Origin of the sequence: Streptomyces sp. NPDC007907 (genome assembly GCF_042959365.1) — a bacterium.
Taxonomy (GTDB): Bacteria; Actinomycetota; Actinomycetes; order Streptomycetales; family Streptomycetaceae; genus Streptomyces; species Streptomyces indiaensis.
Genome location: NZ_JBIBKR010000007.1, coordinates 452,021 through 498,526 on the forward strand (window position 1 = coordinate 452,021; position 46,506 = coordinate 498,526).

The window sequence follows — 46,506 nt, forward strand, 5'->3', positions numbered from 1 at the left end:
CGGCAAGGGCATCACCTACGACTCGGGCGGCATCTCGCTGAAGCCGGCCGGTCACAACGAGACGATGAAGTGCGACATGGCCGGTGCGGCCTCGGTGTTCGCCGCGGTCGTCGCCGCCGCGCGTCTCGGCCTGGAGGTCAACGTCACCGGCTGGCTCGCCCTGGCCGAGAACATGCCCTCCGGGTCCGCGACCCGTCCGGGTGACGTACTGCGGATGTACAGCGGCAAGACGGTGGAGGTGCTCAACACCGACGCCGAGGGCCGGCTGGTGCTCGCCGACGCGCTGTGGGCGGCCTCCCAGGAGAAGCCCGACGCGATCGTGGACGTGGCGACGCTGACCGGGGCGATGGTGCTGGCACTGGGCAACCGGACGTTCGGGGTCATGGGCAACGACGACGCGTTCCGGGCCGCGCTGTGCGAGGCCGCGGAGGAGGTCGGGGAGCCGGCGTGGCCGATGCCGCTGCCGGAGCACCTGCGCAAGGGGATGGACTCCCCCACCGCCGACATCGCGAACATGGGCGAGCGGATGGGCGGCGGGCTGGTCGCCGGTCTGTTCCTGCGCGAGTTCGTGGGTGAGGGGATCACCTGGGCGCACCTGGACATCGCCGGGCCGGCGTTCAACGAGGGCGGGCCGTTCGGGTACACGCCGAAGGGCGGTACGGGGACGGCTGTGCGGACGCTGGTGCGGCTGGCCGAGCTGACGGCTGCCGGGGATCTGGGCTGACCTTCGCCTGAGAGCTCGGTCTCGTCCGTTGTGTGGCGAGTGCGGGGGCGTGGGGGCTGTTCGCGCAGTTCCCCGCGCCCCTTCGGGCGCTGCCCTCGCGCCCCGCGGCGGAGCCGCAGATCAGACACAGCCCCGCGCCACTTCGGGCGCTCTCATCTGAACGTGGGGCGTCTCACACCGCAGCCCGGCGTCTCCTTGTGTGCCGACAAGTGCGAAGATGGGGCTCGGCAGGACAGGGCCCCACCGAAGGGCCGAAGAACGAGCGGCCGGACACCAGCCGCCTGCCGGTCACTGATGACCGGCTCACGGCGCACATGCATGGAGGACGTGACGTGGCGAACGACGCCAGCACCGTTTTCGACCTAGTGATCCTCGGCGGTGGCAGCGGTGGTTACGCCGCGGCCCTGCGCGGGGCGCAGCTGGGCCTGGACGTCGCCCTGATCGAGAAGGACAAGGTCGGCGGCACCTGCCTGCACCGGGGATGCATCCCCACCAAGGCCCTGCTGCACGCGGGCGAGATCGCCGACCAGGCCCGCGAGAGCGAGCAGTTCGGTGTGAAGGCCTCCTTCGAGGGCATCGACATCGCCGGTGTCCACAAGTACAAGGACGGCGTGATCGCCGGCCTGTACAAGGGCCTGCAGGGTCTCGTGGCCTCCCGGAAGGTGACGTACATCGAGGGTGAGGGCCGCCTCTCCTCCCCCACCTCCGTCGACGTGAACGGCCGCCGCGTCGAGGGCCGCCACATCCTGCTCGCGACCGGCTCCGTGCCGAAGTCGCTGCCGGGCCTGGACATCGACGGCAACCGGATCATCTCCTCCGACCACGCCCTCGTCCTGGACCGCGTGCCGAAGTCCGCGATCATCCTGGGCGGCGGCGTCATCGGCGTCGAGTTCGCCTCCGCGTGGAAGTCCTTCGGCACCGAGGTCACGATCGTCGAGGGCCTGAAGCACCTCGTCCCGGTCGAGGACGAGAACTCCTCCAAGCTGCTGGAGCGCGCGTTCCGCAAGCGCGGCATCAAGTTCAACCTGGGCACCTTCTTCCAGAAGGCCGAGTACACCCAGGACGGCGTCAAGGTCACCCTGGCCGACGGCAAGGAGTTCGAGGCCGAGGTCCTGCTGGTCGCCATCGGCCGCGGCCCGGTCTCCCAGGGCCTGGGCTACGAGGAGCAGGGCGTCGCCATGGACCGCGGCTACGTCCTGGTCGACGAGTACATGCGCACGAACGTGCCGACCATCTCCGCCGTCGGTGACCTCGTCCCGACCCTCCAGCTCGCGCACGTCGGCTTCGCCGAGGGCATCCTGGTGGCGGAGCGCCTGGCCGGTCTGAAGACCGTTCCGATCGACTACGACGGTGTCCCGCGGGTGACGTACTGCCACCCGGAGGTCGCCTCCGTCGGTATCACCGAGGCCAAGGCCAAGGAGATCTACGGTGCGGACAAGGTCGTCGCTCTGAAGTACAACCTCGCGGGCAACGGCAGGAGCAAGATCCTGAACACCGCGGGCGAGATCAAGCTCGTCCAGGTCAAGGACGGTGCCGTCGTCGGCGTGCACATGGTCGGCGACCGCATGGGCGAGCAGGTCGGCGAAGCCCAGCTGATCTACAACTGGGAGGCGCTGCCCGCCGAGGTCGCGCAGCTCATCCACGCCCACCCCACCCAGAGCGAGGCGCTCGGCGAGGCCCACCTGGCCCTGGCCGGCAAGCCCCTCCACGCGCACGACTGACCCCTCGGTCGACGAACGCGACGACACAGACTTCCGCACTTTCCGTAAGGAGCAACCGAAACCATGGCGGTTTCCGTAACCCTTCCGGCGCTCGGTGAGAGCGTCACCGAGGGCACTGTCACCCGCTGGCTGAAGGCCGAGGGCGAGCGCGTCGAGGCCGACGAGCCGCTGCTCGAGGTGTCGACCGACAAGGTCGACACCGAGATCCCCTCGCCCGCCGCCGGTGTCCTGGCCTCCATCAAGGTCGCCGAGGACGAGACGGTCGAGGTCGGCGCCGAGCTGGCCCTGATCGACGACGGCAGCGGCGCGCCCGCCGCCGCCGAGGCCCCGCAGGCCGAGCAGGTCGCCGAGCCCGCTCCCGAGCCGGCCGCGGCCGCCCCGTCCACCGAGCAGGCCGCCCCGGCGTCCGCTCCCTCCGCCGACGCAGCCGCCGGCGGCGGTTCCGCCGAGGGCACGGACGTCGTCCTGCCCGCGCTCGGCGAGTCCGTCACCGAGGGCACCGTCACCCGCTGGCTGAAGTCGGTCGGCGACAGCGTCGAGGCCGACGAGCCGCTGCTCGAGGTCTCCACCGACAAGGTCGACACCGAGATCCCTGCGCCCACCTCGGGCACGCTGCTGGAGATCGTGGTCGGCGAGGACGAGACCGCCGAGGTCGGCGCCAAGCTCGCCGTCATCGGTGTCGCGGGTGCGGCTCCGGCCGCCGCCCCGGCGCAGGAGGCCCCGGCCGCCCCGGCCCAGCCCGAGCCCACTCCGGCTCCGGCCCCGGCGCAGCCCGCCCCGGCCCCGCAGGCGCCGTCGGCTCCGGCCCCTCAGCAGCAGACCACCCCGGCTCCCGAGCCGGCCCCGTCCGCTCCCGCGCCGGCCCCGGCCCCGGCCCCGGCCGCTCCGGCCGCCGCCAAGCCGGCCGACGACGGCGCCTACGTCACCCCGCTGGTGCGCAAGCTCGCCTCCGAGCAGGGCGTCGACCTGGCCACCGTCAGGGGCACCGGCGTCGGCGGCCGTATCCGCAAGCAGGACGTCGTCGCCGCCGCCGAGGCCGCGAAGGCCGCCGCCACCCCGGCCCCCGCCGCTGCCGCCCCGGCGGCCGCGAAGAAGGCCCCGGTGCTGGAGGCGTCCCCGCTGCGCGGCCAGACCGTGAAGATGCCGCGGATCCGAAAGGTCATCGGCGACAACATGGTCAAGGCCCTGCACGAGCAGGCCCAGCTGTCCTCGGTCGTCGAGGTCGACGTCACCCGCCTGATGAAGCTGCGCGCCCGCGCCAAGGACGCGTTCGCGGCCCGTGAGGGCGTCAAGCTCTCCCCGATGCCGTTCTTCGTCAAGGCCGCGGCCCAGGCGCTGAAGGCCCACGCGCCGATCAACGCCCGGATCAACGAGGCCGAGGGGACCATCACCTACTTCGACACCGAGAACATCGGTATCGCGGTGGACTCCGAGAAGGGCCTGATGACCCCGGTCATCAAGAACGCCGGTGACCTCAACCTCGCCGGTATCGCCAAGGCCACGGCCGACCTGGCGGGCAAGGTCCGCGCCAACAAGATCACCCCGGACGAGCTGTCCGGCGCGACCTTCACCATCTCCAACACCGGGTCGCGCGGCGCGCTCTTCGACACGATCATCGTGCCGCCGGGCCAGGTCGCCATCCTCGGCATCGGCGCTACGGTCAAGCGTCCCGCCGTCATCGAGACGGAGGAGGGCACGGTCATCGGCGTCCGCGACATGACGTACCTGACCCTGTCCTACGACCACCGCCTGGTGGACGGCGCCGACGCCGCCCGTTACCTGACGGCGGTCAAGGCCATCCTGGAGGCGGGCGAGTTCGAGGTCGAGCTCGGTCTCTGACCTCCATCGCCGGTACGGCTGTACGGTGCCCCCGCTCGGATCATCTCCGAGCGGGGGCACTTTGCTCGGTGGCGCGGGGCTGTACCGATGTGCGGCTCCGCCGCGTGAGCGCGACAAGCCACACACAAGGCGTCAGCCGAACGACAGCCCCACATCCCCCGTGTAAGTCTCGTCTCACCTGCACCAAAGCGCCCTCACCCGCCCCACCCGCGGAGCGAACCGGCCGTATTGTCTAAACGTCGATCCCGCGTAAGGAGCCCTCATGACCGCGCCCGTCATCCACTCGCTCCGCGAGCAGATCCGCGAGCACATCCTGGAGGGGATCATCAGCGGACGCTGGCAGCCGGGTGAGCGGATCGTCGAGCGCCGGATCGCCACCGAGCTGGAGGTCAGCCAGACCCCGGTCCGCGAGGCCCTGCGCGAGCTGGAGTCCCTGCGCCTGATCGAGTCCGCTCCCAACAAGGGCGTCCGCGTGCGGAACCTGACCGCCGCCGACTTGGAGGAGAGCTACCCCGTCCGGGCCGGCCTGGAGGCCATCGCGGCGGAGCTGGCCGCCGACTGCCTCGCGGAGGACTGCTCGGCGCTGGAACCCCACGTCAGCGCCCTGCACGAGGCCGACCGCGTCTCCGACGGCACCGCCCAGGTCCGCCACACCGTCGCCTTCCACCGCGAGATGGTCCGCGCCGCGGGCAACTCCGTGCTGCTGCACACCTGGGAAGGCCTCGGCATCGAGGTGTTCACGGCCCTGTCGATCCGCTGGCTGGGCACCCGGCAGCAGTCGTACGCCGAGGAGCACGAGGAGCTCGTCGCCGCGTTCAAGCGCCGCGACCCCCGGATCGCCGAGCTGGTGAAGGCCCACGTCCTGGGCTGCGCACCCCGGGCGTGACACCCGAGCGCTTGTCCGCTCAAACGCCTCCGACCTGCGGAAACCGTTCGAAAACCAGTCACCGCGTGCCACTGCCGGAGGCACCCCGTGCCTACTTTCTCGTGATCAAGAGGTTTTGCCCCTCAACCCTTTGATCGATCATCGATCAGGGAGTTACAGTCGCCGACGGGCTTCCACCGAAGCCTCAGCCCTGTCCTGCCAAAGACAAAGGGCACCCCGATCCCCTTATGTGAGGGAACCCCCTTCGACTGAGGAAGGCGGCGACATGACCGACCCCAACGCCATCCAGCCGAGCGAGCTCGACCAGCTCCCCGACCGGGACCCGGAGGAGACCGCCGAATGGCAGGCCTCCCTGGACGCGGTCACCAAGGCTGCCGGGCCGCACCGTGCCGCATACCTGATGCGTCGCACGCTGGAGCGCGCCGAGGGCGCCGGCATCGCGCTGCCGAAGCTCCTCGAGACCGACTACGTCAACTCCATCCCCACCTCTGCCGAGCCGGCCGTGCCCGGTGACGAGGCGATGGAGCAGCGGATCACCGCGTGGAACCGCTGGAACGCGGCCGCGATGGTCACCCGGGGCAGCAAATACGGCGTCGGCGGCCACATCGCCACCTTCGCCTCCGCCGCCTGGCTGTACGAGACCGGCTTCAACCACTTCTTCAAGGGCAAGGAGGCCGACGGCTCCGGCGACCAGCTCTACATCCAGGGCCACGCCTCCCCCGGCATCTACGCCCGCGCGTTCCTCGACGGGCGGCTGACCGAGGAGCAGCTCGACAACTTCCGCCGGGAGTCGGGCGGCAACGGCCTGCCCTCCTACCCGCACCCGCGCCGTCTGCCCTGGCTGTGGGAGTTCCCCACGGTCTCCATGGGCCTCGGCCCGCTGTCGGCGATCTACCAGGCGCGCTTCAACCGCTACCTCGCCAACCGCGGCATCAAGGACACCTCCGCCTCGCACGTGTGGGCGTTCCTCGGCGACGGCGAGATGGACGAGCCCGAGTCGACGGCGGCACTCGCGCTGGCGGCCCGTGAGGAGCTGGACAACCTCACGTTCGTCATCAACTGCAACCTGCAGCGCCTGGACGGCCCGGTCCGCGCCAACTTCAAGATCGTGCAGGAGCTGGAGGCCCAGTTCCGCGGCGCCGGCTGGAACGTGATCAAGACGCTGTGGGGCACGGCCTGGGACGAGCTGTTCCAGCTCGACACCACGGGCGCGCTGGTACGCCGCCTGCGCCAGGTTCCGGACGCGCAGATCCAGACGTACCAGACCCGCGACGCCGCCTACATCCGCCAGGACTTCTTCGGCGCCGACCCGGCGCTCGTGGAGATGGCGAAGCTGCTGAACGACGACAAGATCCTCGAGTGCTTCCACCTCTCGCGCGGTGGCCACGAGTCCCGCAAGGTGTTCGCCGCGTACAAGGCGGCCGTCGAGCACAAGGGCGCGCCGACCGTGATCCTGGCCCAGACGGTCAAGGGCCACACCCTCGGCGAGGGCTTCGCGTCGAAGAACGCCAACCACCAGATGAAGAAGCTGACGGTGGACGAGTTCAAGAACATGCGCGACCTGCTGGAGCTGCCGATCAAGGACAGCGACTTCGTCGACGGCGTGGTGCCCTACGGCCACCCGGGCGCCGACTCCCCCGAGGTCCGCTACCTCCAGGAGCGGCGCGCCGCCCTCGGCGGTCCGGCCCCGGCCCGGCGCGTCCACCCGGTCGCCCCGCTGCCCGCCCCGGCGGAGAAGGCGTTCGCGTCCTTCGACAAGGGCTCCGGTTCGCAGAACGTGGCCACCACCATGGCGTTCGTCCGCCTCGTCAAGGACCTGGTCCGTGACAAGGAGACCGGCAAGCGCTGGGTGCCGATCGTCCCGGACGAGGCGCGCACCTTCGGTATGGAGAGCCTCTTCCCGTCCCTCGGCATCTACTCGCCGAAGGGCCAGACGTACGAGCCGGTCGACCGCGACCAGCTGATGTACTACAAGGAGGCCCAGAACGGCCAGATCCTCAACGAGGGGATCACCGAGGCCGGTTCGATGGCCGACTTCATCGCCGCTTCGACGTCGTACGCGACGCACGGCGAGGCGATGATCCCGTTCTACATCTTCTACTCGATGTTCGGCTGGCAGCGCACGGCCGACCAGATGTGGCAGCTCGGCGACCAGCTCGGCCGCGGCTTCCTCGTCGGCGCCACGGCCGGCCGTACGACGCTGACGGGCGAGGGCCTGCAGCACGCCGACGGCCACTCCCCCGTGATCGCCGCGACGAACCCGGCGGCGCTCACGTACGACCCGGCGTTCGCCTACGAGGTCGCGACCATCGTCAAGGACGGTCTGCGCCGGATGTACGGCGAGGCCGCCCCGGGTGAGGACCAGGACGTCTTCTACTACCTGACCGTCTACAACGAGCCGCTGCCGCAGCCCGCGAAGCCGTCCGTCGAGGGCGTCGACGAGGGCATCGTCAAGGGTCTGTACCGCTTCAACACGGCGGAGTCGGCGGGCGTGACCGTGCCGGCGAACGCCCCGCGGATCCAGCTGCTCGGCTCCGGTACGGCGATCCACTGGGCGCTGAAGGCGCAGCAGCTGCTCGCCGAGGAGTGGGGCGTGGCGGCCGACGTGTGGTCGGCGACGTCCTGGAGCGAGCTGCGCCGGGACGCCCTGGAGGCGGATGAGGCGCTGCTGCGCGGCGAGGAGCGGGTGCCGTTCGTGCGGCAGGCGCTCCAGGGGGCCGAGGGCCCGGTGCTGGCGGTCTCCGACTACATGCGCCAGGTCCCGGACCAGATCGCGCAGTGGGTCGAGCAGGACTGGTCCTCGCTGGGCGCCGACGGCTTCGGCCTGTCGGACACCCGTGAGGCGGCCCGCCGGCACTTCGGTGTGGACGCGGAGTCGATCGTCGTCGCGGCGCTGGCCCAGCTCGCCAAGCGCGGCGAGGTGCAGGCGACGTCCGTGAAGGAAGCGCGCGAGCAGTACGGTCTGTGAGCACGGACCGTTGATCGGCAGGCCCCCGCCCCGGCGGGGGCCTGCTGCATGATGTGGCCATGCGTGCTGCCCGGCTGATCAAGATGGTGCTGCTGCTCCAGTCCCGGCCTTCCATGACGGCCGCCGAACTCGCCCGTGAGCTGGAGGTGTCGGAGCGGACGGTCACGCGTGACGCGCAGGCGCTGTCGGAGGCGGGCGTGCCGGTGTACGCGGACCGGGGCCGGGCCGGCGGGTACCGGCTGGTCGGCGGGTACCGGACGCGGCTGACCGGGCTGCACCGCGGCGAGGCCGAGGCGCTGTTCCTGTCCGGGGTGCCGGGGGCGCTGCGCGAGATGGGCCTGGAGGACGCCGCCTCGGCGGCCCGGCTGAAGGTGTCGGCGGCGCTGCTGCCGTCCCTGCGGGACGCCTCCCGGTCGGCCGCCCAGCGGTTCCACCTGGACGCGCCGAACTGGTTCCGGGAGCCGAAGACGCCCGTGCTGCTGCCGGCCGTCGCCGACGCGGTGTGGGACGACCGGCGGATCAGCGCGCGCTACCGGCGCGGGGAGGACGAGGTCGTCCGGGAGCTGGAGCCGTACGGGCTCGTGCTGAAGGCGGGCGTCTGGTACCTGTGCGCCCGGGTGGCCGGGCCCGGGTCGTTCCGGGTCTACCGGATCGACCGGTTCACGGCCGTGGACGCCGACGGTGAGCGCTTCGCACGGGAGGCGGACTTCGACCTGCCCGCGTTCTGGGAGGAGCGGGCGGAACAGTTCGCGCGGTCCCTCCTGCGGGCACGGGTCGTGGTGCGGCTGTCCCCCGACGGGGTGCGCGCACTGCCCTACGCCGTCGACTCGGTGTCCGCCCGGGAGGCCCTGGCGGACGCGGAGGCACCGGACGAGGGCGGCTGGGTGACGGTGGCCCTGCCCGTGGAGTCCGAGGAGGTCGCCCACACCCAGCTGGCGGCGCTGGGGCCGGAGGTGGAGGTGCTGGCACCGGAGGGCCTGCGCGAGCGGTTCGCCGGGGACGCGGCGCGACTGGCCCGGCTCTACCGGGCCGGGGGCGGGGGCGTCGCATAACGATCCCGCGCACTCCGGGTGCGCCCCTGTGCGCCAGGGCCGATGCTTGACCCGTGATGGACGAGACGGAGTTCTGGGAGCTGGTGGACGACGCACGGGAGGCCGCCGAGGGCGACCCGGAGGAGCAGGCCGACCTGCTCGTGGACCGGCTCGCCCAGTTGGACCCGGACTCGGTCCTGGACTTCGCCCGTCACTTCGAGTCCCGCTACAACCGGGCCTACCGCTGGGACCTGTGGGGCGCGGCCTGGGTGCTGCTCGACGGGGCGAGCGACGACGCCTTCGACTTCTTCCGGTGCTGGCTGATCGGGCAGGGCCGGGAGGTGTTCGAGGGCGCCGTGCACGACCCGGACGCGCTCGCCGATCTGCTGGACGACTTCGACGAGGAAATCGACGGGGACGGCGAGGAGCTCGGCTACGCGGCGGACGAGGCCTACGAGCAGCTCACCGGGGTGGTCGCGCCCGATCTGGAGATCGCGCCGCCGCCCCCGGAGCCGGAGGGCACACCGCTCGACCTCGAGAACGACGGGCTGCTCGCCGAGCGCTATCCCCGGCTGTGGCAGCGCTTCAGGGGCTGATGCCGCAGGGCGGCGGTTCAGAGGGCTGTGGCTGACGCTTCGGGGCCGTTCAGGCGGCCCGGCGGCGGCTCACGTCGGACGGGACGTGCCCGGGCGTCCGGTCGGCCCGCACCGCGTGGTGCAGCGGCGCGGCGTTCGCCTGGTCGAGGGCCGAGGCGGTGACCGCGGCCGGGCCCAGGACGACCGTCAGGACCGCGCACAGCACCGCCCAGGGGCCGCGTGCGCGGCCGCTGCGCCCGTCCTGGTCCCCCGGCGTCTTCGTACGGCCGTCGTTCATGGTCCCCACCTCCGGTCGGCTGTCGGTGGCGACGACCGTAGGAGGCGGGGATGTCAGGACGCTGCGCGTTCGCTGTGGCCTTGCCGTGGACCGTCCGGCCGGCCCTGGAGACGGGCCGCGAGCTCTCTGATCTCGGGCAGGCGGGCGTGCAGGGCGGCGCCCGGGCAGCTGGTCATGTAGCCGTCGTTGTGACCCGCGAGGGCGGGCAGGCGTGCGGTGGCGCCGGCCGCGTAGCGGCTCAGGCCGTTGCTGGAGACCAGCCGGACGTCCGAGCGCGGGTCGGTGCCGGACAGGCCCAGCTTCCAGGCGGACAGCGCGGCGATCGCGCGGACCAGGGGCCGTGGGACGGGCATGCCCTCGGTGAAGGTGCCGAGGGCGGCGATGCCGGTGGTGCGGTGGTTGAAGCCCTGGGTGTGGGCGCCGGTGACGGCACGTTCCACGCCTCCGGCGCGGCCCTCGTAGATGGTGCCGCAGCGGTCGACGACGAAGTTGTAGCCGATGTCGTCCCAGTCGCGGGTGCCGGTCTGGCCGGTGTAGAGGTCCCGGATGATGCGGGGCGCGTCGGCGCAGTCGTAGCCGTTGGGCGAGTCGGTGTGGTGGACGAAGACGGCGGTGACCCGGTCGTCGTAGCGCGGGCGGGGCTGCGTGCGGCCGGCGTCGCCCAGCCAGTGCGCTCGGGACACGATGGGCGGGCGCGGGGCGGTGTAGGACGTGGCCGGGGAGCGGCGGGGCGAGGCGGCGCGGGCGCCGGCGTCGGCGGCGTTCTCGACGCCGTGGGCGCACAGGAACAGCGCCAGGACGGCGGCGGCGCCCGGCAGGCAGCCGAGCAGCACCCGGGCCGCGCGCGGCAGGCCGGCTATGCCGGGTGTCCGGTCGGCGGAGCGTCTGCGTGCGCCCTGCCGTCTTCGGAAGACACGCATGATCCCACTGTCGGCCTGATCCGGTCCGTCCGCGATGTGTGATGTGCCACCCGGTGGAACCATCGTCACGGTCCGCGACGTTTCTCCGGGTGCAGGCACACGGCCGGTTCCGATCATCCGTGCGCGTGTGACTGATCACCGGGCCCTCCCCCCGCGTATTAAGGGGTTCCGAGAGAAAGGCGGCGTGCGTGGACCTGCTCGACATCCTGCTGTTGCTGGTCGTCCTGGCCTACGCGGCGTCCGGGTACCGGCGCGGGCTGGTGGCCGGCTGTGTGTCGCTGGCGGGCTTCGTGGGCGGTGCGGTCGTCGGCGTGTGGGTGCTGCCGTGGGTCATGGACCTGGTGGAGCCGGGCACCACGCGGGCGACGCTGACGGCGGTGTTCACGGTGCTGCTCCCGGCGGTGGTGGGGCACGAGCTGGCGGGACGCCTCGCGCTGCGGCTGCGGCGGGAGCTGGACCGGGGGCCGCTGCGGGTGGCGGACGGGGTCGGCGGGGCCGTGGCCAACGCGGTGGCCGTGCTGATCGTGGCGTGGGTGGCGGCGAGTGTCCTGGGCGTGTCCTCGTCCCCGCTGGTCACCTCGGCGATCCGGGACTCGCGGCTGCTCGGCGCCGTGCAGCGCACGATGCCGGACACCACCCCGGCCTGGTTCTCGGGGGCCACGTCCGCGCTGACGCAGGCGGGCTTCCCGCAGGTCTTCAACCCCTTCGAGAACGAGTCGACGGCCGAGGTCGCCAAGCCCACCGGCGACAGTGTCACGGCGGCCGCCACCGACGCCGCCAAGCGGAGCACGGTGAAGGTCGAGGGTGTCACGGGCACCCAGGGGCGCGAGGGCAGCGGCTTCGTGTACGCGCGCGAGCACGTGATGACCAACGCCCACGTGGTGGCGGGCATCGACGAGCCGACCGTGCAGATCGGCGGGGTCGGGAGGACGTACGAGGCGCGGGTGGTGCTCTTCGACCCGCAGAAGGACGTGGCCGTGCTGTACGTGCCGGGTCTCAGGGCGCCCGTGCTGCGGTTCGACGACGACGCGGAGCGCGGTGACTCGGCGGTGGTCGCGGGCTATCCGGAGGACGGCGACCTGAACCTCCAGGCGGCGACGGTCGCGAACCGGGTGCGAGCGACGGGCCAGAACATCTACAACGACGGGACCGCCACCCGGGAGATCTACTCGATCCGCTCCACGGTCCGCCCTGGCAACTCGGGCGGACCGCTGCTCACCACGGACGGCCGGGTGTTCGGCGTGGTCTTCGCGCGGTCCACGTCGGACGCCGAGACGGGCTATGTCCTGACGGCGGACGAGGTGGCCTCCGACGCCCGGGAGGCCTCGGGTGCTACGGCACCGGTGGACACGGGCGAGCCGGCCGCGTCGTGACCCCGGCGCGGCCTCCCCGCCTCGCGGAACCCCGCGTCACCGGGCGGATCCCACGGAACGTCACAGCGCGCGTCCCATGAACACGTCGTCGACGTAGGTCCCTTCGAGCAGGAACTCCCCGGGCAGGATCCCCTCGACCGCGAATCCCTCGGCCGCGTAGAGCGCCCGGGCCGGGGCATTGTGCCCGAGGACCCGCAGGGTGATGCGGCGGGCGCCGCGCCGGCGGGACTCCTCGACGGCGGCCCGGACCAGGGCCCGCCCCACACCCCGGCCGCGGGCCTCCTCGGCCACGGCGAGGCCCTGGATCTGACGGACGTGCCGGTTCGATTCGAGCGGAGTGGGGAAACCGAGGCTGAGATAACCCGCGAGAGAATCGCCGAGTTCGGCGACCAGGCAGTCCTCGGGGCTGTGCCGCTCGTCGAAGAAGGGAGGGTGCGGCGGCCGCGGCTCGGGCATCACCGCGTGCAGGTGCGACCAGGTGAGCCGGTCGAGCAGGGCCAGCTCGGCGTCGTCCTCGACACGGGCGGCGCGGACGCGGGGTGCGGGAAGCTCGGGCATGGGCGTCACCCTAGGGCGAGCGGATCACGTCCTTGCAAGGGATTTCTTGCGAGGGATTCACCGAGCCACCCGGCAGGATGGGTTCATGGAGCGTTCAAGAATCGCGGTCGCGGGTGCGTCCGGACTCATCGGCAGCGCCCTGGTGCGGTCCCTGACCGCGGACGGGCACGAGGTGCGCCGCCTGGTGCGCGGCACGCCCCGCGCGGCCGGGGAGATCCGCTGGGACCCCGAGGGCGGCCGGGTGGACGCGGCGGGGCTCGCCGGCTGCGACGCGGTGGTCAACCTGGCCGGGGCCGGGGTCGGCGACCGGCGCTGGACGGAGGCCTACAAGCGGCGCATCCACGACAGCCGGGTGAAGGGCACGGCGGCCCTCGCCGAGGCGGTCGCGGGACTGGACGCGAAGGAGCGGCCGCGGGTCTTCGTGAACGGCAGCGCCATCGGCTACTACGGCGAGACCGGGGAGCGCGCGGTCGACGAGAGCGCACCGGCGGGCGAGGGTTTCCTGCCCTCGCTGTGCGTGGAGTGGGAGGGGGCCGCCGCGCCGGCCCAGGAGGCCGGTGTGCGCACGGTGTTCACCCGGACCGGGCTGGTCGTCTCCCGTGCGGGCGGTGCCTGGGGGCGGTTGTTCCCGCTGTTCCAGGCGGGGGCCGGGGGGCGGATGGGCGACGGGCGGCAGTACTGGTCGTTCGTCGCGCTGCACGACGAGGTCGCCGCCATCCGGCATCTCCTCGACACCGACGGGCTGTCGGGGCCGTTCAACGTCACCGCCCCGAACCCGGTGACGAACCGTGAGGTCACGGCGGCGATGGGACGCGTGCTGCACCGCCCGGCCCTGTTCCCGGTGCCCGCGGCCGTCCTGCGGACCGTGCTCGGCGAGATGGCCGGGGACGTCCTCGGCAGCGCCCGGATCCTGCCGGCGCGTCTGCTGGAGTCGGGTTTCCGGTTCGCCTTCCCGGAGATCGAGGGGGCGATCCGGGCGGCACTGTGACGGCTCCTGGCAGGCCGGGCGCAGTCGGTCGGTGATGTACACCGGCCACCCGGCCGAGGACCGACCGGCGGGTCCGAGCCAGGTTCTCCAGGCGCACACCAGCCCACTGCGACCACTTCATACCCACAAGGCGTTCGTATGCGACCGCCGTGCGACCGTGCCCTGCCGATGCGCGACTCCCGTTGACCGATCACGGTCCTACCCTCGACCAGAACTCGCGTATCCCTGCGGCCTGTTGAGGGCATGACGTCTCCAGCGCCCGCGCAACCTCGAGGAGGGGCACGTGCTTGAGCCCGCGTACCAGGCGGACGTGGTCGTCGTGGGGGCCGGAGTCGCCGGACTCTCGGCCGCGCACCGGTTGACCGGCGCAGGAGTGACGACCATGGTCCTGGAGGCCGCCCACGGGGTCGGCGGCCGCATGGCGACGGAGAAGGTCGACGGCTTCCGGCTCGACAGGATCGGCCAGTTGCTGTCCACGGCGTATCCCGAACTAGGACGGACACCCGGTCTCGACGAACTGGTGCTGCGACCCTTCGCGCCCGGTGTCCTGCTGCACGGCGACGGGCGCCACCACCGCGCCGGCGTCCAGCCCGGCGCCGGGGGCGCAAGGGGCGCACTGCACGCGGTTCGCGCGCTGGCGAGCGCCCCCCGGTCGCCGTCCGCGTCGAGGCCGTCCCGGAGGCCGGTGGCCGTGCCCGGCCGGCAAGTCTCCGTCCCGCGGAGCCGGCCCGGCGCACCGCTGGGCACGGCCGTCGACCAGGCCCGGCTGGGCGCCGCCCTGACCCGGTTGGCGGGCACACCGGCCGAACGGCTGCTGGCCCGCCCGGAGTTGCCCGCCGGCGAGGCCCTGGCGGCGCGTGGTCTGCCCGCCCGTACGATCGACGGCTTCCTGCGTCCCCTGCTCGCCGCCCTGCTGTGCGACCCGGATCTGACGACGTCCAGCCGGTGCGCGGACCTCGCGCTGCGCGCCTTCGCACGGGGCCGGTTGTGCCTGCCGGAGGGCGGCGCGGATGCCCTGCCGGAACTCCTGGCGCGCACGCTGCCGCCGGGCACCGTGCACACCGGCGTGCGCGTCACCTCCGTCTCGACGACCTCGGTGACGACCGCGGAGCACGGGGAGATCCGGTGCCGGGCGGTGCTGGTGGCGACGGGCGCCCGCGCCGCCGCCGAGTTGCTGCCCGGACTGCGGGTGCCGGAGTTCCATCCGGTGACGGTGGTGCACCACACGACCGACGAGCCGCCGGGGACGGGCGCGTCGCTGTTGCTCGACGCGGACCTCGGCGGGCCGGTCGCGCACACCGCGGTGGTCAGCCAGGTCGACCCGACCCGGGCACCGGCCGGGCGGGCGCTGGTGTCGTCGACGGTGCTGGGGCGGTCTGCCGGGGACGTCGACACGGCGGTGCGCATGCATCTGGCGCGGTTGTACGGGGTGTCGACGGCCCGGTGGGAGACGCTCGCCGTGCACCGGACGGTCGAGGCGGTGCCGGCGATGCGGCCGCCGCATGATCTGCGGCGGCCGGTGCGGTTGATCGCCGGGCTGTACGTGTGCGGGGATCACCGGGACACCAGCACGGTCCAGGGTGCTCTGCACTCGGGGCATCGCGCGTCCGCGGCGATCTTGACGGACTTGGGGGCGGGGCGGTCGATGCATGTCGCCGACCCCGTGCCGACTGTTCCGAGGGCCGCGTAGGTGGTTGTTCGGGTGCGGCGGCGCGGGGGTGGGGTTGTTCGCGCAGTTCCCCGCGCCCCTAAAGAAGGGCCGCCACCTTGTCGCGGTAAGTCCGCACCGGGACGGCGTCCTTGTACGGCTCCAGGCGGCGCTCGAAGTCCCTCACGTACTCCACCGCCCGCACCGAGCGCATCTCGGCCGCCTGGCCCGCCGCCTCCGCGGCGAGCTGGCAGGCCTGGTCGAGTTCGCCGAGGCCCAGGCGGGCGGTGGCGAGGACCACACGGCAGAAGAGCCGGCTGCGGGCATAGGAAGGGGCGCGAAGCTGGAGCGAGCGTTCCGCGTGCTGGGCCGCGGCGCGGAACTGCTGCAGGTCGCGGTGGCAGTGGCCGAACTCGTCGGCGAGCTGTGCCTCGTCGAAGAACCTCGCCCAGTGCGGGACGTCGTCGCCGGGCCGGGCCGTCTCCAGGGCGCGTTCGGCCCGGACCAGGGCCGCGGTGCAGGCCCGGACCTCGCCGAGCACGCCGTGCCCGCGTGCCTCGGACGCGTGCAGCAGGGCCTGCACGACGGGTGGCCCGGAGGTGCCGACGCCCTGCTGGGCCACGCGGGCCAGCTGGACGGCCTCCCGCCCGTGCCCGAGGTAGACGGCCTGGCGGCTCATGGTGACCAGCACGTACGCCCCGTACGGCCGGTCACCGGCCGCCTGGGAGAGCCGCAGCGCCTGCACGAAGTAGCGCTGGGCGAGTCCGTGCGCGGCGATGTCGTACGAGGTCCAGCCGGCGAGCCGGGTCAGGTCGGCGGCGGCGGCGAAGAGGCGGCGGCCGGTCTGCTCGCCGTAGGTGCCGCGCAGCATGGGCTCGCACTCGTGCTCCAGGTAGCGCACGAGGGCCTGGCGGGCGTGGCCGCCGCCGTAGGCGTCGTCGAGGGTGCGGAACAGTTCGCCGACCGAGCGCAGGGCGGCGATGTCGCCGGCGGTGACCTTCTGGCCGGGCCCCCGTTCGGCCTGGCCGCGCCGGCGGGGCAGTGACCCGGCGCCCTGCTCGGCCGGGGCCGTGGGGCGCAGCGCGGGGCGGCCCTGGGCCGGGATGCGGGCGGCGGGCGGCTCACCCCGGGCGACCTTGTCGTCGGCCCGGCCGATCAGCCAGTCACGGCTGGGCACGACGAGCCCGGCCGGGGTGAAGGCGATCTTGCGGAGCTCGGCGTGGCTGCCGGAGTCCTTGCGCCACAGCCCGCTGACGATGTCGACGGCCTCCTCGGGGGTGGCGGCGAACTCCAGCCCCGCGTAGACAGGGGCGCAGGCGTCCAGTCCGAGGTCCTGGGCGGTGAGGCGGCGGCCCAGGCGCCGGGTGAAGACCTCGGCGATCAGGGCCGGTGTGGTGCCCCGGGGCTGCTGGCCGCGCAGCCATCGGGTGACGGACGTCTTGTCGTATCTCAGATCCAGCCCGTGTTCGAGACCGAGCTGGTCCACGCGACGGGCGAGTCCCGCGTTGGAGAACCCCGCTTCTGCGATGAGCGCGGCGAGCTGTCGGTTGGGGGTGCGCTGCGCGGGTCGTTCCGTCATGGTGCGGTGCGGTCTCCTGCCTTCCGGTGTCGGTGACGTTCCGGATTGCCTGTGAGCAGGCCTTTTGGCTTGCTGGACGGCGCGAATGTAGCGGAGAGTAAACACCCCCTCACACATTTTCCCGGACATTCATCCGATCGTGTGAGGATTGGCCTCGGGACTGACGTGTCCGGGCCGGGCGTACAGTGGCTTGGGCGCGCTACGTGCCTGACACCCGTCCGAGGGAGGCGCTTGCCGTGAGTGGGTTGCGGTTCGTCCGCATGGGGTTCGGTGACGAGGCCGTCGAGTACCAGGAGGCGTGGGACGAGCAGCGCCGGGTGCACGCGGCGCGCTTCGCGGACGAGATTCCGGACACCGTGCTGCTCCTGGAGCACCCCCCGGTCTACACGGCCGGCCGGCGCACGGCGGACGACGAGCGGCCTCTCGACGGCACACCCGTCATCGACGTGGACCGCGGCGGCAAGATCACCTGGCACGGCCCCGGCCAGCTGGTGGGCTACCCGATCCAGAAGCTCCCGCGCCCGGTGGACGTCGTGGCGCACGTACGCCGCCTGGAAGAGGCCCTGATCCGCACGTGCGCGGAGTTCGGGCTGGAGACCACCCGGGTCGAGGGCCGCAGCGGCGTGTGGATCCTGGGCGACCCGGTCGAGCAGCGGCCCGCGATGGGCGGACTGTCGCTGGACTTCGACCCCCGTCTCCAGGACGAGGAGTTCGACCCGCGCATGAACGGCCCGGAGTACGCGCCGTCCAACGCGGGCCAGCGCCGGGAGGACCGCAAGATCGCCGCGATCGGCATCCGCGTGGCCAAGGGCGTCACCATGCACGGCTTCGCGCTCAACGTGAACCCCGACAACAAGTGGTTCGACCGGATCATCCCCTGCGGCATCCGCGACGCGGGGGTCGCCTCCCTGGCCGGCGAGCTCGGCCGGGACGTGACGATCGAGGAGGTCCTGCCGGTCGCGGAGCGCCATCTGCGGGAGGTCCTGGAGAACGCCGACCTGAAGCCCCGGGAGATCGAGAAGGCGCCCGCGGCATAGATCGGCCGCCGAAAGAGCTGGAGGGGCAGAGCCCACACAGGCTTTCAAATCAACGGGCGTACCCTTGAGCACGCCGAAGAATCAATCGCTAGGGAGCCGGTCGTGTCCGCAGTCGCACCCGACGGACGCAAGATGCTGCGCCTGGAGGTCCGCAACAGCCAGACCCCCATCGAGCGCAAGCCCGAGTGGATCAAGACCCGGGCGAAAATGGGCCCCGAGTACACCGCGATGCAGAAGCTCGTGAAGAGCGAGGGCCTGCACACGGTCTGCCAGGAAGCCGGCTGCCCCAACATCTACGAGTGCTGGGAGGACCGGGAGGCCACGTTCCTCATCGGCGGCGACCAGTGCACCCGGCGCTGTGACTTCTGCCAGATCGACACCGGCAAGCCCGAGGCGCTCGACCGCGACGAGCCCCGCCGCGTCGGCGAGTCCGTGGTCACGATGGACCTGAACTACGCCACGATCACCGGGGTCGCCCGCGACGACCTGGAGGACGGCGGCGCCTGGCTGTACGCGGAGACGGTCCGCCAGATCCACCAGCAGACCGCGGGGCGTGAGGGCGGCCACACCAAGGTCGAGCTGCTGGCCCCCGACTTCAACGCGGTCCCCGAGCAGCTTCAGGAGGTCTTCTCCTCCCGGCCCGAGGTCTTCGCGCACAACGTCGAGACAGTGCCGCGGATCTTCAAGCGCATCCGCCCCGGCTTCCGCTACGAGCGCTCCCTGAAGGTGATCACCGAGGCGCGCGACTACGGCCTGGTCACCAAGTCGAACCTGATCCTCGGCATGGGCGAGACCCGTGAGGAGGTCAGCGACGCGCTGAAGCAGCTGCACGAGGCGGGCTGCGAGCTGGTCACCATCACGCAGTACCTGCGGCCCTCCGTGCGTCACCACCCGGTGGAGCGCTGGGTCAAGCCGCACGAGTTCGTGGAGCTCCAGGAGGAGGCCGAGCAGATCGGCTTCTCCGGTGTGATGTCCGGACCGCTGGTGCGCTCCTCCTACCGGGCCGGGCGGCTCTACCGGATGGCCATGGAGCAGCGTCATTCGGGCGCTCCGCAGCAGGGCGACGGTCAGATCGCGGCGCAGGCCGTCTGACGGGCCGTCAGCTCACCTGCCCCGTAAGGGGAAGACAAGCGTGTGAATTCACGCACAAAAGACTACCCGTCGGTAGTGACCGATTTGACGCGGTCCTGACCGTCCTCGCAGTTGAGGGCACATGTCAGGACCGCGTCGGCGTTCCACCGCTCCCCGCCAGGGCTTCATGGGTGTTTGACCGGCCGGTCACGCCCTGGTAACACCAATCAGTGACGCTGAACTCACAGCACGTACACCCTTACTCGAGGGGGGACCTCACTCATGCAGGCCGCGCCGCCCGTCCGCGCCACCGCGATCCCGTCCTTCACGACCGCCCTGCGTGCGGTCGAGTCGCTGCTGATGAGCAGCGGTCAGCGCACCGCCCGCCGCAACGCCTGGACCTCCGTGCTGGAGGACCGCCGCCGCGCCAAGGACCGGGTCGAGACGCAGCGCGTCATCGAGCAGTCCCTGTCCGTCCGCCCCTGACTCCCGGCCCTCCCCCAGGGGCGCCCGCGGGCACTGCCGTCGTCGGCGCTTGTGGGGCCACGTAGACTTCGTGGCATGGCGAGGAAGGAACCTGCAGCGGACGCTGCTAATGCCGGGCGACTGAAGCAGATCGCCCTGACCTACAAGATGACCCGCAGGGCCGACAAGAAGATCGGTCTTGTACTCGCGGCTGTCGGAATCGTCACCTTCGGTGTCTTCCTCGCGATCGGTTTCTTGATCGGTCACCCCATCTATCTCGGGATCCTGGGCCTCCTGCTCGCCTTCCTCGCGACGGCGATCGTGTTCGGGCGCCGGGCGGAGCGGGCCGCCTTCGGGCAGATGGAGGGACAGCCCGGTGCCGCCGCGGCGGTGCTCGACAACATCGGCCGGGGCTGGACGACGACGCCCGCGGTGGCGATGAACCGCAACCAGGACGTGGTGCACCGCGCGGTCGGCAAGGCCGGCATCGTGCTGGTCGCCGAGGGCAACCCGAACCGGGTGAAGACCCTGCTGGCCGCCGAGAAGCGGAAGATGAACCGCATCGTCGCGGACGTCCCGGTGCACGACCTGGTCGTGGGCACGGGCGAGGGGCAGGTCGAGCTGAAGAAGCTGCGGACGGCCATGTTGAAGCTCCCGCGGGTGCTGACCGGTCCGCAGGTGACCGCCACCAACGACCGGCTGCGCGCCCTGGGCGACCTGATGAGCAACATGCCGCTGCCGAAGGGGCCGATGCCGAAGGGCATGCGGCTGCCGAAGGGCGGGCCGAAGGCTCGCTGACACCCCGCACACGACATGAACGAGGGGCGCCCGGATCACACCGGGCGCCCCTCGTTCATGTCGGTCGGTCCGTCCATGCCGGTCGGTTCACGCTGCGCGTCAGATGCGGACCTCGACCGTGCCCGCCAGCCGGTCGTGCAGACCCCGGCCGTCGCGGTCCCAGATCAGGGCGGGGATCGCGAGGAAGAGCAGGACCGTGCGCAGTGCGGCGCGCCACGGGCTGACCCGTCCGGTGCCCAGGGCGAGCACCCGCAGCCCGAAGAGGCGCTTGCCGGGGGTGGAGCCGACCGTGCCGACCGTGAGGACCATCAGCGCGAACATGATGAGCGGCGCCCAGATCTGCGCCGCCTCGTTGTAGCTCTGGGTGATGAGACCGTATGCGATCAGCAGACACAGGCCCCAGTCGACGGCGAGGGCGCCGAGCCGGCGGCCCGGGCGGGCGATCGAGCCGGGTCCCTCCTCGGGCAGACCGAGCTGCTCACCCCGGTAGCCGAAGTCGACACCGGCCTCCTCCGCGGCCGCGCGGGGCCCGGAAAGCCACGATCCGAGTGCTTGCCTGTTGTCCACCCGTCCACGGTACTGCGCCCGTAAATGACCAGAGCACGGCGGGGTGTGTCCGGGCTACGGTGGAGGGTGAGCCGGTTAACTTGTGCGAAACAAATGAGTCACGCCCGAGAAACCACCCGTCCCTAGGGTCGAGGTCAGCGTGTGCCATCCGCACTGGCCGCACGAACGAACTACCACCCCGGCGGGACGGTCGGGAGTAGGAGGAGCTGGATGTTCCAGAACGCCGACGAGGCCAAGAAGTTCATCGCGGACGAGGACGTCAAGTTCATCGACGTCCGTTTCTGCGACCTGCCGGGCGTGATGCAGCACTTCACGATCCCTGCCGAGGCCTTCGACCCGGCCGAGGAGCTCGCCTTCGACGGCTCCTCGATCCGCGGCTTCCAGGCCATCCACGAGTCCGACATGGCGCTCCGCGCGGACCTGTCGACCGCCCGGATCGACCCGTTCCGCCGCGACAAGACGGTCAACATCAACTTCTTCATCCACGACCCGATCACGGGCGAGCAGTACTCCCGTGACCCGCGCAACGTGGCGAAGAAGGCCGAGGCCTACCTCGCGTCGACCGGCATCGCCGACACGGCGTACTTCGGTCCCGAGGCCGAGTTCTACGTCTTCGACTCGGTCCGCTTCTCCACCTCGGCGAACGAGAGCTTCTACCACATCGACTCCGAGGCCGGCGCCTGGAACACCGGTGCGGTCGAGAACAACCGTGGTTACAAGGTCCGCTACAAGGGCGGCTACTTCCCGACCCCGCCGGTCGACCACTTCGCCGACCTGCGTGCCGAGATCTCCCTCCAGCTGGCCGCCTCCGGCCTCCAGGTCGAGCGCCAGCACCACGAGGTGGGCACCGCCGGCCAGGCGGAGATCAACTACAAGTTCAACACGCTGCTCGCCGCGGCCGACGACCTCCAGCTTTTCAAGTACATCGTCAAGAACGTGGCCTGGCAGAACGGCAAGACCGCGACCTTCATGCCGAAGCCGATCTTCGGTGACAACGGCTCGGGCATGCACGTCCACCAGTCGCTGTGGGCCGGCGGCCAGCCGCTGTTCTACGACGAGGCCGGTTACGCGGGCCTGTCGGACACCGCCCGCTACTACATCGGCGGCATCCTCAAGCACGCCCCGTCGCTGCTGGCCTTCACCAACCCGACGGTGAACTCCTACCACCGTCTGGTCCCGGGCTTCGAGGCTCCGATCAACCTGGTGTACTCGCAGCGCAACCGCTCCGCGGCCATGCGTATCCCGATCACGGGCTCCAACCCGAAGGCCAAGCGCGTCGAGTTCCGCGCGCCCGACTCCTCCGGCAACCCGTACCTCGCCTTCTCGGCCCTGCTCCTCGCAGGCCTCGACGGCATCAAGAACAAGATCGAGCCGGCCGAGCCGATCGACAAGGACCTCTACGAGCTGGCTCCCGAGGAGCACGCGAGCGTCGCGCAGGTGCCGACCTCCCTCCCGGCCGTCCTCGACCGGCTGGAGGCCGACCACGAGTTCCTGCTCCAGGGCGACGTGTTCACCCCGGACCTGATCGAGACGTGGATCGACTTCAAGCGCACCAACGAGATCGCCCCGCTGCAGCTGCGCCCGCACCCGCACGAGTTCGAGCTGTACTTCGACGTGTAAGCCCTAAATAGGCTCTGAGCTGCCCGGACCCTCTGCGGACTCTTCAACAGTCCGCAGAGGGTCCGCAGTTTTGTTGATCATGGGTCCCATGACCCGCTCGACAGCGGTCCGGGTCGACTCGTCGGAGTCGGGCCAGAGGTGACTGTACGTGTCGAGAGTCGTCTTCGCGGATGAGTGCCGCAGGCGGTGCTGCACGACCTTCACGTCACTGCCGCCAGCAATGAGCATCGAGGCGTAGAAGTGCCGGAGGTCGTGGAAGCGGAAGCCCTCGGGCAGGCCAGCGACCGTCTTCCGGATCCGGCGCATGTGCCGCTCGACCTTCCACGGCCCCAGCTGGGCGCCCTCGTCATCAGGCACCACCCACCCGTCCTCCCGTCCGTTGAGCAGCCGCTTCAACTCCCCCACGAACGTGTCCGGGATCGGGACGGCGGTCATGCTCATCTCGGTCTTCAGCGGCTCAGCCGGGTACTGCACGGCAGGCGTGATGACCCGCGCGTCCAGGTCGACGTCGCCGACCCGGAGCCCGCACACCTCAGCGACACGGAGGCCAGCGAACGCCCCGAGCAGCAGCGCGGGCCGGTACTTTGGCTCGGCCGCCTCGTACAGCGCCCAGAACTGAGCCTCGGTCGCCACGTAGGGCCGCTGCTTGCCCGCCCCTGGCGTCGTGCGCCGGCTGCACGGGTTGCTCGCCAGCCTCCGGGCGCCCACCGCATCCGTGAGCAGCTGCGACAGCCGGGCGTGCAGCGCGAAGCGGTACGACTGCGACAGGCCCTCGCGCTTCAGCTTCGCCATCCACTGCTTCACGGCCATCTCGTCGACCGCCATCAACGGCAGCGGCCCGAACTCCTTCCGGATCCGGGCCACGTGGACGCGGGCCTGCCGCTCCGTAGACTCCCGATGCGCGTAGCTGTCTAGCCAGGCGTCGCACCACTGGTCCACGGTCATCTTCTGGCTCTTCGGGTCGACGTAGTTACCGGTGACCAGGGCGGCCGTCACCTCGTCTAGCCACCGCTCGGCGTCGACCTTCCGGGCGAAGTGCTTCGCGTGCTCCTTGCCTGCCAGGTCTCGATACCGAGCCCGCCACTTACCGTTCGGCCTCTTCGCGATGTTCTTGCTGGCCACCTTCGGCCCCTCTCCCTTGTACTGCCTGCGCGATCTCAGCAGTCCCAGATGCCGTCTGGGTCGTCGTCCTCGGGCAGCTCGGCCTGCAGCCCTTGCCGAGCGCGGGAATCGGGGGTGAGTCCCAGCTCGCGCGCCCAGTAGCGCAGCTGCTGCGACGCGTCCCGCATCGCCGCGACGCTCGGATTCTTCACCAGACCGCCCTCACCGCGGGCCGCATCCGCAGACGATCGGCCAGGCACCAGGGCGCCCCGCTCAGCGATGTCCCTGCGGGCCGCATCGAACGCTGCCCACCACGTGCAATAGGCGACCACAGCCGTGCGGTCCGTCTCCCGCAGCCGCGTGGGGTACGCCCGGTGCTGCTCGGCGAGGTGCTGCCACTCGGCCCGGCCGGCGTCGGGCAGCGACTCGGGCACGTTCTCCCAGTCGAGACCGACACCGACCGCCGTCTGCCGCTGCTCCCGCTCGGCCTGAGGCACCGCGTACAGCGGCTTACGTGCTGCTGGCATGATCACTCGCTTTCAGACTTTGGGTTTCAACTGGCCCATCACAGAGGACTCTCCAGGGCGGTCCCGTGTGCGCGCGCCCATGGGTACGCCCCCACCCGCGTGCGATCGGACCCGAGGCCGGAGCGCCGGCCGGACCATGGAAGCGCTGCGCTCCGGCCCCGGGAGTCCGTGTCAGGCCGCGGCGTCGCCCGGCTCGGCCATGGCCTCGATGTCCTTGCCGCTCATGCCGCGCAGCTCCTCGGGCGTGCCGAGGCTGCCGAGGAACCCGTGCTCCAGGGCGCCGCCCGTCGTGTGCTGCCGGACGTAGATGTCGGCGGCCTGCTGGTACCGCTCGGCGTCGGTGGGCCTGGTGGACAGGTAGGCGCCGAGGACGTCGTCCCAGTCCATGTCGTGGGCACGCTTGGCGATGGCGCGAGCGAGGACCTTGTCGCCGGCCTGCTCGGCTGCGGCCAGGGCGCGGGCTGCGTCACCCGGCTTCTTGAGTCGGCCTGCTCGGTCCTGCGCGTCGCGCACGGTGCCGTCGACGGCCGCACGGTCGGCGCTGCCGATGGCCGAGGCGCGCACGTCGTCGAATCCCCAGAGCTGGCGTTCCAGCTTGGTGAACGTCTCGCGGTCGGCCTGCAGCTGCTCCTGCTGAACCTTGCGAAGCGCGGCCTGAGTGGTGGCGTGCAGTCGGGCAATCTCGACGCGTCGGGCCTCGGGATGCATGTTGCGCTGGCCGCGCAACTGCTGCAGCCCCTGCTTGTACAGGCCGCGGATCTCGTCGGCCTTGCCCTGTCCAGCCGGGGCCTGCGGGCGCTGGCCTCGGATCAGGGTGTTCATCTGCTGTGCCAGTTTCGTCGGCATCTCTCAGCCTCTCTGTGCTGGGTTCACCCCCTGCGGCATCCGTGGCGCAGGCCTAGGGGTCGGTCTGTCAGCGGGTTCTGATCGGGCGAGCCTGCGGTACAGACTTCGCCCGGTTGACCTGGGGGGATGGGGGCCTACCGGCCTGCTCGGGGACCGGCAAGGTGTTCACGCTCCCCCGCTGTACGGGTCTGGGGGATTCGATCTTTGGCTGCGGATCGCCGCCCTGCTGCCACTCCTCGCGGGCCGCCTGCCAGTCGCAGCGGCCGAAGTAGTAGACCTGCAGCGGGTCGTCGAGGTCCTCCGCCCACAGCTCCGGCCGGTACTCGGCGAGCCAGTCGGGCATCCCGTCCTCACGGACCGCGGGCCGGCGCCTGCTCACGCCGTCCCCCGCCAGCGAGCCAGGGACGCATGCCGTGCCTTCGCCGAACGCTCCCGCGCGTCGTGCTGCTCCTGGTCCTCTTCGTCGGGCAGCTTCAACGCGGCCAACAGCCGGGCCACGAGGGACCGGTGCTGCCGCAGCTCCTGCACGAGCGGGCTCGCTACCGGTTGCCCCTGCGAGCCGGTGACGACGAGCGGGGCATCCCGCAGGGCGTCCTCCAGGCGCTCGATCAGGTCGACCTCCCGGCAGGCGTCGCCGAGCACCCGCAGCTCGTCAACTCGCAGCACGAACGCCCCTGAGATCTCCTCCCACAGGCACGTGCCCTGCGGGCCGAGGCCCTCGGGCGGGTCCATCAGAGCCATTCCGGCCCCCTTCCAAGGTCTGGGAAAAACACAGCGCGGCGAGCACGCATAACCAGGGGTGCATTGCGGCCCCGATCCGGAGAGGTGCGGGGAGGGGGGTGGGGCCCCCAGGGTCCCGGCCGGCGTGGGGGCCGGCCGGGACGAGGGTTCGGCGCTGGTGCGGCTTGGCTGGTAGCCCGAGAACGGCTGCACCATGGGTTCGACGCTTGCCTGTGACTCGCAAGATCGATGCCTTTGACGCCGAAGTTCATGGCCTTGTCAGACTGCTGCGTCGCCGTCGAGGACCGTGTCCGCAAGGGCGTTCACCTGGTAGTCGGACATCCCTCCCAGCTCGGCGGGCTGCATGACCGAGTACGTCATGGCGTGCTGCATGCGCCACACACCGTCGCTCGGGTCGGGCAGTGCGTCGAGCTGCTGCGCCGTCTCTCCCGCTTCCGGATGCGCCGTGAGCCAGCTGCTCACCACGTCGCCCCACATGTGGGCCTGGGCGTGGGCGGCGATGGCCTGCGCCAGGTGGACGTCGCCGTGCACCTCGGCCCGCTCCAGCGCTCGCTGCGCCTCGTGCGGTTCGGTGAGCTTCGCGGCCCTGTCGGCTGCGTCCCGTCGCACGATGACGGTGTTGGGGTCGGCGTCGCCCTCGTGCCCGAACAGCTTGCGGGACAGGCGTGCGCGGTCGCTGGTGACCTGGTCGAGGACGGCCTGCCCGGCGGCCTGGATCTGGTCGCGGGTGTCGCGGTAGGCGCGGGCGATGGCGATGCGCTTGGCCTCGTCGGACAGGGAGCGGCGGCCGTTGATCTGCTCGACCTGCCGGGCGAAGTTCTCCTGAAGGGTGGAGACGTCGCGGGTGGTGAGGTTGCGGCCCTTGGCTCGCCACTGTCCTCCGGCGTATTCGGCGGCGACGGTGGGGTCCTCCTGCGTGAGCGGGTTGATGGTCATGCGGGTCTCCTAGCTTTCAAGGGGTTCGAGGTTGGGGCACTGACCGCCGTGCACGTCGGTGCAGTGCGGTACGTGCCGGGCGGTGCAGAGGCGGGCTCCGCATCCGCGGACGCACGGCCGGCCACGTCGTCCTGACAGGGGCCGGTCGCATGCGGCGCAGCGGATACGGGCCCGAGTCACTGGTCGTCCTCGGCGGCCCAGCGGCGCATCTTCGCCGTGTGTCGGGCGTCCAGGCCGTGAGTGCGGGCCTCGTCGAGTTCCTCGCGCTGCTGGCGTCTCTTGCTGCGTTTCGCCTTCGCCGCAGCGATCCGGGCCCGTACCTGCTCGTCGGCGTGAGAGGTCATGAGGTCACCCCGGCTTCGGCGAGGAACTGGGCGCGCTTGGCGGGGTCCTGCATCTCGCGGGCGGCGGCCACCCACACCCCGTGCATGTGCGCGGCTCCGTCCTGGTGCTCGGCGCAGACGGTGACCCGCTGGGTGCTGGACTCAGTGGGTCGCTGCTGGTCGACGGTGTGGCGGACGGCGAGGATGCCGGGCTTGCCGCAGTTGCCGTTCTCAGCGCAGCACTCGCCGGTATCGACGGCGACGGTCTGCACGGTGAACGTCGTCTCGCGGTCGTCGTGCAGGGGGATGGTGGTCGTCGTCATGGCTGCGCCTCCTCGGGCGGGTTGTAGATCCAGGGGTGTACGGCGAACTTGGGTGACGGCTTGCGTCCTCGGCGCCCTTGCGTGTCGGGCGGGGGGAGAAGAGCGATCCAGCCGTGTTCTTCCAGCTGCAGCAGGGCGTCGTTCATGGCGTCCATGTCCTCGGCCCACTCCCGGCCCTTGAGCGCCTGCCAGGCGTCGCGGGCGGAGAAGTCGGCTGCCGGGTCCTTGCGTCCCTTGAGCCACGCCAGCAGCTCACGCAGGGGCTTGAGCCTGCCCTCACGGTTGCGGCCCATGAGGTCGAACACCGCGCGCGCGTGGGCGATCAGGTAGGGCGCCATACCAAGGACGTCGTTCATTCGCTCTGTGCTGATCTCCCGACAGCGCGGGTTCTCGTACAGGGAGAGGCACGCGGCAATGCGGATGAGCTGGCCGCGCAACTTGCCCGCCCAGTCGGCGATGTCGTGCAGGTCGCCCCCAGGCTTCCGCCTCTTGGCGAACGCGTTGTAGAAGTCGGCGAACGCTGCCCGGGCGCCTGCCGACAGCGTCATCGTCTCGATGACGGGGCTATCCCAGAGCTGTGTGATCAGGTTGCGGATGCGCTGCCGGTAGTCCTCGATGACCACGAGGGGCACGGCCGGCGAGTCGAAGGTGTCCTCATCGGTCGGATTGGGCTTGGCATACAGGAAGCGGCCGAGCAGACCGGACTGCCTGAACTCGGGGTTCTGCTTCTCCAGCCCGGAGATGATGCCGGGCTGCACGACCAGGCCGAGGGCGAGGAACGTCGACGCCATACGGGCTGAGGCTCGCCCGGTGCGGTCGATGGTGTACGGGCCGCCCGTGTACGCCTCCAGCAGCAAGTCCGTGTTGGCCTTGCCGTTGCTGCCGTACAGGCCTGCCGCGACTTTGAATAGCCCGCCCTCGGAGGCCAGGGAGCCGATACGCCCGCCCTGCTCGTACATACGCTTGGCCAGCGCTTCCAGGGTGATGTCACGTACCAGCAGGCGCGGCAGCTCGGGTGCGTCGCCGAGCTCGGCGAGACGTACCCGTGCGGCCTCAGCGTCCGCCTCGGCCTCCTGCCGCTTCTCCGGTCCGGCGTTCGCTGCGGCCGTCTCTGCTTTGGTCATCCGCGCCGTGGTGATGCGGATCTCCTGCGCGGTCGCCTCTACCTCGGGCCGGTGCTGCTCGATCAGCTCGTCCTCAATCTCACGGATCGGGGCGGCTGCCGCGTTGAGCGCCGGTGTCTTCTTCTCCGAGGAGTCGGCCAGGGCCGCCATGTAGAGGGCGGTGCTCTCGTGCCAGTCCGGTTTCACCTGCACGCGGGCACGGCCGCCCGTGGCCGTGCTGATGCTGGCCAGGGCGGCGAACGCCACCAGGTCTTCCGGCGTCTGCAGGGAGGCCGCGGTGGCGGTGACAAACTTGCCCAGGGCGCCAAGCCGTTCGGACGGGAACGGGGGTAGCGGCGGCGAGTCGACGGGTACGGGCTCGTCCCACCCTGAATCCGCGTTTCGCGTCCCAGAAATCCCAGAACTGCCATCAGGGTCCACATCCTGGGCGTGGGCCGTGTTTCTGGGATTTGCGGGATGCACTTCCGGGGTTACGAGGTCGTCGAAGCCGAGCCCAGCCGCCAGGTGGTCGGAGGCGTCCTTGCCTCGGGCGGGCTCCAGGACGCGCACGGGGATGCCCGCGCGCTGTACGGAGTCGGCGACGGCTGCGGCGTGCTTGCGTCCGGGCTCGTCGCGGTCGGCGATGACGACGACCTCGGAGGCGCCTTGCAGGGCGGCCGTGTAGTCGTCGTGCCACTTGCCCGCTCCGCCGACGTTGCAGGTAGCGACGCAGCCGAGAGCTCGCAGGGCGTCGACGTCTTTCTCGCCCTCGGGGATGAGGATGGTCCCGCCGGCCTCCGCCTCCGCCCGGACTTCCGGCAGGCAGTACAGGACGCGCCGGATGCCTGAGACCCCGGGCCGGCCGTCGGGCCGGAACTGACGGAACGTCTTGCGCTCCCCGTCGTATCCGGGCTCCAGGCGCCGGACGACGTACAGCACTTCGCCCTGCTCGTCGACGTAGGGGTACTCGGCGACGACCCGCGGGCGCTCTTGCTTCTCCAGCGGTTCGTCGAACAGGTCGGCCAGGGTGAGGTCGAGAGCGTCGACGACGTCCTGCGCGGTGCATCCCGCATGGCACTTCAGGCCGACGCCGCGGCTGTCGTGCGTGAGGGACAGGGAGGGCGCGTTGTCGTCGTGGGCGGGGCACTGATAGCTGCGGCCCTTGCCCTTGCAGCCTTTGCTCTCCAGTGCGTCGATGACGCGGTTCCAGGCGCTCACGCGGTCACCACCTCGGCGCGCAGCTGCACGACGTAGACGAGCCCGCAGGGTGCGGTCTTGAGGACGGACCGCACGAGAGGCAGGGGCGCTCGATGCAGGTGGGGGTGGCCGCAGCGCGGGCACTCGTCGACCTTGACCTGCCGGTGCCACTTCGCGGAGCGGGAGCGGTAGGTGTCGAGTCGGCCCGCTACACGGGGCGGGTCGCCCTGCGCTACGGTGTGGGTAGACCCACCGCCCGCAGCGAGGTCTTCCTGAGAACCGCCCGCCAGCCACGGGCGGTTCTCTGCGTTCTCGGTCATGCCGCGGCGCCTCCGGCCTGGTCTGCGTCCCACTGGTCGAGGACGTCCGGGTCGTACAGGACGCGCCGGCCGCGCTTGACGCCTTCCGGCAGGTAGCCGATGTGCCGCCAGTAGCGGACTGTGCCCGCTGCCACGCGGTAGCGACGGGCTACCTCTTCTGTGGTCAGGTACTTGTCGATTCGCTCTGCGAGGTTCATCTACGCCTCTCCAGACGTGTCGTGTCGCTTTCGTTCAATCACGACAACCACAGGTGTACAGGGTTGTGTCGTGCTTGCGCAAGGGCGTCATCGTGTTTGTGCAGCCACGTTGACTGGCGTTGGGAACGGGCATACCGTCGGCCCCGTGATTACCGACAAGGACCTTCCGGAGCCGTGGCGCGTGGTCGCCTCCCCCATCGAGCAGCAGAACTCCACGCAGCTAGATGCCGTGGCCGGCCTGCAGACCGGCATTGAAGATCCGGTGTCATGGGACCTGATCGAAAACACCGAGACCGGTCGGCGCCTCATGCTGCGGATGGGTTCCGACGAGAGCGGCATCGTGATCACCGGCGTCTACGTCCCCGGCCCTGATGCGGTCGGGATCGGCGAGCTGCGGAACTTCCCGCTCGCCGCTATCGAGGCGGCGGTGCGGTCCCGCAAGGCTCACGCGAAGGCCACGATCAGCGCCGCCGTGATGGCGGGCCCGGACGCTCACGAAGGGCCGCTCGGCAATCCGGAGGGGCCCAACGACACTCGCTTCTACGCCCGGCTCGCCCTGCGATACCTGCGCGTCGCGGCCAACTCACCTCGGCCCGCTACCGACCTGGCGAAGCAAGAGGGTGTGACCCCCCGGACCGTCCAGCGATGGACGGCCCGAGCGCGCGAACTCGGCCTCCTGCCCCCCGGCCGCCCAGGACGCGCTTCCTAGTGTCAGAGAAGGTGTCACGGGCCGCTGTCAGGGCGCGTGACACCCGCGCCTGCCTAAGGGTTCGGGTGTCACGCGGTCCTGACAGTGTCAGGCGTCAGGCGGGTGTCAGGCTGGGGACGATCCGCCACCGGCCGGTGGTGCCGGTGTCCTCGACGCGCCCCCGCTTGTACGCCTCTTTGAGCTGTCCGGACACCCACGGGCGGGACAGGTGGTGCTTCTCGCACCAGTCGTGGAAGTCCTTCGGGCCGACGACCATCTGCCCGTTCCGCTCGAACTCCTGCAGCGCTTCCTCGAACAGTCGGCGGGCCTCCTCCCCCTTCGGCTTGCGACCGGTGTCCTGCCCGAAGATCGGGGCGTCGTCGCCCTGCTCGGCCTCGGGCAGCTCGGCCTCGGGGTCGATGTCGACGTCCTCGGGGTCGACGGACGGCTCGTGCTGCATGTCGTCCTCCTCCTCGGCCGGCGCCTGGTCGGCCATGCGATCGGTGTAGGCCCGCCCGGCGACACTGGCCGCGGCGCCGGCCGTAACGGGGTCGACGCCCATGCGGACCGGGGCGAACTCCCGGGCAACCCACTCCAGCGAGACGGGGTCATTGCGGAACGTCCGGGCCGGGGTCGACCACAGCTCCTCGTCGATGCCCTTCGCGACCAGGTAGTTGTAGCCGGGCCGCTTGTTGCCCCACGCTCCCGGGTTGGCGCCGGCCTCCAGCACCTCGGAGGGCAGGGCGAACTGGGCGTCCTTCTCCTCGACGCCGAAGCACAGCGACGCGGGCAGCGATGCGCGGGTGTCGGTGCTGATCTGGTAGCCGGACGCCCTCTGCATTGAGATGACCAGCCAGGCGCCGGCCGAGCGGGCTTCCTGGGCGATGCCGGTGAAGACGTCGTCATCGGTGGCGCGCAGCGTGTTGGCGGCCTCCTCGAACCAGGCGACCAGGTACGGCATGCCGGGGCAGCCGCACGCGCGGCCCTTCTGGCAGGAGTGCGCCGGGTTGTTCTGCTGCTCGGCGGCGGCAGGCTCCCAGCTGCGGTACCCGTGGTCGCCGAGCCACTTCTGCCGGGCGGGGACGACGACCTTCAGTGCCTCGATCATCATCTCGGCGCCGGCCGGGGTATCGACCACCCAGTCACAGGCAGCGAAGGCTTCGCCCAGATCTTGGCCGCGCTTGGGGTCGGACAGCCACCCGATCACGTCCCTGCGGGAGAACACCTCACACAGCACGTCGATGGCGCCCTCGGTCTTGCCCGAGCCCGTCATCCCCATGATGAGCAGGTGAAGCGCATCGGGGATGGTGAGCTGCAGCTCGCGGCCGTCCTCGTAGACGCCGATGACGATGGGCTCGGCGATGGAGCCCCCCGGGTTGGACGGGCCGGGGTACCAGATGACGTCCCGAAGCATGTCCTTGGGCACGATGGTGAAGGTTCCGCGGGCCGCCGAGTCCGGGTCGGGCCGGTTGCGCACCGCGTTGGCGGGGACGTCCAGGGCCGCGGCGAGACCGGGCAGAGCCTTGGACACGTCCTGGTTGGTGCCCTCTCCAGCGGGGAGGGCGTAGGGGACGGTGACCTTGTTCGGCTCGACCTTGGGCTGCCCGATCTGCGCCTTCGCCAGGCCCACCTTGGCCAGCAGGCCCTTGTCGGAGTCTTCGCCAGCCGCCTCGGGGGTGCGCAGCACGAGGCGCACGTTCCACGACAGGGCGAGCGTCGCCCCGCCCATCAGGAACAGATCGGGCAGGGGGCCAGCGAACGGCCCGGCCAGGGCCGCCGCAGTGAACCACGACGACCCGGCCGCGACCGTGACGGCCGAGTGCAGGCGCCTCTGGGCGCTCGTCGCCCGTCCCGCCCACCAGGTGACGCCCGTGAGCGCCACGGAGGCGAGAGTGAGACCCACGCCAGCCGCGGCCGACCCTTCCCACATGAGGCTCGATCCGCCACCGGCCACGCCGACCCCGCCGACAGTGAGCCACGGCGGCAGATGCGGCTTGGCACGGTGCAGCAGGTACGCCCGCACGCTGCCCCCGGAGTCGGAGCGTCCCTCACGCTGCTTGACGGGGATCGGGTACTTGCGCCCGTCCTGGTCAGTCCAGACTTCCTTCGCCATGGTCGTACCTCCTTACTGCTGTGCCCAGTTGATGACCGGCTGCTGAGGCTTCCGGGCGCGGTGGCGTACCCGGTTGATCTCCTCCTCGAATTCCTGCTGGAAGGTCGCGTAGCAGGCGGCAGCGTTCTTGGCCGCGGACCGCAGCTCATCGGCGGCCTTGTTCATCTTCCGGGCGACCTTCGCGGCGCGTACCCGTGAGCCGAACGGGCGGCCCTCCGGGTCGGGTACGGCGGCGAGTACGCCCTTGAGGATCTCGGCGCCCATGGCGACCTCGATGGACAGGGTCACCGCGGCGGCCCGGAGGCTGTTGCAGTAGTTGCGGACCTGCGCCGGGGAGGTGAACTCGGGGGCGGGCAGCAGGTGCTCGGCGCGGCTCTGGCCGCCTCCGTGGCCTCCCTGCTGGACGGGCATGCCGGTGTTGGTCCGGTTGGCGTTGACGTTGACGGTGAAACCGGGCGAGAAGGTGGCGCCGAAGTTCTTGGTGTGGCCGTTCTTGGCCTGGGAGCCGTTCGCGCCGGCGGTCGGGGTGGCCATGGTCAGTCCTCCGTGGTCTCGTCGGTGTGCTCGGGCAGGGCGGCGCCGATGGCGGCGTAGGCCTGGGCGGTGTGCGCCCAGACGGTGCCGGCCGCGGCGAACGCGGGCGCCTTGGGCCGGAAGTCCTCGTGCCGGGCGAGACGCTCGGCCTCGACCGCCAGGTCGCGAGCGTGCAGCGCGGCAACTCGGGCCAGTTGCAGGGCCTCGTTGCGGGTCATGGGTTCCTCCGGTCAGCGGTTGTTGAGGTAGTCGCGCCACATCGAGCGCAGGACGAGGAAGCAGCCGGTCGCGCAGGTCGCGCCGATCGCGAAGGCGACCGTGGCCACGGCGAACGCGATGGCGAGGGCGCAGGCGACACACCCTCCGACGACCGCGAAACCGCCGATCGTCCACCACTTGCGGGCGTCGAACTCCTTGCGCGGCTGGTGGTCGTGCTGGCAGCTGTGCGGCTGTTGCATGGCCTGGGCGAGCGCCTGGCCGATCACTACGGCTTGCATCAGCTCCAGCTGCTTGGAGTTGCTGGAGGCCTCGGCCGCGGCGGCGAGGGCCTTGGTCAGGGCGTCGTCGCTCATGAGTCAGTCCTCCTCGCAGTCGCAGGTGCAGCCGCGGCCGGCGCATCGGCCGCAGTCCTGGCAGGTGTCGCAGTGCTGGCAGTGGTGACAGCCGCGCGGGACGGGCGGCCAGCAGTCGCAGCCGGTGGGCTGCCACGGCTCGGCGGAGCCGAAGATCCCCAGCTGTCCGGGCACGGGCACCTCGGGGGCGCGCTTCGGGGCCCGGGGGCGGACCTTGCGCGGGCTCACCGCGGCCCCCTCTGGTCTCGGGCGACCGGGCGGCGGCGCCTGGCCCGGAAGTCAGCCACGACGCCGGCGCCCAGGGCGAGGACGATCGGTTCGGCGACCAGGCCGAGCAGCTGCGGGAACGACAGCAGCAGGACCGTGGCGAGGGCGAGCAGCGTCCACTTCACGACGTCGCCCCCGATCCGGCGAGCGCCCACGCGACCCGGGCCTGCTTGAAGCCGTCCTGAATCTCCTTGGCCCGGTTCTGGCCGACGTGCAGCCGGTCCTTGATGGCACGGATGGACGGGACGTCCCCGGCCAGCAGCTCAACCCTGAACTGCTCGGCAGCCCAGTCGAGACCCAGTTGGCTGAGCGGGTCGACCTGCGCCGGGTTGCCCTCCGTCCCGTCGGGTACGGGCTCGGGCGGCTCCTCGGGTACGTACTCGGCGTGTACCTCTGTGCGGGTACGGTCGGCCGCCAGCGACGCGATCGGCCGGTACGCCGAGGCCGGGGGAACCTCTTCGATGTTGTCCAAGAGGTCCGTCTGAACCTTGGGCCGGGCAACGATCGGCAGCAGCCGCGCCCCCTCGGGTACGGCGTTCGCCGGTGCCGGGTACGGCTCGGCGGCGACCGGTTCCGTGTACTCGACGACCGGCTCGGGCTCGGGCTGCCACGGCGAGGGGAGATCGATCGTGGCGAGGGATGCCGCGTGGCGGCGGGCCGCCAGCAGGTCGAGCAGCTTCTGCCGCTGCTCGTCGGATGCGCCGGCCTGCGCCTTGCCCACGGCCACGGACAGCCGCCGCGCCACGCGGGCACGGCCACGCTGACCGGGCTGCATCTCGGACAGCTTCGCGGCCAGGGCGACCGCCTTCACGGTCCACCGGTCGCGGGAGATCTGCTCGGCCGACCGGTCACGGACCGCCAGGCCGAACCGGGACAGCAGCCGTTCGCGTACCTCACGGGCGAGTACAGCCAGCAGCGCGGCCGACTCGGCGTCCGGCTTGGCGTGCCGCAACTCGATCCCCATCGCCAGGTGCCAGAGCACGGCGGCGAGTACGGGGCCGACCACGGCGCGGACCGTACCCCCGACGAACCCGGATTCGGAGTACGCCGGGATGACCTGTACTCCGGTGATCAGCCAGACGAGTACACCGGGCGTACCCGGGGCTCCCTGGGTGCGGAGGTTCTGCCGGGCCATCAGGGCGGTTGCCAGCAGCGCCAGCTCGGCCGCGGCGAACATGGCGGCCCGCTCGGCGGTCGACACCATGCCCAGCTCGTGCTCGGCGAAGCGCCACGACGTGTCAGCGCTGTACGCGGTGCAGGCGGCTGCGGCGAGGGCGGCGACCGCCACGGCGGCCGGGGTGCGGCGCAGGGGCCGCAGCAGAATCGCCGCCACGGCCAGGGCGGCGACGCCAGCAGCGCCGGCCGCCCAAGGGTGGGTCTGTGCCCACGTGGTCAGGGTGTTCATGCTTCGCCCACCTCCGAGGGGGCGGCAGCGCGCACCACACGATGCGCGGCCAAGCAGACGCCCTCGCGGTCGCTGCGGTCGACGGCGTCGACCAGCGCGGCCATCAGGGCGGGAACAGACGGGGTCGGCCGGGCCGACCGGCACACCGCACGCAGTGCGGCATGCTCGGTCGGTCGGCGCACGGGCCACTTCGCGGTCACCGGTCGCCCCCAGAGAGCGACTCGGCGCACTTCGGGCAGTCGGGCGGGCACCGCTCCTCCTCGCCGACCTGCGGGCCGAGCGCCCAGCGGACGGCGATCACGCCGAGGCCCAGCAGGGCGAAGACGTTGGTCCACGCCTGGTCGTGCAGCACGAACTGGGCGACGCACTCGGCGGCCAGCAGCGGCAGGACCAGGGCGAGGAACAGGGTTCGGGTCATCGCTGACCACCCCCGCGGCCCTCACGGCTGCGCCGGTTGGCCTCGGCGACCTTCTCCGACAGCTTCTTGCGCTCCTCCTCGGTCATCGCCCGCCCCCTTCCAGCACCTGCAGCCGCTCGTGCAGCTGGTGCATGGGGCCGATGGCCCAGGCGACGAGCGCGTCGAGCAGGCCGGCGAGGGTCTCGGCGTCGTACTCGTGCAGCTCGTCGAACTCGACCATCACGAGCGGCGCCTTCGGGCCGAGCTCGGAGAACGGCCGCTGCAGCAGGCCTGCCTTCGCCACGGCCACCGGGCCGTGACACGGGGTCTGCACCGTGAGCTCGATCTCCTCGCCCTGGTGCTCGATGTCGGCGCGGTACCCCTCGGCGGGGTGCTCGCCCGTGCACCAGGACGGCTCAGGCATCGTCACGTCGCCGTGGTCGGCGGTGAACACGGTCACCGTGCGTGCGCTCACGCTCACCACCCCCGGATGCGCATGGCGCGGCGGCGGGCGTCGCCCTTGCGGGGCAGCTTGCGGGGGGCCGGCGGCTCCTCGACCCGGGTCAGGTCCACCGACTCGATGACCAGCGGGTGCGGCCCGCGCGGGCGCTTCGGCAGCGGGTCCTTGACCTTCTCGTGCTCGCTCACGCGGCCCACCCCTTGCGCCGGTTCCTGCGGCTGACGCGCCGACCAGGGACCCGCAGGGCCAGACCGTCCGTGCCCAGCAGTTCCATGCGGTGGGCGTCGCGGGTCTTGTTGACGTTCGCGTTACGGCGCGGCATCAGCGGCCACCACCCTGGCGAACTCGGCGCAGCGCCTCGTCCATGTCCGGGTCGGAGTCGCCGGTGAGGTCGGTGACCGCGAAGGGCTCGGGGAGCGGGGGCAGGCCTTCGACGTCGAAGGCACGGCCGATGAAGTAGCGGGCCATGCAGTCGTGCTCCAGTTCCGACCGGTTCGGCGGGAGGGAGACGACCACGTTGTCCCGAGTCGCGTACATGTACCCGGTGAACGTCGGGTCCGTGATGGACGACTCGTCGAGGGTGACGTGCAGCTCAGCGACGAGCTGCTCAAGGGGCGTGTCCATCAGCTGGGCGACGGACAGCTCGGCGGCGCGCGACTTGTCGAGGGCCGTCGGCTGCTTCGGGATCGCGGGGAGGGTGCCGGACAGAGCGGCGACGTGCTGACTGATGGCGGTCGTCATCACAGCGCCACCGCCAGCTCTGTGACGGGAATGCCACGCTCGGCGAGGTACTGCGCGAAGGCGGCACGGGAGACGCGGATGGTGCCGCGGCCCTGGCCGATCCGGTACGAGGGCAGGCGCCCCGACTTGATCTCGGCGTAGACGGTGGCGTCGGTGACGCGCAGCGCTTCGGCGATGGTCTTGACCCGGAGCGGTTCGCCCGCGGGGGCCTGCGTCTGGGCAGGCGTAATAAGCTCAGCGTGCATCTGAGACCTCGACTCTTGGATGCGAGGCCCTGGCGGGCTCGGTGCGGGAACACCGAGATCACCCCGTCAGGGCTTTGACATGACTGGCTCGCCCTGATCTGTCCTGATGACCGGGCGCGCAACTAGGATGTTCTAGAAGACTTCGCGAAGTCAACAGGCATTGCAGAACGTTCTAGAAGTTGGAGGTTTTCATGGTTCGCAACCTTGAGGGGTTGCCCCCCTACCAGCGCATCGCGGCTCAGATCATCGACCGCATTGAAAGCGGTGAGCTGCAGCCAGGTGACCGCGTCCCCTCGGTGAGCCAGATCATGGAGACCGAGCAGGTCAGCCGGGCCACGGCCGCACGCGTCCCGGGGGTACTGCGCGCCGAGGGGTACGCCATCGCGACGCCCGGCATCGGAACCATCGTCACCGTGCCGAAGAAGCTCACTGCGGGCGCGGATCGTCTCGCCAAGCTCCAGGCCGGTGCAGCGACTCTGGGCGACAGCGAGCGTGTCGAGATCCTCGACGCTGTGAAGGAAGCAGCGTCCCAGGAAGTTGCCGACGCCCTCGGCCTGGAGGTCGGCGCCGAGGTCGCACGACGCCGCCGTCGGTACCTCGACAGCGCGGGCGTCGTTACGGTGTCCACCACTTGGGTGTCCGGCGCGATCGCCGACCAGGCGCCGGAGTTCCTCGAGGCCGCACCGCTCCCCAAGATGACGTTCGGGCTGATCGAAGAACGCACCGGCCGCCGAGTCGTCCGACGCCGAGACACAGTGGCACTGCGCGAGGTCCCGGAGGATGTCGCCGGCCCCCTGGAAGTCGAGGCGGGCACACCGACCGTCGCTGTGATCAATCACTACTGGGACCAGAACGGCGAGCCTACCGAGTACGCCGTCGACTACCTCGGCGCCGGCCGTGAGCTGTCCTCGGAGTACGACCTGGACTGACCAGCCATCCGCCTAGTGGAGTTAGGCGGAACGCAAAAAGGGCCCCCTCGCCCGGTGGAGTCAGGCGAGGGGGCCCTTCGCGTGCAGTGCGACTGTCAGTGACGCTCGCGGTCCGCAATCGGTCCGCAGAACATTCCAACATTCTCAGCGTTACCCAACGTGTCCCAACGGTCAAACTTGCAGGTCAACATGCTAGAGAGAACCTTCCGCAGGTGACGGATCGACCATCCAAGTTCGAGCTGTACTTCGACGTGTGATCGACGCCTGATCGAGGCGAGACCGACCGCGCCCCCGCTGTCCTCACGACGGCGGGGGCGCGGTCGTCTGTTCTATTCTTGGGGCAGGACCACACGGGGGTGGAGGCGAATGGCCGAGCACGAACAGGACGACCAGCAGCGTGAGTTCGACCTTCGATGGGCGGACCGGGCCGAGCACAAGGAGCCCTCGGCGCGGGCCAGGATGCTCGCCGCGCGCTGGAAGCACAACCCGCCCGGGCCCGTGCCGTTCCGCGCCGACCCGGAGCACGTCGGCTCCCGCCGCCGCTCCTCGTGGATCTCGACCGCGGTGGTCCTGGGCTGCGTGGCGGCGGTGATCGTGCTGCTGGGGTACATCAACTTCCGAGCGCCGTACTAGAACCCGGGCGGTGATGCGCGCGCCGGCCGTACGGGCCCCGGGCGGTGGCCGGCCCGCGCATGCTGGACGTGCTGCTAGCGTCCCGCGGCGTGAGTGACAGCGTGTACGTGGGGAACGCCGGCGAGGACGCGGCGCTGGACCGCGGATGGATCCTCGGGCACTTCAAGGACGCCGGGGATCCGCGGCACAGCGAGGACGTGGAGATCAAGTGGGGTGTGCATCCACCGGGTGACGAACGGGCGCAGTGGGTGCGGGGTGAGGCGCGTATCGCGCTGCTCGTGCTGATCAGCGGGCGGTTCCGGGTAGAGCTGCCCGGGCGCAGCGTGCTGCTGGAGCGGCAGGGGGACTACGTCGTGTGGGGGCGCGGTGTCGATCACTCGTGGGTCGCGGAGGAGGAGTCGGTGGTGCTGACCGTGCGCTGGCCGTCCGTGCCCGGCTACGCGGTGGTCCCGGGCGGATGACGCCGCGCCGGATGCGCTCTCGCTCATGACCGGGACGGCTTTGCCCGCTCTGGGGGTGCGCGCGACCCGCTCATGAGGGGGGCCGGTGCACACTGGCTGTGGGACGAGTGCGTGACTGCGGGGTGAGGCAGATGCACAGCCGCTTCCGGAGCGACCGGCGGTTGACCACCCGGATGGGGATCACGCTGTTCCTGCTCGGACTGTTGTACGTGGGGTTCGTCGCCGCGTTGATCGTGCTGCTGAAGTCGTGGGTACTGGTCGTGGTGGTCGCGGCGGCGCTGCTCGGCGCGCAGTACTGGTTCTCGGACCGCGTCGCGCTGTACGCCATGCGGGGCCGGGTCGTGGAGCGGGAGGAGTATCCCGGGCTGCACGGCGTCGTGGACCGGCTCTGTGCCGTCGCCGACATGCCGAAGCCGGTCGTCGCCGTGTCCGAGATGGACATGCCGAACGCGTTCGCCACCGGGCGGAATCCGGATCACGCGGTGGTCTGCGTGACGACCGGGCTGCTGCGACGGCTGGAGCCGGCGGAGCTGGAGGGCGTCCTCGCGCACGAGCTCTCCCACGTGGCGCACAAGGACGTCGCCGTGATCACGGTCGCCTCGTTCCTCGGTGTGATCGCCGGGCTGATCGTGCGGTTCGCCTTCTACTCTCAGTTGTTCGGCGGCGCCCGCAGGGACCAGAACACGGCCGCGATCTTCGCCGCGGTGATGGGCGTGGCCGCTGCCGTGTACGCGATCAGCTTCCTGCTGATCCGGGCGCTGTCCCGGTACCGGGAGCTGGCCGCGGACCGGGCGGCGGCGCTGCTCACCGGCCGGCCCTCGGCGCTGGCCTCCGCGCTCACCAAGGTCTCGGGCGACATCGCCCGCATCCCGACCGAGGACCTGCGCACGGCCCAGGCGTTCAACGCCTTCTACTTCACGCCGGCGCTGGGCCGTGAGCCCGGTGTCGCGCGGCTCTTCTCGACCCACCCGAGTCTGGAGCAGCGGCTCGACCAGCTGGGCCGGATCTCCGCCGAGCTGGGCGAGGCGGCGGCACCCGGAAGGGGATGATCGGCGCATGGGGCTGCTGGACATCCTGCTCGGCCGGACGAGACCGGTCGTGGCGGATCTCGACCGGCTCTTCGCGCTGCCCTCGGCGGCCGTGACCCTGGAGGCGGCGGCCGGCTTCACACCGACGGGGCAGGGCGCGGTGTGCTTCGCCTCGGTCGAGGGCGCGGCCTTCGAGCAGTCCCACCGGGAAGTGCAGGCGCTGCTGGACGCCGACACCGACCGCGAGGGGCCGCCGGTGGAGCTGCGGCGGGACGACTACGGCTACTCCTGGCTGGTCTCGCACCGGCCCCCCGACCGGCTCTCCGACCTGGTGAACGACCTGCACGCCGTGAACAGCCAGATGGAGGTCAACGGGTTCGGGCCGCAACTGCTGTGCTCCCTCGCCGGGTTCGAGGACTCCGCGGGCCGGCGGCTCGCGCTGGTCTACCTCTACAAGCGCGGCACCTTCTATCCGTTCGCGCCGCTGCCGGACGGGACGCAGCGGCGCGACAACGCGCTCGAACTGCAGGTGCGGGCCGCGCTCTCCGGCGATCTGCGCATCGAGCAGGACCTCGGCCGGTGGTTCCCGGTGTGGGGAGCGCCGGGACTGTGAACTCCCCTCGGGGCCGCGGCCCGCGTGAGTGAATGGCCGTATGAGTGAGGTCACCCCTTTCACGCACGTCGTCGGCGGTGAGCGACTCCGCGGGCTGTCCTCCGGGGGCGGTGGGCCCGCCCGGGCGACGGTCGTGCTGCTGCACGGCGCGGGCAACGGCAGCAAGGAGCGGCTGGTGCCGCTGCTGGAGGAGTTCGCCGCCCACGGTTGCCACGCCCTCGCCTTCGACTTCTCGGGGCACGGGGAAAGCACGGGCCTGCTGCGGGAGTTGAGCCTGCGCCGCCGCTTCGAGCAGGCCGTCTCCGTCGTCGACGCCCGCGCCGGGGCGGGCGTGCCGCTGGTGCTGGTGGGGTTCAGCATGAGCGGCCAGACGGTGGCGGACCTGGTGCGGCACTACGGGGACCGGGTGGCGGCGCTGGGGCTGTGCGCGCCGGCCGTGTACGCGGGTGAGGCGTGGGACCTGCCGTTCGGCGCGGGCGACGGGCCGTTCAGCGAGATCATCCGCCGCCCCGGGAGCTGGCGCGCCTCCCCCGCCCTGGACGTGCTGCGGGCGTACGAGGGGCGGGCCGTGCTGGTCGTGCCGGGCACGGACGAGGTCATCCCACCCGCCGTCACGGAGGCCCTCTCCGGGGCACTGGCCCACCGGGCGCAGTTCACCCACCGGGAACTCCCCGACGCGGAGCACCGCTTGGGTGTGTGGTTCCGCGATCACCCGACGGACCGACGCGAGTTCGTCACGGACGTGCTGACCGGTCTCGGTGAGCGGGGCTGGACGTCGACCCGGGCATGGGTGGCCAAGCAGATCCCGGAGGGCCGTACGGTCGACGAGTGGGCCTTCCTGGCCGGGGGCTGGAGCGCCCAGATGCGTCGGCTCACCCTCGACGGCGGCGGCGAGCTGGCGCTGCGGACCTTCGTGAAGCCCTTCTTCCGGCGGCACGCGCCCGGGCTGCTGGCCCGCGAGGCGGAGACGCTGACGCTGCTGGCGGAGCAGGAGGGCGTGCCGGCCCCCGAGCTGGTCGGCGTCGACGCGACCGGGGAGCACTGCGACCATCCGTCGCTGCTGATGTCCGTGCTGCCGGGGCGGGTCCGGGTCGACGAGGAGGAGCTCGGCGCGCGGGTGGGCCTGCTGGCCGCGCAGCTGGCGCGGATCCACCGGATCGTCCCCCGGGAGCGTCAGCGGACGTACCAGGCGTGGATGTCGCCGGGGGCCGTCCCGCCGGGGTGGGAGCGGGCCGTGGACGTCGTCCGCCGCGATCCCCCGCCGTACGAGGGCTGCTTCCTGCACCGGGACTTCCACCCCGGGAACGTGCTGTTCACGGGGTCGGGGGCCGGTCTGCGGATCAGCGGGGTCGTCGACTGGGTGGAGACCTCCTGGGGACCGGCCGATCTGGACGTCGCCCTCCCCCACTGCCCTAAGGGCGTGGGAGGTGCCCCCAGCTCGACGGCACTCGCGCTGCTGCACGGTCCCGAGTACGGCCTCGGTTTCCGGGAGCGCTACGAGGCACAGGGCGGGCGGCTCCTGGCCGACGGTCCGGACCATCTGTACTGGCGGCTGCTCGACGCGCTGGCCTACGTCCCCGACGCGGCGAAGCTGGCCGGACCGTGGCGGGAGCTGGGCCGGGCCGATCTGACGCCCGAGGTGCTGGGCGGGCGCATGGAGGCGTACGTGACGGGCCTGCTGGAGCGGTACGGCTGAGGCGGCGGGGCGGTCGTGGGCGGCTGTCAGTGGTGTCCGCGATGATGCAGGAGGGTCGTGAGGACGCGGCGAGCGGAGGCCGGGATGGGCGGCGGAGTGCGGTACATCGACGTGGCGGAGCGGCGGGCCCGGCTCGCGCTGCGGCACCGGCTGGCCGGGCGGGCCAGGGCGGGGACGCCCGAGGAGGTCGCCGACGCGTTGGTGGCGTTGCACGGCACGGACCCGGCGACGGTGTACCTGGCCGTGGGCGCACGGCTCGCGGACCCCGCCGTGACCGTCGGGGAGACGGAGCGGGCCCTGTACGAGGACCGGAACCTCGTGCGGATGCACGGCATGCGGCACACGGTGTTCGTGTTCCCCACCGCCCTGACCGCCGTCGTGCACGCCTCGACGGGGCTCGCCGTCGCCGCCCGGGAGCGGGCCTCGCTGCTCAAGCACATGGCGACGGCCGGTGCGCCGGACGCGGCCTGGCTGAAGGACGTCGAGGAGTCGACGCTGGCGGCGCTCGCCCGGCGCGGTCAGGCGACCGCGGCCGAACTCGCCCAGGACGAGCCGCGGTTGCGGGAGCAGTTCGTGTACGCGGCCGGGAAGAGCTACGAGGGGACGCACACGGTCTCGACCCGGCTGCTGAGGGTCCTGGGCGTCGAGGGGAAGGTCGTGCGCGGCCGGCCGCTCGGCTCCTGGACGTCCAGTCGGTTCCGCTGGGCCGTGGCACCCGAGCACGCCGAGCTGGACACGGCGGGGGCGCAGGCAAAGCTGCTGGGACGGTGGCTCACGGCGTGCGGCCCGGCGACCGAGGCCGACCTGAAGTGGTGGACGGGGTGGCGTGTGACGGAGGTCCGCCGGGCCCTGGCCGCGGCCGGGGCGGAGGCGGTGTCGCTGGACGGGGACACGGGCTACGTGGCCGCGGGTGACGCCGGACCGGTTCCCGCGCCCGGGGAGCCCTGGGCCGCGCTGCTGCCCGGCCTCGACCCGACGGCGATGGGATGGCAGCAGCGCGACTGGTACCTCGCCCCGGAGTTGCGGCCCCGGCTGTTCGACGGCAGCGGCAACGTCGGACCGACGGTGTGGTGGAACGGACGGGTGGTGGGCGGCTGGGCGCAGCGGCCGGACGGGGAGATCGTCTGGCGGCTCCTCGACGAGGACGGCATCGGCCGGGACGCCCGCGCGGCGATCGATTCCGAGGCGCAGCGGCTGGCCGCCTGGCTGGGCACGACCAGAATCACCCCCCGCTTCCGCACGCCGCTGGAGAGGGAGCTCAGCAAGGACTGACCCCCGAACGCCCACGGGCGGGCCGAGCCGGTCCCGTCTGTCAGGGCTCCCTGCTCCCCACCGATACGGCTGGAGACACACGGGCAGGTCGAGCCGGCCCCGTCCGTGCTCCCGTCCGGTGCGTGTTCGCGGCACCCGCCGGGGTGGCATGAACGAGCGCCGGACACCCCGCCGTTCGGGGCGTCCGGCGCTCGGGACGGGCGGGTCAGCGTGTGTAGCGCATGAACGCACGCACCATGTGGCACGTCGTGTCCGACGGCGGGTGGACGCCGATCAGCTCCGCCGTGTCGCGGATCGCCTCGTTGTGGGCCTGGTTGGGCATGTGGACGCCCGAGTCGAGCAGGGCGATGGCGAGGCGCATCGCCTTGAGACGGCGGTTGTGCGTCACGTACCACTGGCGCGGCCGGCCCGGGGGCAGCGGCCGCTTCTCCACGGGCGCGTACGGCAGGTCGAGCAGGACGGGGCGCTTCGCGGTGGACTGGGTGGGCAGCGGCTTCGACTTCAGGGCGGCAGCGGGCACAGGCATCCTCCTGTCGCGGTCGGGCGGCTCACCGAAGACGTCGGCATCCCCGGCGCCACCCTCGAACACTGCTTACAGTTTACCGCCCGGCACTGACAACGGGGAGTCCGCAGAGCTCGGCAAAAGCCCTGGTGAGCAGGAGAACTGACGTGGTGTCACGACTGCTCCACGAGGTGCCGGAGGGACGCCAGGAAATCGAACACGCCGGTCGGCGCGTACCGTGTGGGCATGGAGATCTGGATCAACCCCGCGTGTTCGAAGTGCCGCAGCGCGCTGACGCTGCTCGACGCAGAGGGCGCCGACTACACCGTCCGCCGCTACCTGGAGGACGTGCCGAGCGAGGACGAGATCCGGGGCGTGCTGGAGCGCCTCGGTCTCGAACCCTGGGACATCACCCGCACCCAGGAGGCCGAGGCCAAGGAGCTCGGACTCAAGGGGTGGCCGCGGGACGCCGGCTCGCGCGCCCGCTGGATCACGGCGCTCGCCGAGCACCCGAAGCTGATCCAGCGCCCGATCATCACCGCGGACGACGGGACGGCGGTCGTCGGCCGCTCCGAAGAGGCCGTACGGGACGCCCTGTCGCGCTGACCAGCCACGTATGCGCATGTGGCGCAGGTCACTTGAGTGACTCCTGTAACTGCTGAGTAACCTCGTTCGGTATCTCGTACATAGCGGCGTACGCTCCCCTACCTCTCAGGAGGCGCGGATGTCGCGCAGGAGAACTCTCGGTACGAAGAAGAAGATCGCGCTTCTGGTGAGCGCGGCGACCGTGGCGGGAGGCGGGGCCTTCGTCATGGCGAGCACGTCGAACGCGGCACCGACCCCCAAGTCGGCGTCGGAGTCGACGGTCTGCCTGGGCCTCGCCACCGCCCTCGGCAACAACCAGAAGTTCATCGCGGACCAGCGGGCCAACCCGGACGCGCAGTCCGAGGCGCGGATCGCCAACCGCGAGGCGGTCGTCGCGGAGATCAAGCGCAAGCAGGAGGCGTCGGGGTGCACCGTCGGGGAGTCGGCTCAGGACTCCCAGACCGCGCAGCCGTCGCAGCCCGCCGAGGCCGCACAGCCTCCCGCGGCCTCGGCCCAGCCGTCGCAGCCGGCCGCGTCCGCTCCCGCGGGAAACACCGGCGGCGGTGCCGCTGCCTCGGGGCAGCAGGTGTGCAACGGCTCCACGGTCACGCTCTCCGGTGAGGGCGGCGCGCCCGCCGCGTCCAGCAACCAGTTCCCGGCCGGCACGAAGCTGAAGGTCACCAACCTGGACAACAACAAGTCCACGACGGTGGAGGTCACTTCGGTCTCCGGCAGCTGTGCGCTGCTCAACAACGCGGCCTTCGAACAGGTCCGTGAGCCCGGCAAGTTCCTGATCCGCCGGGCCCTGATCGAGAAGGTGGGGTGAGGTCTCACGCCGGAGTGAATCGATGAGGCGGCGGCCACCCCCTCGGCCGCCCCTCGTACGTGTCACCGGTCCTGTTGCCTCCGGCCAGGGGCAGCAGGACCGGCGCGTCCGGGCCGTGGGGGGGGGGGGGGGGGGGGGGGGGGGGGGGGGGGGGGGGGGGGGGGGGGGCGGCCGGTCAGGGTCATGCGCGGTCCGTCGGCCGGATTGCCGAAGCGGATGACGCTGCCGGGTCCGACGTTCCAGGCGTGGATGCGCCGGC

55 protein-coding genes (1 of these 55 running past the window's edge) are annotated in these 46,506 nt (G+C 71.4%); 25 read left to right on the forward strand and 30 right to left on the reverse strand.

The features are described from left to right. The 7 genes from ACFZDI_RS29315 to ACFZDI_RS29345 all read left to right on the forward strand — a co-directional run. Positions 1–724: the 3' portion of a leucyl aminopeptidase gene (locus ACFZDI_RS29315; protein WP_391254411.1), read on the forward strand. It extends 803 nt beyond the left edge of the window; the window shows 724 of its 1,527 coding nt (coding positions 804–1,527); its start codon lies off the left edge, out of view; its stop codon occupies positions 722–724. 332 nt (positions 725–1,056) lie between these two features. Beyond that, positions 1,057–2,445, forward strand: coding sequence for a dihydrolipoyl dehydrogenase (lpdA, locus tag ACFZDI_RS29320; RefSeq protein WP_033312603.1), 1,389 nt, complete (start codon positions 1,057–1,059; stop codon positions 2,443–2,445). Positions 2,446–2,508: 63 nt separating this feature from the next. Continuing rightward, positions 2,509–4,284 (forward strand): 2-oxoglutarate dehydrogenase, E2 component, dihydrolipoamide succinyltransferase, encoded by a 1,776-nt coding sequence (gene sucB, locus ACFZDI_RS29325; protein ID WP_391254415.1) that lies wholly within the window; start codon positions 2,509–2,511, stop codon positions 4,282–4,284. A gap of 262 nt (positions 4,285–4,546) precedes the next feature. After that, positions 4,547–5,170, forward strand: coding sequence for a GntR family transcriptional regulator (locus ACFZDI_RS29330; protein ID WP_234850858.1), 624 nt, complete (start codon positions 4,547–4,549; stop codon positions 5,168–5,170). A 265-nt stretch (positions 5,171–5,435) separates the two neighbouring features. Beyond that, positions 5,436–8,138, forward strand: coding sequence for a pyruvate dehydrogenase (acetyl-transferring), homodimeric type (gene aceE / locus ACFZDI_RS29335; protein WP_391254418.1), 2,703 nt, complete (start codon positions 5,436–5,438; stop codon positions 8,136–8,138). 59 nt (positions 8,139–8,197) lie between these two features. Continuing rightward, on the forward strand, positions 8,198–9,190 hold the full coding sequence (locus ACFZDI_RS29340; protein ID WP_391254421.1) for a WYL domain-containing protein: 993 nt from the start codon (positions 8,198–8,200) through the stop codon (positions 9,188–9,190). A gap of 53 nt (positions 9,191–9,243) precedes the next feature. Then, positions 9,244–9,765 (forward strand): DUF4240 domain-containing protein, encoded by a 522-nt coding sequence (locus tag ACFZDI_RS29345; RefSeq protein ID WP_234847534.1) that lies wholly within the window; start codon positions 9,244–9,246, stop codon positions 9,763–9,765. A 49-nt stretch (positions 9,766–9,814) separates the two neighbouring features. Here the strand turns inward: ACFZDI_RS29345 and ACFZDI_RS29350 are convergent, their stop codons facing one another. Both ACFZDI_RS29350 and ACFZDI_RS29355 read right to left on the reverse strand, forming a co-directional pair. Further along, positions 9,815–10,042 carry a hypothetical protein gene (locus ACFZDI_RS29350; RefSeq protein WP_391254424.1) on the reverse strand — a complete coding sequence of 76 codons (228 nt, stop codon included), beginning with the start codon at positions 10,040–10,042 and terminating at the stop codon, positions 9,815–9,817. 53 nt (positions 10,043–10,095) lie between these two features. Next, complete coding sequence (locus ACFZDI_RS29355) at positions 10,096–10,875, reverse strand: N-acetylmuramoyl-L-alanine amidase (RefSeq protein ID WP_391254528.1); 780 nt, start codon at positions 10,873–10,875, stop codon at positions 10,096–10,098. 275 nt (positions 10,876–11,150) lie between these two features. Between ACFZDI_RS29355 and ACFZDI_RS29360 the strand changes: the two genes are divergently transcribed. Then, positions 11,151–12,335: a MarP family serine protease gene (locus ACFZDI_RS29360; protein WP_361120283.1), complete on the forward strand. Its 1,185-nt coding sequence runs from the start codon at positions 11,151–11,153 to the stop codon at positions 12,333–12,335. A 60-nt stretch (positions 12,336–12,395) separates the two neighbouring features. Here the strand turns inward: ACFZDI_RS29360 and ACFZDI_RS29365 are convergent, their stop codons facing one another. Further along, positions 12,396–12,893 (reverse strand): GNAT family N-acetyltransferase, encoded by a 498-nt coding sequence (locus tag ACFZDI_RS29365; protein ID WP_391254428.1) that lies wholly within the window; start codon positions 12,891–12,893, stop codon positions 12,396–12,398. Positions 12,894–12,978: 85 nt separating this feature from the next. Here ACFZDI_RS29365 and ACFZDI_RS29370 point away from each other — a divergent pair, with 85 nt between their 5' ends. Both ACFZDI_RS29370 and ACFZDI_RS29375 read left to right on the forward strand, forming a co-directional pair. Next, positions 12,979–13,881: a TIGR01777 family oxidoreductase gene (locus ACFZDI_RS29370; RefSeq protein ID WP_234847539.1), complete on the forward strand. Its 903-nt coding sequence runs from the start codon at positions 12,979–12,981 to the stop codon at positions 13,879–13,881. 283 nt (positions 13,882–14,164) lie between these two features. Beyond that, the gene (locus ACFZDI_RS29375; protein WP_234847540.1) at positions 14,165–15,571 is read left to right on the forward strand and encodes an NAD(P)/FAD-dependent oxidoreductase; all 1,407 of its coding nucleotides are present in this window, start codon (positions 14,165–14,167) and stop codon (positions 15,569–15,571) included. 58 nt (positions 15,572–15,629) lie between these two features. On the opposite strand, the gene ACFZDI_RS29380 is transcribed toward ACFZDI_RS29375, so the two are convergent. Then, positions 15,630–17,108 carry a regulator gene (locus ACFZDI_RS29380; protein ID WP_391254431.1) on the reverse strand — a complete coding sequence of 493 codons (1,479 nt, stop codon included), beginning with the start codon at positions 17,106–17,108 and terminating at the stop codon, positions 15,630–15,632. 236 nt (positions 17,109–17,344) lie between these two features. Between ACFZDI_RS29380 and lipB the strand changes: the two genes are divergently transcribed. From lipB to ACFZDI_RS29400, 4 genes are all read left to right on the forward strand, one after another. Then, positions 17,345–18,145, forward strand: a complete 801-nt coding sequence (gene lipB, locus ACFZDI_RS29385; protein ID WP_234847542.1) for a lipoyl(octanoyl) transferase LipB — start codon at positions 17,345–17,347, stop codon at positions 18,143–18,145. 102 nt (positions 18,146–18,247) lie between these two features. Then, complete coding sequence (lipA, locus tag ACFZDI_RS29390; RefSeq protein ID WP_234847543.1) at positions 18,248–19,237, forward strand: lipoyl synthase; 990 nt, start codon at positions 18,248–18,250, stop codon at positions 19,235–19,237. 261 nt (positions 19,238–19,498) lie between these two features. Then, complete coding sequence (locus ACFZDI_RS29395) at positions 19,499–19,702, forward strand: hypothetical protein (RefSeq protein WP_030837456.1); 204 nt, start codon at positions 19,499–19,501, stop codon at positions 19,700–19,702. Positions 19,703–19,777: 75 nt separating this feature from the next. Beyond that, positions 19,778–20,479, forward strand: a complete 702-nt coding sequence (locus ACFZDI_RS29400; RefSeq protein WP_391254436.1) for a DUF4191 family protein — start codon at positions 19,778–19,780, stop codon at positions 20,477–20,479. Positions 20,480–20,578: 99 nt separating this feature from the next. Here the strand turns inward: ACFZDI_RS29400 and ACFZDI_RS29405 are convergent, their stop codons facing one another. Further along, positions 20,579–21,046, reverse strand: a complete 468-nt coding sequence (locus ACFZDI_RS29405) for an RDD family protein (protein ID WP_234847545.1) — start codon at positions 21,044–21,046, stop codon at positions 20,579–20,581. A 210-nt stretch (positions 21,047–21,256) separates the two neighbouring features. On the opposite strand from ACFZDI_RS29405, the gene glnA reads away from it, so the two are divergent. Then, positions 21,257–22,666, forward strand: a complete 1,410-nt coding sequence (gene glnA, locus ACFZDI_RS29410; RefSeq protein WP_234847546.1) for a type I glutamate--ammonia ligase — start codon at positions 21,257–21,259, stop codon at positions 22,664–22,666. Between the two features lie 3 nt (positions 22,667–22,669). Here glnA and ACFZDI_RS29415 read toward each other — a convergent pair whose 3' ends face one another. From ACFZDI_RS29415 to ACFZDI_RS29465, 11 genes are all read right to left on the reverse strand, one after another. After that, the gene (locus ACFZDI_RS29415) at positions 22,670–23,788 is read right to left on the reverse strand and encodes a tyrosine-type recombinase/integrase (RefSeq protein WP_391254439.1); all 1,119 of its coding nucleotides are present in this window, start codon (positions 23,786–23,788) and stop codon (positions 22,670–22,672) included. A gap of 35 nt (positions 23,789–23,823) precedes the next feature. After that, positions 23,824–24,294 (reverse strand): phage terminase small subunit P27 family, encoded by a 471-nt coding sequence (locus ACFZDI_RS29420; protein ID WP_391254442.1) that lies wholly within the window; start codon positions 24,292–24,294, stop codon positions 23,824–23,826. A 171-nt stretch (positions 24,295–24,465) separates the two neighbouring features. Next, complete coding sequence (locus ACFZDI_RS29425) at positions 24,466–25,140, reverse strand: hypothetical protein (protein ID WP_391254445.1); 675 nt, start codon at positions 25,138–25,140, stop codon at positions 24,466–24,468. 67 nt (positions 25,141–25,207) lie between these two features. Next, the gene (locus ACFZDI_RS29430) at positions 25,208–25,519 is read right to left on the reverse strand and encodes a hypothetical protein (RefSeq protein WP_391254448.1); all 312 of its coding nucleotides are present in this window, start codon (positions 25,517–25,519) and stop codon (positions 25,208–25,210) included. Next, positions 25,516–25,881: a hypothetical protein gene (locus tag ACFZDI_RS29435; RefSeq protein WP_391254450.1), complete on the reverse strand. Its 366-nt coding sequence runs from the start codon at positions 25,879–25,881 to the stop codon at positions 25,516–25,518. Before ACFZDI_RS29435 ends, ACFZDI_RS29430 begins: the two co-directional genes overlap by 4 nt. Positions 25,882–26,139: 258 nt before the next feature. Then, positions 26,140–26,817 carry a hypothetical protein gene (locus ACFZDI_RS29440; protein ID WP_391254452.1) on the reverse strand — a complete coding sequence of 226 codons (678 nt, stop codon included), beginning with the start codon at positions 26,815–26,817 and terminating at the stop codon, positions 26,140–26,142. 176 nt (positions 26,818–26,993) lie between these two features. Then, complete coding sequence (locus tag ACFZDI_RS29445; RefSeq protein WP_391254455.1) at positions 26,994–27,161, reverse strand: hypothetical protein; 168 nt, start codon at positions 27,159–27,161, stop codon at positions 26,994–26,996. Continuing rightward, positions 27,158–27,463 carry a hypothetical protein gene (locus tag ACFZDI_RS29450; RefSeq protein ID WP_391254458.1) on the reverse strand — a complete coding sequence of 102 codons (306 nt, stop codon included), beginning with the start codon at positions 27,461–27,463 and terminating at the stop codon, positions 27,158–27,160. Before ACFZDI_RS29450 ends, ACFZDI_RS29445 begins: the two co-directional genes overlap by 4 nt. Beyond that, a complete protein-coding gene (locus ACFZDI_RS29455; RefSeq protein WP_391254461.1) occupies positions 27,460–29,784 on the reverse strand; it encodes a DUF3987 domain-containing protein in 2,325 nt (774 codons plus the stop codon). The genes ACFZDI_RS29450 and ACFZDI_RS29455 overlap by 4 nt, the downstream gene beginning before the upstream one ends. After that, on the reverse strand, positions 29,781–30,083 hold the full coding sequence (locus tag ACFZDI_RS29460; RefSeq protein WP_391254462.1) for a hypothetical protein: 303 nt from the start codon (positions 30,081–30,083) through the stop codon (positions 29,781–29,783). The genes ACFZDI_RS29455 and ACFZDI_RS29460 overlap by 4 nt, the downstream gene beginning before the upstream one ends. Then, entirely contained in the window at positions 30,080–30,280 is a 201-nt protein-coding gene (locus tag ACFZDI_RS29465; RefSeq protein ID WP_391254464.1) for a helix-turn-helix domain-containing protein, read from the reverse strand. Before ACFZDI_RS29465 ends, ACFZDI_RS29460 begins: the two co-directional genes overlap by 4 nt. 145 nt (positions 30,281–30,425) lie before the next feature. Between ACFZDI_RS29465 and ACFZDI_RS29470 the strand changes: the two genes are divergently transcribed. Next, positions 30,426–30,989, forward strand: coding sequence for a hypothetical protein (locus ACFZDI_RS29470; RefSeq protein ID WP_391254467.1), 564 nt, complete (start codon positions 30,426–30,428; stop codon positions 30,987–30,989). A gap of 94 nt (positions 30,990–31,083) precedes the next feature. On the opposite strand, the gene traB is transcribed toward ACFZDI_RS29470, so the two are convergent. The 13 genes from traB to ACFZDI_RS29535 form a co-directional block, all read right to left on the reverse strand. Then, positions 31,084–33,081 carry a plasmid transfer protein TraB gene (gene traB, locus ACFZDI_RS29475; protein WP_391254470.1) on the reverse strand — a complete coding sequence of 666 codons (1,998 nt, stop codon included), beginning with the start codon at positions 33,079–33,081 and terminating at the stop codon, positions 31,084–31,086. A 12-nt stretch (positions 33,082–33,093) separates the two neighbouring features. Further along, on the reverse strand, positions 33,094–33,615 hold the full coding sequence (gene traA / locus ACFZDI_RS29480; RefSeq protein WP_391254473.1) for a plasmid transfer protein TraA: 522 nt from the start codon (positions 33,613–33,615) through the stop codon (positions 33,094–33,096). Positions 33,616–33,617: 2 nt separating this feature from the next. After that, positions 33,618–33,833: a hypothetical protein gene (locus tag ACFZDI_RS29485; RefSeq protein WP_391254477.1), complete on the reverse strand. Its 216-nt coding sequence runs from the start codon at positions 33,831–33,833 to the stop codon at positions 33,618–33,620. Between the two features lie 12 nt (positions 33,834–33,845). Then, positions 33,846–34,187 (reverse strand): hypothetical protein, encoded by a 342-nt coding sequence (locus ACFZDI_RS29490; protein WP_391254479.1) that lies wholly within the window; start codon positions 34,185–34,187, stop codon positions 33,846–33,848. A 3-nt stretch (positions 34,188–34,190) separates the two neighbouring features. Beyond that, positions 34,191–34,415 carry a hypothetical protein gene (locus ACFZDI_RS29495; RefSeq protein ID WP_391254482.1) on the reverse strand — a complete coding sequence of 75 codons (225 nt, stop codon included), beginning with the start codon at positions 34,413–34,415 and terminating at the stop codon, positions 34,191–34,193. Beyond that, positions 34,412–34,579, reverse strand: a complete 168-nt coding sequence (locus ACFZDI_RS29500) for a hypothetical protein (RefSeq protein ID WP_391254484.1) — start codon at positions 34,577–34,579, stop codon at positions 34,412–34,414. Before ACFZDI_RS29500 ends, ACFZDI_RS29495 begins: the two co-directional genes overlap by 4 nt. Beyond that, positions 34,576–35,859 (reverse strand): hypothetical protein, encoded by a 1,284-nt coding sequence (locus ACFZDI_RS29505; RefSeq protein ID WP_391254487.1) that lies wholly within the window; start codon positions 35,857–35,859, stop codon positions 34,576–34,578. Before ACFZDI_RS29505 ends, ACFZDI_RS29500 begins: the two co-directional genes overlap by 4 nt. Before the next feature lie 196 nt (positions 35,860–36,055). After that, entirely contained in the window at positions 36,056–36,277 is a 222-nt protein-coding gene (locus tag ACFZDI_RS29510) for a hypothetical protein (RefSeq protein ID WP_391254489.1), read from the reverse strand. Positions 36,278–36,359: 82 nt separating this feature from the next. Then, positions 36,360–36,731, reverse strand: a complete 372-nt coding sequence (locus tag ACFZDI_RS29515; protein WP_391254491.1) for a DUF6907 domain-containing protein — start codon at positions 36,729–36,731, stop codon at positions 36,360–36,362. Between the two features lie 2 nt (positions 36,732–36,733). Beyond that, positions 36,734–36,904: a hypothetical protein gene (locus ACFZDI_RS29520; protein WP_391254494.1), complete on the reverse strand. Its 171-nt coding sequence runs from the start codon at positions 36,902–36,904 to the stop codon at positions 36,734–36,736. Next, complete coding sequence (locus tag ACFZDI_RS29525; RefSeq protein ID WP_391254496.1) at positions 36,901–37,038, reverse strand: hypothetical protein; 138 nt, start codon at positions 37,036–37,038, stop codon at positions 36,901–36,903. The genes ACFZDI_RS29520 and ACFZDI_RS29525 overlap by 4 nt, the downstream gene beginning before the upstream one ends. After that, positions 37,038–37,457, reverse strand: a complete 420-nt coding sequence (locus ACFZDI_RS29530) for a hypothetical protein (protein ID WP_391254499.1) — start codon at positions 37,455–37,457, stop codon at positions 37,038–37,040. The genes ACFZDI_RS29525 and ACFZDI_RS29530 overlap by 1 nt, the downstream gene beginning before the upstream one ends. Continuing rightward, complete coding sequence (locus ACFZDI_RS29535; RefSeq protein WP_391254501.1) at positions 37,457–37,702, reverse strand: helix-turn-helix domain-containing protein; 246 nt, start codon at positions 37,700–37,702, stop codon at positions 37,457–37,459. Before ACFZDI_RS29535 ends, ACFZDI_RS29530 begins: the two co-directional genes overlap by 1 nt. A gap of 191 nt (positions 37,703–37,893) precedes the next feature. Here ACFZDI_RS29535 and ACFZDI_RS29540 point away from each other — a divergent pair, with 191 nt between their 5' ends. From ACFZDI_RS29540 to ACFZDI_RS29570, 7 genes are all read left to right on the forward strand, one after another. Beyond that, on the forward strand, positions 37,894–38,631 hold the full coding sequence (locus ACFZDI_RS29540) for a UTRA domain-containing protein (RefSeq protein ID WP_391254503.1): 738 nt from the start codon (positions 37,894–37,896) through the stop codon (positions 38,629–38,631). Between the two features lie 366 nt (positions 38,632–38,997). Continuing rightward, positions 38,998–39,264, forward strand: coding sequence for a hypothetical protein (locus tag ACFZDI_RS29545; RefSeq protein ID WP_361120304.1), 267 nt, complete (start codon positions 38,998–39,000; stop codon positions 39,262–39,264). Positions 39,265–39,353: 89 nt separating this feature from the next. Continuing rightward, complete coding sequence (locus ACFZDI_RS29550; protein ID WP_234847548.1) at positions 39,354–39,725, forward strand: signal peptidase I; 372 nt, start codon at positions 39,354–39,356, stop codon at positions 39,723–39,725. Positions 39,726–39,856: 131 nt separating this feature from the next. After that, complete coding sequence (gene htpX / locus ACFZDI_RS29555; RefSeq protein ID WP_234847549.1) at positions 39,857–40,774, forward strand: zinc metalloprotease HtpX; 918 nt, start codon at positions 39,857–39,859, stop codon at positions 40,772–40,774. Positions 40,775–40,781: 7 nt separating this feature from the next. Further along, the gene (locus ACFZDI_RS29560) at positions 40,782–41,366 is read left to right on the forward strand and encodes a hypothetical protein (protein ID WP_391254507.1); all 585 of its coding nucleotides are present in this window, start codon (positions 40,782–40,784) and stop codon (positions 41,364–41,366) included. A gap of 40 nt (positions 41,367–41,406) precedes the next feature. After that, positions 41,407–43,062, forward strand: coding sequence for an alpha/beta fold hydrolase (locus ACFZDI_RS29565; RefSeq protein WP_391254508.1), 1,656 nt, complete (start codon positions 41,407–41,409; stop codon positions 43,060–43,062). Between the two features lie 84 nt (positions 43,063–43,146). After that, positions 43,147–44,334 (forward strand): DNA glycosylase AlkZ-like family protein, encoded by a 1,188-nt coding sequence (locus ACFZDI_RS29570; RefSeq protein WP_391254530.1) that lies wholly within the window; start codon positions 43,147–43,149, stop codon positions 44,332–44,334. A gap of 205 nt (positions 44,335–44,539) precedes the next feature. Here ACFZDI_RS29570 and ACFZDI_RS29575 read toward each other — a convergent pair whose 3' ends face one another. Further along, the gene (locus ACFZDI_RS29575; protein WP_361120346.1) at positions 44,540–44,854 is read right to left on the reverse strand and encodes a hypothetical protein; all 315 of its coding nucleotides are present in this window, start codon (positions 44,852–44,854) and stop codon (positions 44,540–44,542) included. 228 nt (positions 44,855–45,082) lie between these two features. On the opposite strand from ACFZDI_RS29575, the gene ACFZDI_RS29580 reads away from it, so the two are divergent. Both ACFZDI_RS29580 and ACFZDI_RS29585 read left to right on the forward strand, forming a co-directional pair. After that, positions 45,083–45,442, forward strand: coding sequence for an arsenate reductase family protein (locus ACFZDI_RS29580; protein ID WP_234847553.1), 360 nt, complete (start codon positions 45,083–45,085; stop codon positions 45,440–45,442). A 118-nt stretch (positions 45,443–45,560) separates the two neighbouring features. After that, positions 45,561–46,247 carry a septal ring lytic transglycosylase RlpA family protein gene (locus ACFZDI_RS29585; protein WP_234847554.1) on the forward strand — a complete coding sequence of 229 codons (687 nt, stop codon included), beginning with the start codon at positions 45,561–45,563 and terminating at the stop codon, positions 46,245–46,247. Positions 46,248–46,506 lie beyond the last annotated feature (259 nt).

What these genes read in the sequence shown, in the direction of transcription:
- sucB (WP_391254415.1), top strand. Translation starts at nt 2,509, where the DNA reads ATGGCGGTTTCCGTAACCCTTCCGGCGCTCGGTGAGAGCGTCACCGAG.
- ACFZDI_RS29330 (WP_234850858.1), top strand. Translation starts at nt 4,547, where the DNA reads ATGACCGCGCCCGTCATCCACTCGCTCCGCGAGCAGATCCGCGAGCAC.
- aceE (WP_391254418.1), top strand. Translation starts at nt 5,436, where the DNA reads ATGACCGACCCCAACGCCATCCAGCCGAGCGAGCTCGACCAGCTCCCC.
- ACFZDI_RS29340 (WP_391254421.1), top strand. Translation starts at nt 8,198, where the DNA reads ATGCGTGCTGCCCGGCTGATCAAGATGGTGCTGCTGCTCCAGTCCCGG.
- ACFZDI_RS29350 (WP_391254424.1), bottom strand. Translation starts at nt 10,042, where the DNA reads ATGAACGACGGCCGTACGAAGACGCCGGGGGACCAGGACGGGCGCAGC.
- ACFZDI_RS29365 (WP_391254428.1), bottom strand. Translation starts at nt 12,893, where the DNA reads ATGCCCGAGCTTCCCGCACCCCGCGTCCGCGCCGCCCGTGTCGAGGAC.
- ACFZDI_RS29370 (WP_234847539.1), top strand. Translation starts at nt 12,979, where the DNA reads ATGGAGCGTTCAAGAATCGCGGTCGCGGGTGCGTCCGGACTCATCGGC.
- ACFZDI_RS29380 (WP_391254431.1), bottom strand. Translation starts at nt 17,108, where the DNA reads ATGACGGAACGACCCGCGCAGCGCACCCCCAACCGACAGCTCGCCGCG.
- ACFZDI_RS29395 (WP_030837456.1), top strand. Translation starts at nt 19,499, where the DNA reads ATGCAGGCCGCGCCGCCCGTCCGCGCCACCGCGATCCCGTCCTTCACG.
- ACFZDI_RS29400 (WP_391254436.1), top strand. Translation starts at nt 19,778, where the DNA reads ATGGCGAGGAAGGAACCTGCAGCGGACGCTGCTAATGCCGGGCGACTG.
- glnA (WP_234847546.1), top strand. Translation starts at nt 21,257, where the DNA reads ATGTTCCAGAACGCCGACGAGGCCAAGAAGTTCATCGCGGACGAGGAC.
- ACFZDI_RS29420 (WP_391254442.1), bottom strand. Translation starts at nt 24,294, where the DNA reads ATGCCAGCAGCACGTAAGCCGCTGTACGCGGTGCCTCAGGCCGAGCGG.
- ACFZDI_RS29425 (WP_391254445.1), bottom strand. Translation starts at nt 25,140, where the DNA reads ATGCCGACGAAACTGGCACAGCAGATGAACACCCTGATCCGAGGCCAG.
- ACFZDI_RS29435 (WP_391254450.1), bottom strand. Translation starts at nt 25,881, where the DNA reads ATGGCTCTGATGGACCCGCCCGAGGGCCTCGGCCCGCAGGGCACGTGC.
- ACFZDI_RS29440 (WP_391254452.1), bottom strand. Translation starts at nt 26,817, where the DNA reads ATGACCATCAACCCGCTCACGCAGGAGGACCCCACCGTCGCCGCCGAA.
- ACFZDI_RS29445 (WP_391254455.1), bottom strand. Translation starts at nt 27,161, where the DNA reads ATGACCTCTCACGCCGACGAGCAGGTACGGGCCCGGATCGCTGCGGCG.
- ACFZDI_RS29450 (WP_391254458.1), bottom strand. Translation starts at nt 27,463, where the DNA reads ATGACGACGACCACCATCCCCCTGCACGACGACCGCGAGACGACGTTC.
- ACFZDI_RS29460 (WP_391254462.1), bottom strand. Translation starts at nt 30,083, where the DNA reads ATGACCGAGAACGCAGAGAACCGCCCGTGGCTGGCGGGCGGTTCTCAG.
- ACFZDI_RS29465 (WP_391254464.1), bottom strand. Translation starts at nt 30,280, where the DNA reads ATGAACCTCGCAGAGCGAATCGACAAGTACCTGACCACAGAAGAGGTA.
- traB (WP_391254470.1), bottom strand. Translation starts at nt 33,081, where the DNA reads ATGGCGAAGGAAGTCTGGACTGACCAGGACGGGCGCAAGTACCCGATC.
- traA (WP_391254473.1), bottom strand. Translation starts at nt 33,615, where the DNA reads ATGGCCACCCCGACCGCCGGCGCGAACGGCTCCCAGGCCAAGAACGGC.
- ACFZDI_RS29485 (WP_391254477.1), bottom strand. Translation starts at nt 33,833, where the DNA reads ATGACCCGCAACGAGGCCCTGCAACTGGCCCGAGTTGCCGCGCTGCAC.
- ACFZDI_RS29490 (WP_391254479.1), bottom strand. Translation starts at nt 34,187, where the DNA reads ATGAGCGACGACGCCCTGACCAAGGCCCTCGCCGCCGCGGCCGAGGCC.
- ACFZDI_RS29505 (WP_391254487.1), bottom strand. Translation starts at nt 35,859, where the DNA reads ATGAACACCCTGACCACGTGGGCACAGACCCACCCTTGGGCGGCCGGC.
- ACFZDI_RS29510 (WP_391254489.1), bottom strand. Translation starts at nt 36,277, where the DNA reads ATGACCCGAACCCTGTTCCTCGCCCTGGTCCTGCCGCTGCTGGCCGCC.
- ACFZDI_RS29525 (WP_391254496.1), bottom strand. Translation starts at nt 37,038, where the DNA reads ATGCCGCGCCGTAACGCGAACGTCAACAAGACCCGCGACGCCCACCGC.
- ACFZDI_RS29530 (WP_391254499.1), bottom strand. Translation starts at nt 37,457, where the DNA reads ATGACGACCGCCATCAGTCAGCACGTCGCCGCTCTGTCCGGCACCCTC.
- ACFZDI_RS29535 (WP_391254501.1), bottom strand. Translation starts at nt 37,702, where the DNA reads ATGCACGCTGAGCTTATTACGCCTGCCCAGACGCAGGCCCCCGCGGGC.
- ACFZDI_RS29540 (WP_391254503.1), top strand. Translation starts at nt 37,894, where the DNA reads ATGGTTCGCAACCTTGAGGGGTTGCCCCCCTACCAGCGCATCGCGGCT.
- ACFZDI_RS29545 (WP_361120304.1), top strand. Translation starts at nt 38,998, where the DNA reads ATGGCCGAGCACGAACAGGACGACCAGCAGCGTGAGTTCGACCTTCGA.
- htpX (WP_234847549.1), top strand. Translation starts at nt 39,857, where the DNA reads ATGCACAGCCGCTTCCGGAGCGACCGGCGGTTGACCACCCGGATGGGG.
- ACFZDI_RS29560 (WP_391254507.1), top strand. Translation starts at nt 40,782, where the DNA reads ATGGGGCTGCTGGACATCCTGCTCGGCCGGACGAGACCGGTCGTGGCG.
- ACFZDI_RS29565 (WP_391254508.1), top strand. Translation starts at nt 41,407, where the DNA reads ATGAGTGAGGTCACCCCTTTCACGCACGTCGTCGGCGGTGAGCGACTC.
- ACFZDI_RS29570 (WP_391254530.1), top strand. Translation starts at nt 43,147, where the DNA reads ATGGGCGGCGGAGTGCGGTACATCGACGTGGCGGAGCGGCGGGCCCGG.
- ACFZDI_RS29580 (WP_234847553.1), top strand. Translation starts at nt 45,083, where the DNA reads ATGGAGATCTGGATCAACCCCGCGTGTTCGAAGTGCCGCAGCGCGCTG.
- ACFZDI_RS29585 (WP_234847554.1), top strand. Translation starts at nt 45,561, where the DNA reads ATGTCGCGCAGGAGAACTCTCGGTACGAAGAAGAAGATCGCGCTTCTG.